At 66.9% G+C, this 52,511-nt stretch carries 62 protein-coding genes, 1 pseudogene and 1 CRISPR repeat array (2 of these 64 only partly in view); of the genes and pseudogenes, 41 read left to right on the top strand and 22 right to left on the bottom strand.

Annotation, left to right across the window (positions count from 1 at the left end):
- From A6W98_RS21120 to A6W98_RS11750, 27 genes are all read left to right on the top strand, one after another.
- On the top strand, window positions 1–336 hold the 3' portion of the coding sequence (locus tag A6W98_RS21120) for a hypothetical protein (protein WP_143540171.1). It extends 123 nt beyond the left edge of the window; the window shows 336 of its 459 coding nt (coding positions 124–459); its start codon lies off the left edge, out of view; the stop codon is at window positions 334–336.
- A 152-nt stretch (window positions 337–488) separates the two neighbouring features.
- Window positions 489–857, top strand: a complete 369-nt coding sequence (locus tag A6W98_RS11875) for an endonuclease (RefSeq protein WP_042461726.1) — start codon at window positions 489–491, stop codon at window positions 855–857.
- A gap of 90 nt (window positions 858–947) precedes the next feature.
- Window positions 948–1,418: a hypothetical protein gene (locus A6W98_RS11870; protein WP_042461724.1), complete on the top strand. Its 471-nt coding sequence runs from the start codon at window positions 948–950 to the stop codon at window positions 1,416–1,418.
- A complete protein-coding gene (locus tag A6W98_RS11865) occupies window positions 1,415–3,148 on the top strand; it encodes a terminase large subunit (protein ID WP_042461723.1) in 1,734 nt (577 codons plus the stop codon). The genes A6W98_RS11870 and A6W98_RS11865 overlap by 4 nt, the downstream gene beginning before the upstream one ends.
- Window positions 3,145–4,380: a phage portal protein gene (locus A6W98_RS11860; protein ID WP_042461721.1), complete on the top strand. Its 1,236-nt coding sequence runs from the start codon at window positions 3,145–3,147 to the stop codon at window positions 4,378–4,380. The genes A6W98_RS11865 and A6W98_RS11860 overlap by 4 nt, the downstream gene beginning before the upstream one ends.
- Window positions 4,377–5,225, top strand: a complete 849-nt coding sequence (locus A6W98_RS11855) for a head maturation protease, ClpP-related (protein WP_042461719.1) — start codon at window positions 4,377–4,379, stop codon at window positions 5,223–5,225. The genes A6W98_RS11860 and A6W98_RS11855 overlap by 4 nt, the downstream gene beginning before the upstream one ends.
- An 11-nt stretch (window positions 5,226–5,236) precedes the next feature.
- On the top strand, window positions 5,237–6,592 hold the full coding sequence (locus A6W98_RS11850) for a phage major capsid protein (RefSeq protein ID WP_231098272.1): 1,356 nt from the start codon (window positions 5,237–5,239) through the stop codon (window positions 6,590–6,592).
- A 69-nt stretch (window positions 6,593–6,661) separates the two neighbouring features.
- The gene (locus tag A6W98_RS11845; RefSeq protein WP_042461717.1) at window positions 6,662–6,874 is read left to right on the top strand and encodes a hypothetical protein; all 213 of its coding nucleotides are present in this window, start codon (window positions 6,662–6,664) and stop codon (window positions 6,872–6,874) included.
- A complete protein-coding gene (locus A6W98_RS11840; protein ID WP_042461716.1) occupies window positions 6,871–7,164 on the top strand; it encodes a head-tail connector protein in 294 nt (97 codons plus the stop codon). Before A6W98_RS11845 ends, A6W98_RS11840 begins: the two co-directional genes overlap by 4 nt.
- A complete protein-coding gene (locus tag A6W98_RS11835) occupies window positions 7,164–7,505 on the top strand; it encodes a head-tail adaptor protein (RefSeq protein WP_042461715.1) in 342 nt (113 codons plus the stop codon). Before A6W98_RS11840 ends, A6W98_RS11835 begins: the two co-directional genes overlap by 1 nt.
- Window positions 7,502–7,963: an HK97-gp10 family putative phage morphogenesis protein gene (locus A6W98_RS11830; RefSeq protein WP_042461714.1), complete on the top strand. Its 462-nt coding sequence runs from the start codon at window positions 7,502–7,504 to the stop codon at window positions 7,961–7,963. The genes A6W98_RS11835 and A6W98_RS11830 overlap by 4 nt, the downstream gene beginning before the upstream one ends.
- 52 nt (window positions 7,964–8,015) lie before the next feature.
- A complete protein-coding gene (gp17, locus tag A6W98_RS11825) occupies window positions 8,016–8,402 on the top strand; it encodes a tail completion protein gp17 (RefSeq protein ID WP_042465011.1) in 387 nt (128 codons plus the stop codon).
- Window positions 8,399–8,821 carry a phage tail tube protein gene (locus A6W98_RS11820; protein WP_042461713.1) on the top strand — a complete coding sequence of 141 codons (423 nt, stop codon included), beginning with the start codon at window positions 8,399–8,401 and terminating at the stop codon, window positions 8,819–8,821. Before gp17 ends, A6W98_RS11820 begins: the two co-directional genes overlap by 4 nt.
- The gene (locus tag A6W98_RS11815) at window positions 8,818–9,171 is read left to right on the top strand and encodes a GTA-gp10 family protein (protein ID WP_042461712.1); all 354 of its coding nucleotides are present in this window, start codon (window positions 8,818–8,820) and stop codon (window positions 9,169–9,171) included. The genes A6W98_RS11820 and A6W98_RS11815 overlap by 4 nt, the downstream gene beginning before the upstream one ends.
- A complete protein-coding gene (locus tag A6W98_RS11810) occupies window positions 9,168–9,479 on the top strand; it encodes a hypothetical protein (protein ID WP_052678021.1) in 312 nt (103 codons plus the stop codon). Before A6W98_RS11815 ends, A6W98_RS11810 begins: the two co-directional genes overlap by 4 nt.
- 15 nt (window positions 9,480–9,494) lie before the next feature.
- Window positions 9,495–11,504, top strand: coding sequence for a hypothetical protein (locus tag A6W98_RS21675; RefSeq protein WP_052678020.1), 2,010 nt, complete (start codon window positions 9,495–9,497; stop codon window positions 11,502–11,504).
- A complete protein-coding gene (locus tag A6W98_RS11800; protein ID WP_042461710.1) occupies window positions 11,504–12,100 on the top strand; it encodes a hypothetical protein in 597 nt (198 codons plus the stop codon). Before A6W98_RS21675 ends, A6W98_RS11800 begins: the two co-directional genes overlap by 1 nt.
- The gene (locus A6W98_RS11795; RefSeq protein ID WP_042461708.1) at window positions 12,100–12,624 is read left to right on the top strand and encodes a hypothetical protein; all 525 of its coding nucleotides are present in this window, start codon (window positions 12,100–12,102) and stop codon (window positions 12,622–12,624) included. The genes A6W98_RS11800 and A6W98_RS11795 overlap by 1 nt, the downstream gene beginning before the upstream one ends.
- Window positions 12,624–13,031 carry a DUF6950 family protein gene (locus tag A6W98_RS11790; RefSeq protein WP_052678019.1) on the top strand — a complete coding sequence of 136 codons (408 nt, stop codon included), beginning with the start codon at window positions 12,624–12,626 and terminating at the stop codon, window positions 13,029–13,031. Before A6W98_RS11795 ends, A6W98_RS11790 begins: the two co-directional genes overlap by 1 nt.
- Window positions 13,016–15,643 carry a phage tail protein gene (locus A6W98_RS11785; RefSeq protein ID WP_063490918.1) on the top strand — a complete coding sequence of 876 codons (2,628 nt, stop codon included), beginning with the start codon at window positions 13,016–13,018 and terminating at the stop codon, window positions 15,641–15,643. Before A6W98_RS11790 ends, A6W98_RS11785 begins: the two co-directional genes overlap by 16 nt.
- A gap of 7 nt (window positions 15,644–15,650) precedes the next feature.
- Window positions 15,651–16,496, top strand: a complete 846-nt coding sequence (locus tag A6W98_RS11780) for a hypothetical protein (protein ID WP_042464304.1) — start codon at window positions 15,651–15,653, stop codon at window positions 16,494–16,496.
- Between the two features lie 70 nt (window positions 16,497–16,566).
- Window positions 16,567–16,854, top strand: a complete 288-nt coding sequence (locus A6W98_RS11775) for a hypothetical protein (RefSeq protein WP_042461673.1) — start codon at window positions 16,567–16,569, stop codon at window positions 16,852–16,854.
- Between the two features lie 25 nt (window positions 16,855–16,879).
- Window positions 16,880–17,092 carry a DUF7940 domain-containing protein gene (locus A6W98_RS11770; protein ID WP_042464306.1) on the top strand — a complete coding sequence of 71 codons (213 nt, stop codon included), beginning with the start codon at window positions 16,880–16,882 and terminating at the stop codon, window positions 17,090–17,092.
- A 4-nt stretch (window positions 17,093–17,096) separates the two neighbouring features.
- On the top strand, window positions 17,097–17,606 hold the full coding sequence (locus tag A6W98_RS11765) for a lysozyme (protein ID WP_042464308.1): 510 nt from the start codon (window positions 17,097–17,099) through the stop codon (window positions 17,604–17,606).
- Entirely contained in the window at window positions 17,603–17,932 is a 330-nt protein-coding gene (locus A6W98_RS11760; RefSeq protein ID WP_042464309.1) for a bacteriophage spanin2 family protein, read from the top strand. The genes A6W98_RS11765 and A6W98_RS11760 overlap by 4 nt, the downstream gene beginning before the upstream one ends.
- A gap of 369 nt (window positions 17,933–18,301) precedes the next feature.
- Window positions 18,302–19,108, top strand: coding sequence for a DNA adenine methylase (locus tag A6W98_RS11755; protein ID WP_063490983.1), 807 nt, complete (start codon window positions 18,302–18,304; stop codon window positions 19,106–19,108).
- Between the two features lie 62 nt (window positions 19,109–19,170).
- Entirely contained in the window at window positions 19,171–19,746 is a 576-nt protein-coding gene (locus tag A6W98_RS11750) for an HNH endonuclease family protein (protein WP_081251911.1), read from the top strand.
- 354 nt (window positions 19,747–20,100) lie between these two features.
- On the opposite strand, the gene A6W98_RS20385 is transcribed toward A6W98_RS11750, so the two are convergent.
- The 9 genes from A6W98_RS20385 to A6W98_RS11715 form a co-directional block, all read right to left on the bottom strand.
- Entirely contained in the window at window positions 20,101–20,916 is an 816-nt protein-coding gene (locus A6W98_RS20385) for a type II toxin-antitoxin system death-on-curing family toxin (protein ID WP_072071685.1), read from the bottom strand.
- A gap of 222 nt (window positions 20,917–21,138) precedes the next feature.
- Entirely contained in the window at window positions 21,139–21,843 is a 705-nt protein-coding gene (locus tag A6W98_RS11745; RefSeq protein WP_042461696.1) for a hypothetical protein, read from the bottom strand.
- A gap of 753 nt (window positions 21,844–22,596) precedes the next feature.
- Window positions 22,597–24,492 carry a DUF4209 domain-containing protein gene (locus A6W98_RS11740; protein WP_042461694.1) on the bottom strand — a complete coding sequence of 632 codons (1,896 nt, stop codon included), beginning with the start codon at window positions 24,490–24,492 and terminating at the stop codon, window positions 22,597–22,599.
- Between the two features lie 506 nt (window positions 24,493–24,998).
- Window positions 24,999–25,952, bottom strand: a complete 954-nt coding sequence (sigJ, locus tag A6W98_RS11735; protein WP_052678018.1) for an RNA polymerase sigma factor SigJ — start codon at window positions 25,950–25,952, stop codon at window positions 24,999–25,001.
- Window positions 25,939–26,391: a carboxymuconolactone decarboxylase family protein gene (locus A6W98_RS11730; protein WP_231098271.1), complete on the bottom strand. Its 453-nt coding sequence runs from the start codon at window positions 26,389–26,391 to the stop codon at window positions 25,939–25,941. The genes sigJ and A6W98_RS11730 overlap by 14 nt, the downstream gene beginning before the upstream one ends.
- A gap of 611 nt (window positions 26,392–27,002) precedes the next feature.
- On the bottom strand, window positions 27,003–27,938 hold the full coding sequence (locus A6W98_RS11725) for a tyrosine-type recombinase/integrase (protein WP_231098444.1): 936 nt from the start codon (window positions 27,936–27,938) through the stop codon (window positions 27,003–27,005).
- An 8-nt stretch (window positions 27,939–27,946) separates the two neighbouring features.
- The gene (locus tag A6W98_RS21980) at window positions 27,947–28,297 is read right to left on the bottom strand and encodes a helix-turn-helix domain-containing protein (protein ID WP_231098270.1); all 351 of its coding nucleotides are present in this window, start codon (window positions 28,295–28,297) and stop codon (window positions 27,947–27,949) included.
- Entirely contained in the window at window positions 28,290–28,580 is a 291-nt protein-coding gene (locus A6W98_RS11720; RefSeq protein ID WP_042461688.1) for a zinc finger-like domain-containing protein, read from the bottom strand. Before A6W98_RS11720 ends, A6W98_RS21980 begins: the two co-directional genes overlap by 8 nt.
- On the bottom strand, window positions 28,580–29,110 hold the full coding sequence (locus A6W98_RS11715; protein ID WP_414478766.1) for a hypothetical protein: 531 nt from the start codon (window positions 29,108–29,110) through the stop codon (window positions 28,580–28,582). Before A6W98_RS11715 ends, A6W98_RS11720 begins: the two co-directional genes overlap by 1 nt.
- Here A6W98_RS11715 and A6W98_RS11710 point away from each other — a divergent pair.
- Together A6W98_RS11710 and A6W98_RS11705 are read left to right on the top strand one after the other, a co-directional pair.
- Window positions 29,109–29,792: a hypothetical protein gene (locus A6W98_RS11710; RefSeq protein ID WP_052678017.1), complete on the top strand. Its 684-nt coding sequence runs from the start codon at window positions 29,109–29,111 to the stop codon at window positions 29,790–29,792. The genes A6W98_RS11715 and A6W98_RS11710 overlap by 2 nt on opposite strands.
- Window positions 29,792–30,382: a hypothetical protein gene (locus A6W98_RS11705; RefSeq protein ID WP_063490917.1), complete on the top strand. Its 591-nt coding sequence runs from the start codon at window positions 29,792–29,794 to the stop codon at window positions 30,380–30,382. Before A6W98_RS11710 ends, A6W98_RS11705 begins: the two co-directional genes overlap by 1 nt.
- 8 nt (window positions 30,383–30,390) lie before the next feature.
- On the opposite strand, the gene A6W98_RS11700 is transcribed toward A6W98_RS11705, so the two are convergent.
- Entirely contained in the window at window positions 30,391–30,783 is a 393-nt protein-coding gene (locus A6W98_RS11700) for a type II toxin-antitoxin system HicB family antitoxin (protein ID WP_042461682.1), read from the bottom strand.
- A 16-nt stretch (window positions 30,784–30,799) separates the two neighbouring features.
- Complete coding sequence (locus A6W98_RS11695) at window positions 30,800–30,985, bottom strand: type II toxin-antitoxin system HicA family toxin (protein ID WP_211138697.1); 186 nt, start codon at window positions 30,983–30,985, stop codon at window positions 30,800–30,802.
- A gap of 93 nt (window positions 30,986–31,078) precedes the next feature.
- Between A6W98_RS11695 and A6W98_RS11690 the strand changes: the two genes are divergently transcribed.
- From A6W98_RS11690 to A6W98_RS11655, 8 genes are read left to right on the top strand one after another with little or no spacing between them, the layout of a single operon-like run.
- A complete protein-coding gene (locus A6W98_RS11690) occupies window positions 31,079–31,603 on the top strand; it encodes a hypothetical protein (protein WP_042461680.1) in 525 nt (174 codons plus the stop codon).
- Window positions 31,600–32,007, top strand: a complete 408-nt coding sequence (locus tag A6W98_RS11685; protein WP_042461678.1) for a DUF6950 family protein — start codon at window positions 31,600–31,602, stop codon at window positions 32,005–32,007. The genes A6W98_RS11690 and A6W98_RS11685 overlap by 4 nt, the downstream gene beginning before the upstream one ends.
- Window positions 31,992–34,631 carry a phage tail protein gene (locus A6W98_RS11680; protein ID WP_063490916.1) on the top strand — a complete coding sequence of 880 codons (2,640 nt, stop codon included), beginning with the start codon at window positions 31,992–31,994 and terminating at the stop codon, window positions 34,629–34,631. Before A6W98_RS11685 ends, A6W98_RS11680 begins: the two co-directional genes overlap by 16 nt.
- 7 nt (window positions 34,632–34,638) lie before the next feature.
- Window positions 34,639–35,448, top strand: coding sequence for a hypothetical protein (locus tag A6W98_RS11675; RefSeq protein ID WP_042462587.1), 810 nt, complete (start codon window positions 34,639–34,641; stop codon window positions 35,446–35,448).
- 34 nt (window positions 35,449–35,482) lie between these two features.
- Entirely contained in the window at window positions 35,483–35,770 is a 288-nt protein-coding gene (locus tag A6W98_RS11670; RefSeq protein ID WP_042461673.1) for a hypothetical protein, read from the top strand.
- Between the two features lie 24 nt (window positions 35,771–35,794).
- The gene (locus A6W98_RS11665; protein ID WP_042461671.1) at window positions 35,795–36,007 is read left to right on the top strand and encodes a DUF7940 domain-containing protein; all 213 of its coding nucleotides are present in this window, start codon (window positions 35,795–35,797) and stop codon (window positions 36,005–36,007) included.
- Window positions 36,008–36,011: 4 nt separating this feature from the next.
- The gene (locus A6W98_RS11660; protein ID WP_042461669.1) at window positions 36,012–36,521 is read left to right on the top strand and encodes a lysozyme; all 510 of its coding nucleotides are present in this window, start codon (window positions 36,012–36,014) and stop codon (window positions 36,519–36,521) included.
- Entirely contained in the window at window positions 36,518–36,841 is a 324-nt protein-coding gene (locus A6W98_RS11655; RefSeq protein WP_042461667.1) for a bacteriophage spanin2 family protein, read from the top strand. Before A6W98_RS11660 ends, A6W98_RS11655 begins: the two co-directional genes overlap by 4 nt.
- A 140-nt stretch (window positions 36,842–36,981) precedes the next feature.
- Window positions 36,982–38,535: a CRISPR direct-repeat array (repeat unit 29 nt; unit sequence CGGTTCATCCCCGCGTGTGCGGGGAACAG).
- 66 nt (window positions 38,536–38,601) lie between these two features.
- Here the strand turns inward: A6W98_RS11655 and cas2e are convergent.
- From cas2e to A6W98_RS11600, 11 genes and pseudogenes are all read right to left on the bottom strand, one after another.
- Window positions 38,602–38,892 carry a type I-E CRISPR-associated endoribonuclease Cas2e gene (gene cas2e / locus A6W98_RS11650; RefSeq protein WP_042461665.1) on the bottom strand — a complete coding sequence of 97 codons (291 nt, stop codon included), beginning with the start codon at window positions 38,890–38,892 and terminating at the stop codon, window positions 38,602–38,604.
- Between the two features lie 3 nt (window positions 38,893–38,895).
- Window positions 38,896–39,840 carry a type I-E CRISPR-associated endonuclease Cas1e gene (gene cas1e / locus A6W98_RS11645; RefSeq protein WP_042461663.1) on the bottom strand — a complete coding sequence of 315 codons (945 nt, stop codon included), beginning with the start codon at window positions 39,838–39,840 and terminating at the stop codon, window positions 38,896–38,898.
- Entirely contained in the window at window positions 39,837–40,508 is a 672-nt protein-coding gene (cas6e, locus tag A6W98_RS11640; protein WP_042461660.1) for a type I-E CRISPR-associated protein Cas6/Cse3/CasE, read from the bottom strand. Before cas6e ends, cas1e begins: the two co-directional genes overlap by 4 nt.
- On the bottom strand, window positions 40,505–41,197 hold the full coding sequence (gene cas5e / locus A6W98_RS11635; RefSeq protein WP_052678016.1) for a type I-E CRISPR-associated protein Cas5/CasD: 693 nt from the start codon (window positions 41,195–41,197) through the stop codon (window positions 40,505–40,507). Before cas5e ends, cas6e begins: the two co-directional genes overlap by 4 nt.
- Complete coding sequence (cas7e, locus tag A6W98_RS11630; RefSeq protein ID WP_042461659.1) at window positions 41,197–42,261, bottom strand: type I-E CRISPR-associated protein Cas7/Cse4/CasC; 1,065 nt, start codon at window positions 42,259–42,261, stop codon at window positions 41,197–41,199. The genes cas5e and cas7e overlap by 1 nt, the downstream gene beginning before the upstream one ends.
- Window positions 42,258–42,752 (bottom strand): type I-E CRISPR-associated protein Cse2/CasB, encoded by a 495-nt coding sequence (gene casB, locus A6W98_RS11625; protein ID WP_042461657.1) that lies wholly within the window; start codon window positions 42,750–42,752, stop codon window positions 42,258–42,260. Before casB ends, cas7e begins: the two co-directional genes overlap by 4 nt.
- Entirely contained in the window at window positions 42,749–44,209 is a 1,461-nt protein-coding gene (casA, locus tag A6W98_RS11620; protein ID WP_081251909.1) for a type I-E CRISPR-associated protein Cse1/CasA, read from the bottom strand. The genes casB and casA overlap by 4 nt, the downstream gene beginning before the upstream one ends.
- Window positions 44,210–44,280: 71 nt before the next feature.
- Window positions 44,281–46,788, bottom strand: coding sequence for a CRISPR-associated helicase/endonuclease Cas3 (locus A6W98_RS11615; RefSeq protein WP_042461652.1), 2,508 nt, complete (start codon window positions 46,786–46,788; stop codon window positions 44,281–44,283).
- 348 nt (window positions 46,789–47,136) lie between these two features.
- Window positions 47,137–48,276 carry a tyrosine-type recombinase/integrase gene (locus tag A6W98_RS11610; protein ID WP_063490915.1) on the bottom strand — a complete coding sequence of 380 codons (1,140 nt, stop codon included), beginning with the start codon at window positions 48,274–48,276 and terminating at the stop codon, window positions 47,137–47,139.
- A gap of 147 nt (window positions 48,277–48,423) precedes the next feature.
- Complete coding sequence (locus tag A6W98_RS11605; RefSeq protein WP_042461650.1) at window positions 48,424–48,714, bottom strand: zinc finger-like domain-containing protein; 291 nt, start codon at window positions 48,712–48,714, stop codon at window positions 48,424–48,426.
- Window positions 48,714–49,103 (bottom strand): annotated as a pseudogene (locus tag A6W98_RS11600) (hypothetical protein); the annotation flags it as partial. The pseudogene A6W98_RS11600 and the gene A6W98_RS11605, both read right to left, overlap by 1 nt.
- A 68-nt stretch (window positions 49,104–49,171) precedes the next feature.
- Between A6W98_RS11600 and A6W98_RS11595 the strand changes: the two are divergent.
- The 4 genes in view from A6W98_RS11595 to A6W98_RS11580 are tightly spaced (each overlapping or abutting the next) and all read left to right on the top strand, a layout consistent with a single transcriptional unit that may run on beyond the window.
- On the top strand, window positions 49,172–49,540 hold the full coding sequence (locus tag A6W98_RS11595) for a hypothetical protein (RefSeq protein WP_042461647.1): 369 nt from the start codon (window positions 49,172–49,174) through the stop codon (window positions 49,538–49,540).
- Window positions 49,540–50,064 (top strand): hypothetical protein, encoded by a 525-nt coding sequence (locus tag A6W98_RS11590; protein WP_042461645.1) that lies wholly within the window; start codon window positions 49,540–49,542, stop codon window positions 50,062–50,064. Before A6W98_RS11595 ends, A6W98_RS11590 begins: the two co-directional genes overlap by 1 nt.
- Entirely contained in the window at window positions 50,061–50,468 is a 408-nt protein-coding gene (locus A6W98_RS11585; protein WP_052678015.1) for a DUF6950 family protein, read from the top strand. The genes A6W98_RS11590 and A6W98_RS11585 overlap by 4 nt, the downstream gene beginning before the upstream one ends.
- On the top strand, window positions 50,453–52,511 hold the 5' portion of the coding sequence (locus tag A6W98_RS11580) for a phage tail protein (RefSeq protein WP_155734789.1). 605 nt of this gene lie beyond the right edge of the window; the window shows 2,059 of its 2,664 coding nt (coding positions 1–2,059); its start codon is at window positions 50,453–50,455; its stop codon lies beyond the right edge, outside the window. Before A6W98_RS11585 ends, A6W98_RS11580 begins: the two co-directional genes overlap by 16 nt.

Genomic DNA, 52,511 nt, shown 5'->3' with positions numbered 1-52,511 from the left:
GTGCTCGGATCGGGGGGCTTCGGTTCTCCCAGGGGTGCAGTCATCTCAGGGTTTCTTTCGGCAACGCCAGGACTTGCGACTGTCGGGATTGGCCTGATCTCGATCATGCTGACACAGCAGACAAAAGCGACCCTCGATACCGCCGAGATGACGAGGGACCTGCTTGCGATCTCACGCAACAGCACTCATGGCCCGTTCGGAACGGCTTCAAAAAGTACCGGGCAAGCATCGGGGGTCCGGCAAGAACCCCAACTTAGAAGACGCGAACCTCTGGCCAAAGGAGATATCGCAAGCGACGGGCAAGACGAAAAGAACCAGAAATCCCCTTGGAAATGACGGCGCTTGCCATCGGAGGTGCATAGCCCCTGCCCCTCCCCAGAAAAAATCTTCTTGACTGAACTTTGATCCCGTTGACATAGTGCCGTCACCCAATTTGCGCCCGGAGCGGAGACCCCGCCCCGGGCGCTTTGCGTTTGCGGGAGGTCCACATGCCCCCAAGACTGACGGCGATGCCACCGCGACTGGCCTCCCCTGCCCCGCGGATCGGGGCGGTGCCGGGCGATGCGCGGGCGCAGGATCGGGAGCGGGAGCGGGTGAAGCCGTGGCGGGCGTGGTATCGCACGGCGCGGTGGCGCAAGCTCCGGCGCAAGATCCTCGCGCGGGCAGGCCATGTCTGCGAGCAGACCGGCGTGCCGCTCCTGGGCCGCGCGCCCGCGCCCGACAGTGCGGTGATCGACCATATCCGTCCGCACCGGGGCGATCCGGCGCTGTTCTGGGACGAGACCAACCTGCAGGCCGTGTCAAAAGCCTGGCATGACGGCGCGAAGCAACGCGCGGAACGGGCAGCGGGCGACTGAGCCCGACAGCCCCCGAGGGGGGTGGGTCAAAACTCCGGAAGTTCCGAAGTTGAAGACCGGCGCCTCTCCCAGTCGGAGATTTTTTTCCCGATGACAGACGATTTTTCCCCCGAGCCCGGGGCCGTGGATCTTTTCGGCAACCCGGTCGAGCCGCTCCGCGACCGGCGGGGGCGGCCCTGCTTCCGGAAAGACAAGGCAAATCAGGACTTTGTGGCCGCGCGCCGGGCGGCGGGCTGGTCCCATGAGATGATCGCGGTCGAGCTCGGCTGCGATGAGAAGACGCTGCGCAAGTATTTTTCCCGTGAGCTGCAGCACGGGCGGCTGATGGTCGAGGGCATGTGTCTCGACGTGCTGATGAAGCGGGCGCGCGAGGGCCATACCCCGAGCGTGCGCCAGCTGCAGGAGCGGATCGACCGGGTCGCGCCGCCCGCGCCGAAGCCGAAGCCCGAACGCGAGGCGCCGAAGCCCGAGCCCAAGGGCAAGAAGCAGGCGCGCCTCGAGGCGGCGGCAAGGCCCGCCGAGGATTACGGCTCGCTCTATGACCGGATCCCGCGGCAATGACGGCGGCAAGCTGGGCGGCCTGCCCCGACTGGTGGGAGAAGCTGCAGGCGGGCGCGACGCCGATCCCGGATCTGGCGCTCGACGCGAACCTCGCCGATGTGGCGGTGCAGCTCTTCGACAAGTTGGTGGTGCCCGACGTGCCGGGCCAGCCGACCATGGCCGAGGCCGCGGGCGAATGGATGCGCGACATCGTCCGCGCGGCCTTCGGTTCGGTCGATCCCGCGACGGGCGCGCGCCAGGTCGGCGAGATCTTCAACCTGGTGCCGAAGAAGAACGGCAAGACCACCAATGCCGCCGCCATCGGGCTGGTGGCGCTGCAGATGAACACGGTCCCGAACATCAAGGGCGTGGTGGTCGGGCCGACGCAATCGGTGGCCGATACCTGTTTCGGGCAGATGCAGGCGATGATCGCGGCCGATGACTGGCTCTCGGACCGCTTCAAGGTGAACGAGCACAAGAAGGAGATCACCGACATCTATCCCGACCCGGCGACGGGCCGCCCGATGAACGCCAAGCTGAAGGTGACGAGCTTCGATCCGGCCGTGACCACGGGCGGGATCCCGGCCTTCGCCATCCTCGACGAGCTCCACGTGATGGCCGAGCGCCACTTCGCCACGCGGGTGATCGGCCAGATCCGGGGCGGCATGATCACCAACCCGGGATCGCTCCTGGTGATCATCACCACGCAAAGCGAGATCCCGCCCCAGGGCGTGTTCAAGGCCGAGCTGGAATATGCCCGCAAGGTCCGCGACGGGGTGATCACGCAGGATGTGCGCATGTTGCCCGTGCTTTACGAGCTGCCCGAGGCGATCCAGGGCGCGAAGGGCGAGCCCTGGAAGGATCCCGCGCTCTGGGCGCCGGTGCTGCCGAACCTCGGCCGCTCGATCACCGTCGAGCGGCTGATCCCCGAGTTCCGCAAGGCGGTCGAGACCTCGCCCGAGGAGATCGCGCGCTGGTCGAGCCAGCATCTGAACATCCAGATCGGGCTCGGCCATCACCTGGGCGGCTGGACCGGGGCGCATCACTGGCTGGCGGCGACCGAGCCCACGCTCGATCTCGAGGCGCTGATCGCAAGTTCCGAGGTCGCGACCATCGGCATCGATGGCGGCGGCATGGACGATCTGCTGGGCCTCGCGGTGCTGGGCCGGCATGCCGCGACCAAGCGCTGGCAGCTCTGGTGCGCGGCCTGGGCGCATGAGGTGGTGCTGTCGCGCCGCAAGAGCATCGCCGAGAAGCTGCGCGATCTCGCGGCCGAGGATGCGCTGACCATCTGCGCCGAGGGCGAGGCCACGCGCGACATCGAGGAGCTGGTGGCGCTGGTCGTGAAGATCCACGAGGCCGGGCTCCTGCCCCGGCAGGGCGGCGTCGGGCTCGACCCCGAGGGGGTCGCGGCCATCGTCGATGCGCTGCAGCTGGCGGGCGTGCCGCATGAGACGCTGGCCAGCGTCACCCAGGGCTACAAGCTCAACGGCGCGATCAAGGGCACCGAGCGCAAGCTCTTCGACGGCTCGCTGATCCATGGCGGCCAGCCGCTGATGTCCTGGTGCGTCGGCAACGCGAAGACCGAACCGAGGGGGAACGCCGTGATCGTGACCAAGGCCGTGTCCGGCGCGGGCAAGATCGACCCGCTGATGGCCGCCTTCAATGCCGTCTATCTGATGAGCCTGAACCCCGAGCCCGCCCGCCGCGACCTCTCGGGCTTTCTCGACAATCCGGTGATGGCGATATGATCGGGCGGGCTATGCGGGGCGCCTGGCAGGGCCTGCGCCAGGCGCTGCGCGAGGGCGAAAGCGGCTGGGAGGTGGTCTCGACCGCCGGGGCCCACCCGTTCGCGGGCCTCGGGCGCAAGAGCAAGGCGGGCCAGCGGGTCTCGGCCAGTTCAGCGCTGACGGTCTCGGCCGCCTGGGCCTGCGTGAAGGGCAATTCCGAGCTGATCGGCGCGCTGCCCGTCGCGCTTTACGAGCGCGGGGCCAATGGCAGCCGGGCCCGGATCGAGGCGGATCTGGCCGAGATCCTGACCCTCTCGCCCTCGGCGGGGCAGACCGCGATGGAGTTCTGGGAGGCGCAGGTCGCGCATCTGCTGCTGCAGGGCAACGCCTATTCCGAGAAGCTGACGGTGGGCGACCGCCTGGTGGGCCTGCGCCCGCTCTTCAACGTGGTGCCGGTCCGGCGTGACGACGGCCGGTTCGATTACCGCGTGACCGAGGACGGGCGGAGCCATGTCCTGCCGCCCGGCAAGGTCTTCCATGTGCGGGGCTTCGGCGGCGGCGACGGGCTCGGGATGAGCGCGATCCGCTTCGGGGTGCAGAGCTTCGGCTCGGCGCTCGCGGCCGACGAGACCGCGGCGCGGGTGTTCTCGAACGCGATGATGCCCTCGGGCGTGATCGAGAGCGACCAGACCCTGACGCCCGAGCAGCGCGCCCAGCTGGGCCGGATGCTCGACGCCTATGTCTCGAGCGACCGGGCGGGCAAGACGCTCGCCCTCGAGGCCGGGCTCAAATACCGCCAGCTGCAGATGAACCCCGAGGATGCGCAACTGCTGGAGACGCGGCGCTTCCAGGTCGAGGATGTCTGCCGCTGGTTCGGCACGCCGCCCGTCGTGATCGGGCATGCCGCCCAGGGCCAGACCATGTGGGGCACCGGCGTCGAGGCGATCATGATGGCCTGGCTCCGCACCGGCATCAATCCGCTGCTGCGCCGTCTGGAAAGCCGGATCCTGAAGGATCTGATCCCGGCCGCGAAGCGCGGGCGGTGGTTTGCGGAATGGAACCGCGAGGCGATGCTGCAGATGGACAGCAAGGCCAAGGGCGAGTTCCTGTCGAAGATGGTCGCGGGCGGGATCATGTCGAGCGACGAGGCCCGCGACAAGCTGAACCTGGCCCGGCGGGGCGGCGCGGCCGACGAGCTCCGCGCCCAGACCGCGCTGGCCCCCCTCACCGATCTTGGAAAGGAACAGCCATGAGCAAGCGCAAGCTGCCGAAGGTGGCGCTTGGCGCCCGGCCGGGCGTGCAGGGCGATCTCTCGCCCCGGGCGCTGCAACGCTGGAGCCCCGATGTCCGGGCAGCGGATCCGGGCGAGGCCTCGATCTCGGTGCTCGACCCCATCGGGGCCGATCCCTGGGGCGAGGGCGTGACCGCGCGCCGGATCTCGGCCGCGCTGCGCGCCATCGGCGAACGCCCGGTCACCGTCAACATCAACAGCCCCGGCGGCGACTTCTTCGAGGGGCTCGCGATCTACAACCTGCTGCGCGAGCATGCCGGGACCGTGACCGTCAACATCCTCGGCATCGCCGCCTCGGCCGCCTCGGTCATTGCCATGGCGGGCGACGAGGTGCGGATCGCCCGGGCGGGCTTCCTGATGATCCACAATACCTGGATCATGGCCGCGGGCGACCGTCACGCGCTGGCCGAGGTCTGCGAGTGGCTCGCGCCTTTTGATGCCACGGCCATCGACATCTACGCCGCCCGGACCGGGATCGAGCGCGACGCGCTCGCCGCCATGCTCGACCGCGAGACCTGGATCGGCGGGCAGGCCGCCCTCGATCAGGGCTTCGCCGACAGCTTCCTGCCCGCCGACCAGCTGGAAACCGCCACGGGCGACGGCGCCCCGGCCGCCTCGATGCGGGCCGAGCGGCGGTTCGACCTGCTCGCGCGCCGCGCGGGTCTCACCAATTCCGCGTCTCGCGCATTGTTGCGCGAGCTCAGGACGGGCAGGCCTGGCGCTGCCCATGACGGTCTGCAGCCGGGCGCTGCGGCCGACCTCGAACAGGGGCTTGCCGCGCTCCTGGAAGACCTCAGAACCCGATAAGGATCAGACAGATGAAGATCATGATGCCGGGCGCCGCGCAGGCGGCCCTCTCTCAAGTCATGCCCAAGGGAACCGCGCCCAAAGGGACCGCCGCGCCCCTGCCCCTCTCGGTGCCCAAGGCCGTGATCGGCACGCCCCGCATGGAAGCCGCGGGCTCTGTCGACCGGCTGCTGGCCGATGTGAAGGCCGAGCTGGGCCGGATCGGCGACGATGTGCGCCGCACCGCCGAGGATGCGCTGAGCCAGGCCCGCGCCAGCGGCGATGTCAGCGCCGAGGTGAAGGCCTCGGCCGACAAGCTGCTCTCGGAGTTCCACACGCTCTCGGGCGCCCAGCAGAAGCTCGAGGGCAAGCTCGAGGCGCTGGAGACCCGCAATCTCGATCTGGAACAGGCCGTCGCCGAGGGCGGGCGCGGCCGGGCCAGCGCCGCGATGACCGTGGGCCAGGAGGTGGCCGCCGATGACAGCCTCAGGGCCTATGTGGCGGGCGGGCTGCAGGGCAGCGTGGTGCTGCGCCCGAAGAATGCGATCACCACCGCGACCGGCTCGGCGGGCGGGCTGATCTGGCCGACCGAGGAGCGCGGCGCCATCGGCCTGCCGCGCCAGCGCCTGCCGGTGCGCGCGCTCCTGATGCAGGCCACGACCGACTCGAACATGGTCCGCTATGCCCGCCAGACCAAGCGCGAGACCGGCGCCGCCATGACCGCCGAGGGCGCCGCGGCGCCGGTGTCGAGCTATGGCTGGAGCCAGGCCGATGCGCCGGTGCGCAAGATCATCCATGTCACCCATATCTCGGACGAGGCGCTGGCCGATGCGGGCCAGCTGCAGGCCGAGATCGATGGCGAGCTGCGCTACGGGCTCGACCTGGAGGAAGAGGCGCAGATCCTCGCGGGCGATGGCGCCGGGCAGAACCTGACCGGGCTGATCACCGTGGCCACCGCCTATGCCGCCCCCGAGGGGCTGCCCGACGAGACCCGGATCGACCGGCTGCGTCTGGGGCTTCTGCAGGTGGCGCTGGCGAACTTCGCCGCCAACGGCATCACGCTCAACCCCATCGACTGGGCCGCCATCGAACTGCTGAAGGACGCCCAGGGCCGCTACATCTTCGGCAATCCGAACGAACAGGCCACGCCCCGGCTCTGGGGGCTCGACGTGATCCCGACGCTCTCGCATTCCGCGGGCGAATGGATGTGCGGCAACTTCCAGATGGCCGCCACGCTCTATGACCGCCAGGAGCACGAGGTGCTGATCTCCTCCGAGCACGGCAACAACTTCATCGAGGGCATGAAGACCATGAAGGGCTCGAAGCGCCTCGCCCTCGCCAACAAGCGCCCCGCAGCCCTGGTGACCGGCGGCTTCACCTTCGCCTGATCCCGTCCCGGCGGGCCCCTGCGCGGCCCGCCGCCTTCCCCGATATTCCCGACAGAGGAGCGCGCCCCCATGCGCCTGACCCTGACCCGCACCCAGAAGACCGCGCTCGGGCTTCTGCAGCGCGGCATCCCCTATGAGTTCGACCTGAGCAAACCCGCCGAGCGCGCCGTCGCCGAGGATCTGCGCAAACGCAATGTCGCCACCGAGACACCGGCCGAGACCCCCGCGCCGAAGCGGAAGGGCAAGCCCAACCCGGCGCCCGCCCCGGACCCGGCGCCATGACCCGGATCCCGCTCGAGGAGCTCAAGCGCCATTGCCAGGCCGAGGGGTTCGAGGACGATGACGCGCTGCTGGCGGGCCTGGGCGAGGTCGCCGAGCGCTTCGTCGCCGATTACACCCGCCGCGATCTCGACGCCGCCTTTCCCGCAGGCTGGCCCGCGCCCTGCGCGATGGCCGCCAGGCTCCTGGTCGCGCATTGGTATCGCAGCCGCGAGGCGGTGGCCGAGGGCGCCTCGGCCGAGGTGCCGCTGGGCGTGCGCGACCTGCTCGCACCCTACCGGGATCTCGGCTGATGGCCGCCCCGCTTGCGGGCGAGCTGACCCGCGTCGTCCGGTTCGAACGCGCGACGCTGGTCGATGACGGGCTCGGCATGGTCGAACGCTGGGCCCCGCACGGGCGCCCCCAGCGCGCAAAGCGCACCGATCTCAGCGACGGCGAACGCTGGCGCGCGGCCGAGATCGGCGCCAGCGTCACCACCCGCTTCGTGCTGAAGCGTACCGCCTTCACCGCCGACCTGACGCCGAAGGACCGGCTGACCTGCGACGGGCTGAGCTTCGGGATCTCGGGGATCCGCGAACTGGCCGCCGATCCGCGCTTCCTGGAACTGACCTGCACCGCGAGGACCGACCGATGAGCGTGACCATGAAGCTCGAGGGCTTCGCCGAGCTCGATGCCGAGCTCGACCGCCTGAGCCAGGCGGCCGGAAAGGGCGCGCTGCGCCGGGCGCTGCGCACCGCCGCCGAGCCCCTGGCCGAGCGCATGCGCGCCGATGCCCCGACCGACGAGCACGAGCTGCAAGAGAGCATCGCGGTCTCGACCAAGCTCTCGCCCCGCCAGCGCAAGGCCCATCGCAAGCTGGTGCGCGACGACAAGGCCTCGGTCGAGATGTTCGTGGGCGCGGGCCCCCTGCCCCAGGCCCATCTGCAGGAGTTCGGCACCGTGTCGAACCCGCCCCAGCCCTGGGCGCGCCCCGCCTGGGAAGCCGAGAAAGGCCCCATCCTCGACCGGCTCCGCGAGGAGATGAAGGCCGAGATCGACAAATCCCTGCGCCGCGCCGAGGCCCGCGCGGCCCGGGCGGCGGCGAAGGGCTGAGACGATGACCGACACGGGGACCGACACAGGGACCGCGACAGAGATCGGCCCCATGGAAAGGCTCCTGCGGGCCCGGCTCCGCGCCGATCCGGGCGTGGCGGCGCTGGCGGGCGAGAGGGTCAACTGGGACGCCCATCCCCAGGGCGCGCCGCGCCCGGCACTGGTGCTGCATCTGATCGCGGGCGCCCCGGGCCGGACCCTGACCGGGCCCGACGGGCTCTGGACCGGCCGGATCCAGATCGACGCCTGGGCCCGCGAGCGCGCCAGGGCCGGGGCGCTGGCGCGGGCCACCATCGCCTGCCTCAACGGCCTGTCCGAATCCGTGATCCGTGGCCTCTGGCTGGACAGCCAGCGCCGCGACCGGGCGGCCGATCCCGACGACAGGACCTGGCTTTACCGGGTCTCGATGGACTTCAGCGCAACATGGAGAGAGAGATGAGCGACGACATCACCGAGGCCGATATCGGCCATGGCGCCCGGCTCGGGCTTCAGGCCGAGGATGGCAGCTTCGAGGACCTGGCCATGGTCACCCGGATCAAGCCCGTCGGCTGGACCCGGGACGAGGAAGAGGGCACGCATCTGCAAAGCCCCGGCCGCTACAAGCAGTTCATCCCCGGCCTCAAGGAACAGACCCCCTGCGAGGCCGATCTGAACTGGATCCCCAGCGTCCCCGACCGGCTGATCGCGGCCTTCGAGGCCGGGCGCCAGACCTGGCAGATCACCGCGCCGAACGGGGTGCGGATGCAGTTCCCGGGCTTCATCACGACCTATGAGCCGGGCGAGTTCTCGAATGGCAAGATGACCGCCTCGGTCACCATCCGCCCGGCCGGACAGGCCACGATCCTGGAGGCGGAATGATGGCGAACCGGTTCAAGGGCGAGGTCGCCATCGACTGCGAGGGCAGCCGCTACACGCTTCGGATGGACATGCTGGCGCTCGCCGCCTTCGAGGACGCCACCGGCGAGAACGCGCTCTCCTGGGCCGAGGCGGCCGAGGGCGGCCAGGCCGCGGTCGGCGACATGATCGAGATGATCCGCTGCACCCTTGCCCGCCACCATCCCGAGGCCGATTACCGGCTGGCGGGCGATATCCTGAGCGAGGATCCGGGGGTGCTGCTCCGGCTCTTCCGCGCCGCCTCGCCCGAGCTCGCGCAGGACGAGCCGGAAGACGGGCCGGGAAAGCCGCTTCCGGCCCCCGCCGCCGGATGACGCTGGAGAGCCTGTTCGAAGCCCATGTCGCGGCCGGGTTCGACCCGGCCGCCTTCCAGGATCTGAGCCTGAAGGAATACGGGCTCGCGATGCGGGGCGCGCGGGCGCGGATCCGGGCCGAACACGAGGCCCGCGCCTGGCTGGCCTGGCATGTCGAGGCGCTCAGGCGCTGCCCGTCCCTGCCCTCCTTCCGCTCCTTCCTGGGCGGGCGGAGCGGGCCCGAAGCGGCCCAGCCCGCGACCGAGATGCAGGCCATGTTCGACACCGTCGCGACCGCCTGGGCCCGGCGCCCCGCGGCGCGCGGCTGATGGAGTATATATATAGTGTCCCAATCGGTGATCGGCGCGCTCCGGGTCAATCTCGGGCTCGACAGCGCCAAGTTCGAACGCGGCGCGAAGCGGGTGAAGGATCCGCTCCGCGTCATGCGCAGCCAGTTCCGCGCGGTGGCCGCGGCCGCCTCGGCGATGGGCGCGGCGCTGTCGGCGGCGGCCCTGAAGGGCGCGGGCGAGATCGACCGGGCGGCCAAGGCCGCGCGCCGCCTCGATGCCTCCATCGGCGCCTTCCGCGCGCTCGAGCTCGCCGCCGGTGAGGCGGGCGTGCCGCTTTCGGCGGTGACGAACGACATCCAGAACATCGGCCGCGAGATCGCCAATATCGGGGTTGGCGGCAATGCCGACCGGGCGCTCAAGCGGCTGGGGCTGGCGGCCGCCGATCTCGACGGGCTCGATGCCGATGCCAAGGTCGCGACCATCGCCGATGCGGTGAAGGGGCTCGGGCTTTCGGCGGGCGAGGCGACGGCGGTGCTGCGCGATCTGGGCGTCCGGAACCGCGAGATGGCGCTCGTGATGATCCAGGGCGGCGCGGCGATACGCGCCGCGCGCGAGGATGTCGAAGACTACGGGCTGTCGCTCGATGCGGTCGAGGCCGGGAAGATCGAGGCCGCCAATGACCGGATCGCCCGGCTGGGGCTGATCTCGCGCTATGCGGGCCAGCAGCTGGCGCTGCGGCTGGTGCCAGCCCTCGGCCGCGCGGCGCAGGCGATGACCGAGGCGCTGCGCGAGGGCGGGCTGTTGCGCAGGGTGATCGACGGGCTGACCGAGAACCTCGCGCGGATCTCGACCTGGATCGGCACGGCCGTCACCGCCTTCGGGGTCCGCTATGTCGGCGCGCTGGCGGCAGCACGGCTCGCCACGCTCTCGCTGGCGGGATCGCTCGCCATGCTCCGGGGCGCGCTGATCCGCTCGGGCATCGGCATCGCGGTGATCGCGGCGGGCGAGCTGGTCTATCAGCTCGGACGGCTGGTCACGGCCACGGGCGGCTTCGGGGAAGCGCTGGATCTGATGAAGGATGTCGCGGCCGAGGTCTGGGAGCGGATCGCCGAGGGGCCGCATCTGGTCACGCTCGCGGTCCGGCAGATGGGCTGGTCGATCCGCGCGGACTTCCTCGAGGCCATGGCCGACATACAGCAGCGCTGGTCGGGCTTCATCGGCAACATTGCGACCGTCGGCAAGCTGATCCCGGGCTTCGGGGCCTCCTTCCGCACGCTGGCCGCCTCGGTCACGGGCAGCGCCGAGAGCATGCGCGCGCTGCGCGAGGAGTCCCGGCTCGCGGCGCAATACGCTACCAATTACGGCACCCAGGTCGAGGGGCTGTTCACCAACATGACCCGGCCGCTCGAGACGCTGAAGGCACTGCGCGAGACCCTGGCCGAAACGCCCCCGGGCGGGCCCGGCCGCCCCAGGCTCCCGGAGGACGAGGACGACCAGACCGGGCTTGGCGGGATCGGCACCGCGACCGAACGGCTCAGCGAGACCGCGCGGAAGACCGGCGACAGCTTCAAGAGCTTCTTCAAGGACGTGATCTCGGGCTCGGGCGATGCGGGGGACGCGATCTCGGCGCTGGCCGACCGGATGCTCGACGATCTGCTCGACCGCGCGCTCTCGCCGCTGACCGACGCGATGGGCTCGCTCTTCGACGGGCTGTTCTCGGGGCTCTTCGGCGGCGGCGGCGCAAGCGGCGGCGGCGGGACCGTGACCCAGCTTTTCCCCTCGGGCGGCCTTCCCGGCTTTGCCCGCGGCACCGACCGCGCCCCGGGCGGGCTTGCCTGGGTCGGCGAGGCGGGCCCCGAGCTCGTGAACCTGCCCCGCGGCGCCCAGGTGATCCCGAACCACCGCCTGGGCAGCCTCGGCGGCGGCTCGGTCCGGATGGGCGATGTGCATGTCAGCGTGGCCCAGACCAATGCCGATCCGCGCCAGATCGCCGAGGCGGTGCGCCGGGTCTCCCGCGAGGAGGCGCAGCGGGTCTATGCCCGCCAGCGCCGGGAGGGCCGCTGATGGCCTTCCCGCCCGATGCCGTCCGCGTGGCCTCGCTCACGCTGAAGCAGATCACCTCCTCGATCCGCGTGCAGAGCCCCTACAGCTTTGCGCAGACCGCCTATGACTTCATGGGCGGCATGTGGGCGGCCGAGCTGGTGCTGGCGGCATTCGATGCCCGCGAGAGTGCCGCGATCTCGGCCTGGATCGCCAGCCTCAACGGTCCGGCGGGCCGCTTCGAGCTCGACATGGCCGCGATGGATTACGAGGGGCCCCATGGCAAGATCACCACGGATCCGGTGGTGGCGGTCGCGGCCAATGCCCGGGCGCAGGCGCTGGTGCTGCAGTTGGCAGTCGCGGGCGACCGGGTGTTGCCGGGCGATTACCTGACCCTCGGCCGCCATCTGCATATCGTGACCGCGGCCGAGGCCCCCACACCGGCCTTCCGGCAGAGCGTCACGCTCTGGCCCCGGCTGCGCCGCCCCGTCGCCCCGGGCGATCCGGTGGCGATGCGCGCGCCCTGGGGCAGCTGGGCGCTGGCCGGTCCCGAGGCCGTGCTTTCCGTCAGCCAGGCGCGGGTCCGGACAAGATCCCTGCAAATCAGAGAGGCGCTGTGATGGATGCAAGCGGAGACCGGATGCTGGGTCTGCTGGTGCGCTGCCGGTTCGATACCGGCGATCTGGCGATGTTCACCGGGCACGGGACCGTCGACTGGGAGGGCGTGACCTATCTCGGCGCGGGGCAGATGCTCTCGGTCGGCGAGGCGCAGGCGACCTCGGGCGAGGGCATTCCGGGGCTGTCGATCACGCTTTCCGGGCTCGATCCCGAGGTGGTGGCGCTGGCCGAGCTCGAGGAGTTCCAGCGCCGCCGGGTGACGGTGTTCCTGGCGCTGTTCGACGAGACCGGCCAGATCGAGACGGCCGATGTGCTCTTCGACGGGGTCGCCGACACCATGGAGAGCGATGACGGCCCCGACACCGCCACCACCACGCTGGCGCTCGAGCCGCGCAGCATGGCGCTGGGGCGCAAGTTCCCGTTCTATTACCTGCCCGAGGACCAGGAAAAGCGCTTCCCGGGCGATCAGGGCTTCGGCCTGGTCCAGGCGATCCAGAACCGCGAAGATACCTGGGGGCGGACCTGATGCGGCGCGCGGGCTGGGAGCGGCGCCTGTCGGCGGCGGTGCGGGACTGGGAGGACCGGCCCTTTGCCTGGGGCACGGCCGATTGCCTGGGCTTCTGCCGCGCCGTCGCCCGGAGCATGACATGGGAAGATCCGATCCCGGGGCTGCCGGATTACGGTTCGGAATACGGGGCGGCCAAGGTGCTGGTCTTGCTGGGCTTCGGCTCCATCGAGGCGCTGGTCGACGCGCATCTGGAGCGGCTGCCGGTCGCGGGCGCGCGGCGCGGCGACTGGGTGATGACCGCCTGCGAGGGCGCGATGCCGGGCGCCATGGGCGTGGTGACGGGGCGCTATGCGCAGCATATGGGCCGGAACGGCCTGGTGCGCCGCCCGGTCCTGACCGCGGAGGCGGCATGGCGTATCGACTGATCCTTCCCGCGCTGCTGATCCTGCTGGCCGGACCCGCCCATGCCATGCCGCCGGTGGTGGCGGCCCTTGGCGTTGCGGCGGGCGGCTGGATGGCCGGGCTGACCGCGACCGCCATCATGGGCCAGGCTGCGCTCGCGGCCGTGCTGACCGGCATCCAGATGGCGATGGCGAAGAAGCCCCAGGCCAAGACCCGCGACGAGATCACCCTCAACCGGATCCAGCCGGTGACGACGGGCCGGATCCTCTATGGCGAGCGCATGCTCGGGGGCTCCATCGTTGCCCGCGCCACCACCGAGGCCGGGGGCAAGCCGCATCGCCGCTATCACTCGATCATGCCGCTGGCCTGCCACGAGATCGACGGCGCGGTCGAGATCTGGCTGGGCGAGACCCTGGTCTGGACCGAGGCGCAATACCGCCGCGATGAAGCCGCGGGCAGCGGCGATCCGTATCATTGGGGCCAGGTCGGAAGCGATTACAAAGGCCGCGTGCGCCTCTGCGTCCACAATGGCGGCGAGGATCAGGCGGCCGAGGCCCGCTATGTCGCGGCCGCCCGCGAATGGACCGAGGCGCATCGGCTGCGCGGCGTGGCCTATGTCTATTTCGAGGCCGATTACGACCGCGACCTCTTCCCCAGCGGCGCGCCCCAGATCCGGGTCAGGTGCCGTGGCAAGCGCGTTTACGATCCGCGCGACGGCCAGGTAAAATACAGCACCAATCCGGCGCTCTGCCTGCGCGATTACATGCTGACGCCGCAGCTCCGGGGCGGGCCGGGCTGGCGCCCCGGGGATCTCGACGAGGACACGATCCTCGCGCTGGCCAACCTGGCCGAGGAACAGGTGCCGCTGGCCTCGGGCAGGACCGAGGACCGCTATGCCTTCAACGGCGTGCTCGAGACCGAGGCCACCGCGGCCGAGAACCTGAACGACCTGTCTTCCTCCTGGGGCGGCTGGTGGACCTGCGAGCGCGGCCGCCTGACCGTCGGGGGCGCGGCCTGGGAAGAGCCCGCCTTCACCGTCACCGAGGACATGCTGGTCGGCGGCATCCAGGTCACCGCGCGCAAGCCCTTCGAGGAACAGTTCAACACCGTGAAGGCGCAATATGCCGATCCGGAAAACGAGCATGTCGTGACCGACCTGCCGGTGCTGGACAGCGCCACCTATATCGCCGCCGACAATGGCGAGCCGCTGGTGCTCGACATGGGCGAGTTGCCGGGCGAGACCGGCTTTGCCCGCGGCCAGCGGCTGATGAAGCTGGCACTGCTGAAGGGCCGCCGCCAGAAGCAGGTCACGCTGCCCTGTTCGCTTGCCGCCTGGCCGGTGCGGCTGGGCGACAATATCCGGGTGAGCCTGCCGCGCCGGGGCTGGACGGCGAAGACCTTCGAGGTCACCGGCCGCACCGTCCATATCGGCGAGGACGGGGTCCGCGTCACGCTGAGCTGCATCGAGACCGGCCCCGCGATCTTCGACTGGCGGACCTCGGAGGAGATGCCCAAGCCCGCGGGCGGTGTGCCCACCCTGCCCTCGCCGACCGCAAAACCGGTGGTCTCGGCGCCGACCATGACCGAGGAATTGTACGAGACCCGCGGCGGCGGCGGGGTCAAGACCCGGGTGCGGCTGGCGGCCACGACCGACAATCCCTTCGTCGACACCTGGCAGTTCGCCTGGCGCCCGGTCTCTGCCCCCGAGCCCACGCTGCGCGGGCTGACGGATACGCCCGAGGACATGATCGACGATGTGGCGCCGGGCCCCTATGCCTTCGGCGTGCGCGGGCGCAATGCGCGCGGCATCTGGTCGGACTGGGCCTGGGCAGGCGCCGCCGCCGTGCAGGGCGAGAACGCCCCGCCGGGCGCCATCACCGGGCTTTCGGTCCAGGCCTCGGGTGGCGCGGTGGCGATGCTGCGCTGGGACCGGCATCCCTCGCTCGACGTGCGCCAGGGCGGCCGGATCGAGTTCCGCCACGCGACCGCGCAGGCGGGTGCCAGCTGGCAGAGCTCGACCGGCATCGGCAAATCGGTCTCGGGCGGGGTCACCGAGGCGACCCTGCCGCTCAAATCCGGCACCTATCTCGCGCGCCCCTATGACGCGATGGGCACGCCCGGCCCGGTCTCGGGGATCGCGGTCCGCGCCGCCTCGATCATCCCGACCACGACCGTCGCCACCCTGGCCGAGGCGCCGGACTTCGCGGGGGCGGCAGAGGGCTGCCACGCGGCGGGCGGCGTGCTGGCGATGGCTCCGGGCGAGACCCGCGCGCGCTATGCCTTCGCGGGCCGGATCGATCTGGGCGCGGTCCAGCCGGTGCGGCTGATCTCGGATATCGAACTCCTGATCTCGGAGGCCCGGGACCTGTTCTGGCAGCCCTCCGGCACGGCGATGTGGACGCCGCCCGATGCGCGGCTCTGGCTCGGCTCGACGGATGCCTATGGCGATGTCGATCTGCAGGTCTCGGTTACCGATGACGCCCCCGACGCCGCCCGCTGGGGGCCCTGGCAGAGCTTCGATGCCGCCGACTACTCGGGCCGGGCCTTCCGCTTCCGCGCGGTCCTGGGCGTCGAGAGCCCCGATTACACCATCGGCATCACGGGCCTGACCGTGACCGCCCTCCAGGCCGCATGAGGATGACATGACCCAAGCCACCTATCTGCTCGACACCGGCCATACCAAGGCCCAGGCCTTCGCCATGCTGCAGGGCGTGCTTTCCGCGATCCAGAGCGGCAATGCCGGGGCCACCCCGCCCGCCGAGACGGCGGCCGGCATGCTCTGGGTCGATACCGACGCCCGCGCCCTGAAGATGCGCAATGTCCCGAACAATGGCTGGATCACGCTGGGCTCCTTCGCCTCCGGCAGCTTCGTTCCGGCCGGGGTGAACCAGCTGACCGAGGCCCAGGCGAAGGATGCGTTTTCCGACATCTACGGCGCGGTGACCGGGGCGATCCTGCGCGCCGCGATCCTGGCCCACGCCCCCGACGCTGTGATCCCGGGCTGGCACCCTTTCGACATGGTCCGGCCCGGCGACGGCGCCACCGGCCTGATCTGGAGCTACGACAAGGCAGGCAGCATCCAGAACGTGGAGACGCCCGAGTTCGAGGACGGATACGAATATGCGCTGGTCTTCGAGGCCGTCGCCACCAACAAGACCACCTCCACACTGCAGATCTCGGTGCGGCCCGAGGTCACCGGCACCTGGTCGCCCTTCACGTCCTTCCCCGGGGCGGGCTTCCGCAGGGATGACGTCTGTTCCGGCATGCTGCGGCTGCCCATGCCGCGCCAGCCCCGGCTGGTCCATGGCTGCATCTGGGACGCGCCGCTGAAGGCCGGGATGGAGGATCTTGCCGTCCCGACCGGCGCCCCCGAGGCCTCGGCGCTGAGTGCCGTCCGGGTCCGCTGGGCCGAGGGCGGACGCATCAACGAGGTCTTCCGCACCGGCCGCGTCCGCCTGTTCAGGCGCCGCGAACACCTCACCGGCTGATCTGCCCTCCCATGACGAGGCCCGCCATGACCGTCACCAACACCGCGCGCGCCCATCCGCCGGAGGCCCCATGCAGGAACTGACCACGCAGATCCGGGACTGGTGGGCGGTGATGCTCTCGCTGCTCGGGCTGGCCGTCTGGTCGGTACGGCTCGAGGCCCGGGCGCGGACCAATACCGCCGCGCTCGACCGCGAGACCGCCCGGCTCGCCGAGGAGATCCGCGCCCTCGAGGCCCGCTGGCAGCGGCAGCGCGCCGAAGATCTCGCCGCCCGCCAGCGCGACCGCGAGGAGACCAACGCGCTGCTGCGCGAGCTTCGCGCCGACATCAAGACCGTCCTGCAGCGCGTCCCGCGCTGAGCTATTCCCCCGAAAGGAGCCCCAAATGCACCTCGTGCCCCACTGGCGCGCGCTGATCCGGCGCGCCTGGTCGATCCGTCTCATCCTGATCGCGGGCCTGCTCTCGGGCTGTGAGGCCGGGCTCTCGCTCGCCTCGCCCGATCTGCTGGGCATCCCGCGCGGCCTCTTTGCCGGGCTGTCGGCGCTGGTGACCGCGGCCGCCTTCGCCGCCCGGCTGATCGCCCAGAGGATGGAGTGAACCGATGCGCAGGATCCTGAAACGCGGCGCCGCCGCCACCGCCCTCGCGCTCAGCTTCGTCGGTGGCAATGAGGGCCTGAAGACAGAGGCCTATCTCGACATCGTCGGCATGCCGACCGTCTGCTTCGGCGAGACCCGGGGCGTCGCGCTCGGCGACAGCTACACGCCCGCCGAGTGCCGGGCGATGTTCGCCGGGAGGCTCGCGGAGTTCGAGGCCGGGCTCGACCGGCTGATCGCGGATCCCGTCGAGGACCTGATCCCGGCCCGGAGCTATGTGGGCATTTTGGACTGGGCCTATAATGTCGGGCTCGGCGCGGCTGCGCGCTCGACCCTGATCCGCAAGCTCAATGCGGGCGATCTGCGCGGCGCCTGCGACGAGCTTCCGCGCTGGCGCTTCGCGGGCGGCAAGGGCATTCGCGGCCTCCTGATCCGCCGCAACAAGGCCCGGCAGCTCTGTCATGAGGGGCTCGACGGCGTTCCGGCCGACGTGCCGTTTCGCTGGGACGGCGCATGAGGGCGCTCCTCGCGGCGCTGCTGCTGGCCGGATGCGGCGGGCTGCCCGTGCCGCTCGGGCCAAACGTCGCCGCCAACGTCCAGGCCGGGGCCGAAAACGTCCAGGGCCAGAAGGTCGAAAACGCGCCTTCCATCCTTCGGCCCCGCGCCCGCGAGATCCGCCAGGAGCAATCCGAGAACCGCCTCCGCGCCGACCGCGTCGAGACCGTCATCGTCAATGTCATTCCGCCCTGGATCGTGCTGGTCGCCCTGATCGGATGGATCGCCCCCTCGCCCGGCGAGATCGGGCGGCGGATCGGCGAAGCGGTCAGGGGAAGGCGATCATGAGAAATACAACCATAAGGCGAGTTATCTATAATACAGACAACCTTTGGTTAGGGTATCCGCTATAACAACGGAACTGGCCAGGCAAGGGCCCACTAAACTTATCAAAGAACTGAAACTAAATTAGACCCTCGCAGGCCCAACGCCCGCGGGGGTCGCCCCGTTCTCGCGTGCCCGCTTGGGGGTGCCACCCTTTCCTTCTCTCACGCAACTGAATTCCCCCCGCTTACGGGCGGGGGCAAGGCGGTGTTGTAGCACCGCCTCACCACGCAGCCTGCGTCAACAGATGCTGCGCCGACACCCGAGAGGGAATCTGTCGCCCGGCTCTCGCGAGAGCGGGCGGACCTAGAACAGGTTCCTGACATGAACGAAATGCGAAAAACCGTCCCCGCAACCCCCGTCGCCCCGTGGATGGGCGGCAAGAAGGCCCTCAACCGGCGGATCATCGAGCGGATCGAGGCGATCCCGCACCGCACCTATGTCGAGCCCTTCCTCGGCATGGGCGGGGTCTTCCTGCGCCGAAGCTGGCGCCCGCGTCTGGAGGTGGCGAACGACCTGAACGGCGAGATCACCAATCTCTTCCGCGTGTTGCAGCGCCATTATCCCCAGCTGATGGAGGTGATGCGCTTCCAGATCACCTCGCGCCGCGAGTTCGAGCGGCTCCGCGCCTGCGATCCGGCCACGCTGACCGATCTGGAACGTGCCGCGCGCTTCCTCTATCTGCAGCGGCTGGCCTTCGGCGGGCAGCTCCGCGGGGTTTTCGGCATATCGCCGAACAGTGGGCCTCTGTTCAGCCTGGCCAAGATCGGCCCGCTGCTCGACGCCGCTCATACCCGGCTCGACGGCGTGGTCTTCGAGAACCTGCCCTGGCAGGACGTGCTGGCCCGCTATGATGGCCCGCAGGCGCTGTTCTATCTCGATCCGCCCTATTGGGGCGGCGAGGACGATTACGGCAAGGGGCTCTTCGACCGCGACCAGTTCGCCGAGCTGGCCGAGCGCCTGGGCCGGATCAAGGGCGCCTTCCTGCTGTCGATCAACGACCGGCCCGAGATCCGCGATCTGTTCGGCGCCTTCGTGATCGAGGAGGTGCGGCTGACTTACTCGGTCTCGAAGAGCGGCGCGACCGCCGCGCGGGAGTTGATCATCGCCAATCGCGAGGTCAGGGTGGGGCTCGTATGAGTTCCCCCGGCCCGGTCGGCGTTTAACCGGATCTTGGGGGCGCCCGGTAAAAGGTCTATCCCATGCGCCGTCTCCTGTCCCTGCTCCTGCTGAGCCTGACGCTCCTGACCTGCGCGCCGGTCGCGCAGGCGCCGCAGAGCGTCGCACCGGCCCTGCCCTATGAGCGCGCAGCCTTCGGCTCGGGCTGGACCGATCCGGACGGCAACTGCCTCGATACCCGCGCCGAGCTGCTGGCGGACCTCTCCACCGTGCCGGTGCGGCTCGCGCCCTCGGGCTGCTCGGTGCGCCACGGCCGCTGGTTCGCGCCCTATACCGGGCAGGTGATCACCGAGGCGGGCGATCTCGACATCGATCACATCGTGCCGCTGCGCTATGCATGGGGCCACGGTGCCGCCAGCTGGCCCGCCGCGAAGCGCGCCCGCTTCGCCCGCGATCCGGTCAACCTGCTGCCCGTCAGCGCCTCGGCGAACCGCTCGAAAGGCGCGCGCGGGCCGCTCGACTGGTTGCCGCCGGATCCGGGCTTCCGCTGTCAGTATGTGCTGCGGTTCCGGCGGATCGCCGCGAGCTACGGCCTGGTGCAGTCCGCCGCCGAGGAGCGGGAGCTGGTCGCGCTGACCGGGCGGCTGTGTGGGGCATAGGGCGGAGACCGGACGTTCGGCCCCATTCCGAGGTATCGGCCGAGCTTCCCAGAACCGGACCTTCACCGCGCTTCGACGCCGAGTCGGCCGGATCTCGGAGGTTTGGGCGGAGAGCCAACCTTGGCTGCGCTCTCGACGAACGGCAGCTGTGCGCAGGAAGCGGACATGGCTCTCCTGGCGTCCACCCGTGCATCGCCCGGCACTTCCGGCCCATCGAGCGAGGCTCGACAGATGGCTAGTGCGAGCCCCCTTGAGGGATTCAAACGCGATGAGTTCTTAGACTTCATTGTACTGGGCACGCATAAAAAATCGTTCTCGTCTTAGGCAGCGTCTAAGGAGACCGGCATGAAGGGATCAGCGATACGCAAGCCGCTTTAGCGGCTCTTCGTAAGCGCCGATCAAAACACTCAGTGGATCTGCCCCCTTAAAGAAGACCTGTGCATCAATGCCATTCTCAGGCAGAAGTCCTGTGGACTTCCGCACTGTCGAAATAGCGTTTCGAGATACTTCCCTAGACCACCCTGGAAAGCCGATTTGAGATACTCGTTGGTCGCCAACGTATACGTTGATGAAGTTTCCGCTTGGACAACCAATGGAACAACCATGTGCTCCCAGCAATTTTTGAAGTTCATTGAATGTCACAATGTAGGACATTCTATTGTCCTGCTTGCGAAACATTGTCTTGAACCTTGGGGAGATTTCACTGACCTCCATATGTCTGCCATTTGCGCGCTTGAAGTCCGCGATCTCGACCGTGAAGTCTTCGACTTGGGTGATGTCCACAGATGGTGTGTAACCATGTTCCATCATGAAGAAAACCGAGCTGAGAAACGCAGTCCGTTTGTTCCCATCGTGGAAAGGGTGGTCGTTGATCAGCCCGAAGATCAGTGAAGAGGCGATGTCCCAAAAATCATTGTAAACAAATGAGCCGAAGGCAGAAGCCAGTTGCCGACCAACTGCAGAAGAAAGAAGGTAAAAGTCCTTTGGGCCAAAACCCGCAATTCCATCTCCTAACTTTAGGAAATGATTGCAAATCAAGAAATGCGCATCTAGCACGTCTTCGCAAGTGAGGTAAGGACGATCACCGGAATAATCTATTTCATCAATTTTTTTGTAGTGGTGCAGATAGTTTTGAAAAAGTTTTGGGTCTATGCCGCTGCCATCAAGCATTTTTTCTCCTCAAGGTTAACAAGCTATGAACACCACTGAATTTTCGCCTTTGGCTAGCCGAATGCCGCGACGAAGCTCGCCCGGCAGCTTCGGGCTGAGAGCGGACTTGCGGCGGCGCAGCACCAGAAGTGTATGCTCATAGTCGGGAGGACGTCATTTCCAGCCCGCAGCCGCCCACAAATCGCTCGTGCCGCAATTAGAGTGTAAGCGAAATTGCTTCGATTAGAAGGGAATTTCGTCGTCTAGGTCTCGCCCGCCGCCATATCCCGCATCAGGCTTGGGCAGCTCTTTGCGGGGCGGCTCGATCTTCTTGATTTCTGGCGGCTTTGGCAAACTGGGCTCAGCCTCTTTGGCATCATCCAAAACGCCCATAATCTTTTCAAACCAAGGCCACCAAGGGCGCGCGCCCTCGCGCTCAACGTCCGCACTCAATCCAGCCAGTGACCGCGCCAAGTCGGCAAAACGCTCATACCTAGTGCGCGCCTTGCTTACCTCTTGGGCGAGTTTCGCCAATATGTCATAGAGCTTGTCTTTCTTGGAATCTGGTGCAGAAGACGAATCAACTTCGCGACGGATTTTCTCAATGAAGTGGTGAATCTTGGTCTTCTGCGCTTCTGTCAGCCCCACGCTCATGGCGTTTCGGCTTCGGGAATTTGCAATGCGCATCTGGATAATCACGTTGTCCACAGCGCGCAGGAAGTCGTTGAAATGCTCGTTGTTGTCGCGTGTATTGACAGAAAACCCGGAGAGAGCATCAACGTCCAAAGCATAAGCGGCGGCAAGTGTCTTGTTCATGTAGTCGGCGGCGATATAGGACCAGCTTGAATTTTGATCTTCTTGCGCCGCTTCCAGTTCATTCCGAAATTCTTTTTCGAGCTGAAGAAACGCAACGTGGTTGTCTTCAGAAAGGTTTTCGTATGGATCCATTTAAAGTCCCTCAATCCATTTATTATTCGCCACGGTAGCGTTGCGCTTGGGCATTGTCACCACCTGAACTTCTTCGGCGTGGCGCACTCCGCCCCACCGAGCTGCGGGTTGGGACCGTTTCGCTGAACTTTGCAAACCTCATACTCTGCGCTGAGCCGACCTTAGGGCCCTGGGCTATGCTGCGCGGTGCCATGAAGGTCCGGTATGGGGAAGCCGCGCTGCGGCAATGATGACCCGACGAACGGCAGCAAAGGGCCGAGGCTGTGTGAAAACTCCAATTTCGAGAATCTGGTGGGAACACTTTCCTCAGTGGCCCGTGTGCGGCGACCCGTGCCAGAACGAAATACTGCCGCAGCTCCTTTGGAAGAACATCGTTTCGGGGTCGACCATGCCTGACCGAGTTTTCACACAGCCTCGGCCGATCTGCGTCGCTCGTCGAGAGCTGCTCCATAGGCTAACCAGAAAAGATCAGACATGTTCACCGCTCGCTTTCGAACGGTGAATCACGCTCGCTCGACTAAATCAATGGGTCCTGACCCTAGTCAAACCAATGTCCGCCAAGTATTTCCATCCCAGCTGCAAGAACCGTTTCTGGGCGCGCGCACAACGTTCAATGGCGCGCAGCCTGAACCATAAGTTCGTAGCTTCGGGGTTAAAGCGACTTGGGTGTTTCTCCAATATTTTCAACTGCAGCACGTAAATTTTGTCTTATCTACCAGCTTCATAGGTGGAACATGAGCTGCCTCGAAAACTTCAGAGCGCAGCCTGTTCGATCTCGGAGGCAACGAGCTCTTTCCAGTGCTTGATCAAGGGGAGACAAGTAAGGTGGTAAATCATCCATGAAGCATAGACACCTGTCGCGTGGTAGCATTGGCCTGCGGATACCTTGCCGTGCGCCATCTCGTGCCGAAGCTGAGGGCCGGGGCTGTGATGGAATAGCAGGTCGATTTCATTGACGATATCGGCCCCGAAAACATCCTCCAATTCTGGGCGAAGAAACCCTAGCATCCCTGACAGCGATCGCTCTTCTTGGAGAAGATTAGGCTTTATCTTGGATGTTTCTCGGCTGGCGTTAAGCATCACATGGCGGAGAGAGTTCTCAAGCTGAGGGATCAGCAGGTAAGCAGCCGAAGCGGCGTCTCCCTGGATGAGCCGCGCAAACCCTAGAGCAAACACGTGTTCTTGCCCAGGAGGGACGAAAGGGCTCATCTGAGCGATGGCCGCAAAGTGCCTGACCTCCAACGGAAATCGGGCCATGATGGTGCGACGCGCAGGCTCGATGTAGCCGCCAACTATCTGGTGCCACCAAATATCGAGTGTCCGAAGGTACTGCTCCTTCAGCCAAGCACCGTCAGGCTCTCCATCAAGCTTCAGGGCGGGCGTCTCGGCTACCGTCTTTCCCTCATGGTCGGAATAGCTGCCGCCGAAGACCGACGAGACGAAACCGTCCTTTCGACTCTCGAGCGCTTGCTGCTTGAGATGTTCCAGCTTAGGCGCCGAGGCCAGAAGTGCAAACTGGAGCAGCACGTCCGGTAGGGTTAGCCCTTCGAATAATTCTATCGTCCCTTTGCGCTCCTGCGTGATATCGAGCGGGATGCTGAATTGCCCGAATTCGTCCAGCGACGCCTCCTGCAGTTCGCGCAATTCCTTCCGAAGCTCAGTGATGCGATCCTTGAAGACGCGAGCGGCCCGAAGCTCGCCAATGGCCTTGCGTGTCCAGTAGGCCTGAGCCGCCGCGGAGCTGACCTGCGCGCGCATTCTCAGTGTTTCTTCGACAGACTGTGCCTGGCATTCGCGCTTGCTATCTTCGGCGCCGATCTTTGCGTAAGCTCGGGCGGCAAGGTTCCACACCGCCTGAACAGCCATCGGGTAGTCACCTCCGGTGCGCTTCTTGGCGAGCTTCGACGCATCAGTCGCCACTCTGGACCAGTCGGCCAACTCGTAGCCCACCGCGAGGTTTGCGACCCGCTCGAAGGCGACGTACTGGCCAGAATTCAAAGCGCGCTCGTACATCGCCTCGAACGCTGACCGCACGGTTTCAGGAATTTCGCGACGCTTGCAGGACATTGACGAAATCTGGAGCGACCTTTCAAGCCAGTCGACCAGATCAAGAATATGCTCTGCATCCCTAAATTCGGGAGCATATGTCCCGTCTAAGCGCCGCTCGATGGCCTCGCTGTACGCTGCGATGGCTACCGCGGCAGCGGCGCCCTGAGCGCGGTCGTTGTACCACACGACATCTGCGACCCTCGCCCTGAGGGCAGGGTGCCTGATCCCGTCGACGATGCCCGCGAGCACGGTATTCTGATGCCCGCGGAAGTCACTTGCCGTGTAGGATCTCCCCTCCCGACCGACGAACCTTGGCCCCCAGGGCGGGCCCGGATCCTCGACGCGCAACTGGAGTGTGCAGAGAAACATCAATAGCTGGTAGCCGCGCGCTTCAGCTCTATCGCCGGAGTCTTCAGCCGCCTTCGCAGCCATGCCTAGCGCCTGTTCCAGCGCACGCTCGTCGGCGCGATCAACCCCTTCCAACGCCTTCTCAAGATCGATTGTTGCGAAATCATCTGCGGACGCAAGCAGGATCGTAGAAGCGGGTTTCTCGTCGGCAGCTTCCTTATCGTCCGTTGTTTCGTTGACTTCTCTGGCCATAGTCTGCCCCACTAGTGAAAAGAATGCGGTCTTCTGTATTAACCGCTCAATTTACAGCTCTCGCTAAGATACACGAACCAGGGCGCGACGTGCTCATGCTTGTCTTGGCAGCCGCGCGTTGCGCCGCATGATAGCGAAATTCTTGCGCGCGCAAATAAACTCATTCTTCGGAAAATCGAATGACGGCGAATCCTGCATTTCCGCGGTCAGCTGGCTTTATTCGCAAGGACGAACGTTCGTCGTCGCAGCGAACTTCCTTTTTCTGGCCTTCGGCAAGGCCTCTAGGAGTCGCGGAAAAGATCGCTCCAGGGCATGCCGCAGCGGGGATGAACGGCCGCTTCCGTGATCCGCAGGCGGCGCGGGCTTGAGGTGTCGAACGGCGGCTATCGGCAGCGAGCGCCCGAGCGGGCGGCCCGAGGCGCTCGTGCGTCGCGTCGGGTTGCCGCAGGTCGGCTTCGAGCTTCACGACCACATTCCACACCAATAGGATTCTGTCGCAAGTCGGCTCATATAACGTCTGTGGTTGGGAATGCATCGGCCAACGCGTCAACGCCGGTTCGTCGGAACCTCCGCGCCGACATCTGCAAGCGCAGATGTTTGAGCTTGTCGGGATTCCTCATGATCCAGATCGCTTCTATCCGGCCGCGCCGGATCGAGAGGGCGGTGGTCTGCAGGACGCCCCCTTCAATGGACACAAAACCGGGCGAGCCGTTGATCCACCGAAGCGGAGGACAGGGCCCGACCGGAAGTGTCCGCTTTCTGGCAAGGCCGGCGAACAGGCGGGCAGCGTTGCGAGACCCGTTCAGCACGTTGATGGCCGCTTTCACTCTGCCGCCACCATCGGTGTGAACCTCGATATCCTCGGCAAACAGGGCAAGCAGACGATCCATATCGCCCTGCCGGCTTGCCTCCCAGAAGGCGGTGACGAGCGGATGATCCGTTTCGCTCGACGGTGGATCGGCAGGTTCGGCCCCAGCCAGCCTGCGCCGCGCCCGGGAGACGAGTTGCCGACACGCCGTGGGGGTCTTGTCAACGAGCAGGCCTATTTCCTCGAAACTGTAGTCGAATGCATCGCGGAGAATGAACGCCGCCCGCATCTCGGGTGTCAGGCTGTCGAGGGTCAGGATCAGCGCGATGCCGACATCCTCGGTCAGGATCCACTCCTCTTCCGCGCCGGGGGCATGATCGGCGATCAACGGATCGGGCAGCCATGCCCCGACATAGGTTTCCCTGCGCACCCGTGCCGAGCGCAGATGGTCGAGGCACAGTCGCATCACGACCGTCGAAAGCCACCGGGCCGGACGGTCGATGCCGGACAAATCGGCGTCACGGAATTTCAACGCGGCGTCCTGGAGGATATCATCCGTCTCGGCCACCGATCCGGTCATGCGGTAGGCGAGCCCCGCCAGACGCCGGCGCTCGCCCTCGAAGATCTGACTATGCGGGTCAGCCTGCCGCATCTCGAGCCTCGCGCAGCGTGTGGACTTGGCGAAAGCCGACGGCAAAGCAGTTCCATGCGTTGATCATGGTGATCACGAAGGTCAGTTCGACCCGTTCACGCTCATCGAAGGATGCGGCCAGAAGCCTGTAGTCGGTATCCGGTGCGCCGGTCTGTTCGATGCGCGTCAAGGCCTCGGCCCATGCCAGCGCGGCACGCTCGCGATCGTCGAAGACCGGGCTTTCTCGCCAAGCCGCAAGGACATCCAGCTTCTGCTGCGACAGACCGGCCTGCCGCGCGGCGGGGGCATGCAGGTCAAGGCAGAAAGCGCAGCCGTTGATCTGCGACACGCGCATCTTGACCAGCTCACGCAGGGCTTCAGGCAGGGATAGGTCCTTTATCGTCTCCTCGGCCGCCATCATCGCCTTCATCGCATCCGGCGCGGCCTTGTAGTAATTCATACGAGGGGTCATCGCTGTCTCCGTTCTCTGTCTATACTCACAAGACGAGACAGGATCGAGATTTGTGACACCAGGAGCAGCGTGTTGAGCGCCCGCATGCCCGCTTCGTCCGCCCTCCTGACCTTGGCGGCCAGAGTGCATGCTGCAACGGGGATGAACGGCCGCTATCGTGATCCGCGGGCGGCCCGAGGCGCTCCGGCGCCATGCTGCGCCACCGCAGGTCCGCTCCGAGCCCAGCCTCCCGAATGCAGCGCCATAGGCGAAGGCTGGCTTCGCCCCTCAAACGAGGGTGTTTGCGCAAGAAGCGGGTCGATTGAGCGGCAAGGCTTTGGGGAAGGGATTGAGCTTTGCCGTCACCGGACGCCCACGTGCCCCAGAGACGTATGAGCAGTCCTGATGAAGTCCCGTTTGCACCGGTCGAGACTGCGGAAAACGGCATCATTTCAAGAACGCATAGGGAATATTACGTGTACATACACCCCCGGCAGGCCCTCCGAAGGCAGAGGCCAAAGGTTCGAATCCTTTCGGGTGCGCCAAATAAATCAGATACTTACGCCCCACTTCTCCCCTCATGGATTCGCCTTCGGTGCGGTTTCGGTGCGGATTGAAGCTCAGATGCGGCGATCCATGGCCTCGACCGCGGTCTGCATATGGTCCGGTGCATGGTGCCCATAGACCCGCTGGATCGTCTCGGGGCTGGTCGAGAAATACCCGGCCGCGTCCCAGATCGACGCACCACGTTGAAGCGCCCAGGTGATCGCCGTGTGCTTCAGGACATGCGGCGTGATGTATTTCCGGCCACCCTTGCCGTCGGGCATGGTGAGATCGATCTCGATCCCCTGCCCGGCCGCCAGCTCCTCGGCCAGCCGCACCGCCCGCGCCCAGCCCTTCCGGATGTCGCCGACCCTGTATCCGTCGCAGTCCTGGACCACGAATCGTCGCCCGTTCGCGGCCTGGCGCCGGAGATGCGCGAGATAGCGCGGCGGCAGCCGGGCGGGACGCTGCCGCTTCTTCGTCTCGGCCTTGCCCATCGGCTTGCGGTAGAGGATGCCGTTCACGGTATCGACATGGCCGCCGGAAACGCTGGGCGTGTCGATATGCATGCCGAGGATCGTGTCCTTCCGGCTGCCCGTATAAAGCCCGTGCAGGATGAAGTCGGTGAGGTGCCGACCGTCCCGACGCAGGTTTCTGGCCGCGCGCAGAAGCCAGGCGGCCTCCTGGCGGGTCAGGAACCTCTCGACCGGATCAGGCCGGACAGGAAGAACCACCTTCGGCGCGGTAATGAGATAGCCCTCGCCGTGGCAATAGTTGATGGCGGCCTGCAGGACGTTCAGCTCGCGGCGGATCGTGCCCGGGCTTATCGGGCAAGTGCTGCCGTCCTTGAAGCGTCGCACCCGGCTTTTGGCATAGCGCCGACATGTCCCGCCAGAGACGGCCGACACGGCCAGATCGCGCCAGAATTCATCAAGTGCTTCAATCGCGTAGCCGATGCGCTCTGGCGCGGAAATATGGGCCGCGTGCTCTTCTGCGTAGATCGCAAGGCACATGGACACGCTCAACTCATCTGCGGCAACCGGGCCAGTCGGCCGGTTTTTTCGCTCGATATATGCCGCGAGCTGCGCTTCAGCATCTGCGCGGCAGCGCGCGCCGGTCGAGATTCGGATGCCGCCCGTGTCTCGGATTTCCCAGACGGATTGACCGTCGCTCCTTTCCCGCCAGTAAAGGCGAGCACCTGCGGCTCGACGCGGCATAGTTCGATCAATTCCTCCAGATCGTCGGGATGCAGTCTGACCGCCCGCCCCATGCGGATGGTCTTTCCATGGGTGTCGGCCGCCCGCCGCAGGCTCTCTTTCGGAACCCCGAGTGCGCGCGCCGCTTCCGGGATCGACAGCAGGCGCTCAACCATCGGTCGCGCCTCCGGCCGTCAGCTTCCCCGTTCCCCCGCAGGCCGTACAGTCGGTCTCCGTGTAGCCGTTGTCCCAGTACGGGTGCCAATAGTCGCGAATGAACCCGCTGCCCCGGCAGGTGGGGCAGTTCTGCGGGGCTGCCGGGGCGGCGTCGACGCCTTCCAGTCTGGCGACACGGGTGCGGAGCTCCTCGAGCGCGGCAGTCAGCCCCGCCAGTTCGTCGCAATTGTGCCGGGCAAGGCTCTCGATCTCCTCGATCCGGTCGGGTGCGGTCTCGGCCATCAGGCGGCCTCCTTTCTTGCGTTTTCGCCCCATTGGTCCGCCGCGGCGGCGGCGAGGCCCTCGAAGGTGCGGGATCTGATCTTCCAGCGGTCGGGTCCGGGCGGGGCCCGGTGGACTGCGCTCCAGCGCTTGTGCGCCTCGGTGCCGGGCGCGGGCGGGGTCAGCCGGCTGGTGGGGCTCAGCGGCGCGAGGCCGCGCAGATAGAGCCCCGTCGCCTTGAAAACCGGCTCGCCGAACCACCAGGGCTGCACGATCTGCGGCTTCGGCAGATCGGCCGGCAGCCGCGCGCGCCCGTGGCGGTGCATCACCGGGTTCTCGACCGCGACGCGCGGGATCGGGGCGCGCCAGCAGGCCGAAAACAGCGCGGCCCCCTCGTCGAGCAGCCGCCACATGATCGCGCGGCGGGTGTCCTCGGGCAGATCCGGCCAGGCGGCGCGTTCGTCGGGGCGCGCCTCGGCCGGGGCGTTGGTCGGCGGCACATGCAGCCAGCGGACGCCCGAATTGCAGAGCCGGGTGCAGGGTGGATGCATGACGGCGAGCAGATCCCAGCCCAAGGCCGCGCTCAGGGATCTGAACGATGCCCTCTCCGGTGACGGCAAGGGCGGCAAGGGCTCTGGCGTCGACGAGGTCGAGAGCGGGCTCACCCGGCTGGGCACCAGCGTCAACGCCACAAGCAGCAGCTTCCAGAGCTTCTTCAAGGATATCGTGAAGGGCTCGGGCGATGCGGGCGACGCGGTCTCGGCGCTGGCCGACCGGATGCTGGACGACCTGCTCGACCGCGCGATGAGCCCGCTCTCGGACGCCCTGGGCTCCATGTTCGACGGGCTGTTCTCGGGGCTCTTCGGTGGCCGCGCAAGCGGCGGCGGCGGGACGGTCAAGCCCATCGGGGATCTGATCGGCAAGGTGATGGAGGGCGGGTCGTTTGACGGCGGCGGGCGCACGCCCCTCGGGCCGCGCGCGGGCGGGCTCGACGGCAAGGGCGGGTTCCTGGCCATGCTGCACCCCAATGAAAGCGTGATCGACCATACCCGCGACAGCGGCGGCTTCGGCGGCTTCGGCGCGGTCCGGGGCGGCGACGTCTATGTCAGCGTGCAGGGCTCGAATGCCAGCCCCGAGCAGATCGCGGCCGCCGTGCGGGCGGAAAGCCGACGCCAGGCCTCGGAGATCTACGACCGCCGCAAGCGGATGGCCCGGGCGGGAGGGGCGAGCTGATGGCCTTTCCACCGAAGAGCGTGCGGGTCGCCGCCTTCACCCTGACCCGGATCACCAGCAGCCTGCGGGTGCAGAGCCCCTACAGCTTTGCCCAGACCGCCTATGACTTCATGGGCGGGATGTGGGCGGCCGAACTGACCCTGACCCATGTCTCGGCGGCCGAGAATGCCGCGACCGAAGCCTGGCTGGCGGGCCTGAACGGGATGGCCGGGACCTTCGAGATGGGGCCAGTCGACTACGAAGGCCCCTATGGCAAGATCTCGGCCGATCCTGTCGTCGCGGTCGCGGCCAATGCCCGGGCGCAGGCGCTGGTGCTACAGCTCGCCAGGGCGGGCGACCGGGCGCTGCCGGGCGATTACCTGACCCTCGGCCGCCATCTGCATATCGTGACCGCGGCCGAGGCCCCCACACCGGCCTTCCGGCAGAGCGTCACGCTCTGGCCGCGGCTGCGCCGCCCCGTCGCCCCGGGCGATCCGGTAACGATGCGCGCGCCCTTCGGCACCTGGGCGCTGGCCGGGCCCGAGACCAGCTACAGCGGCAGCCAGTCCCGGATCCGGACACGCATATTGCAAGTCAGAGAGGCGCTGTGATCCCGGGCTCAGCCGGTGATCTCGCGCCGCGCCAGATCGGCCAGGAAGGCCGAGCGGGTCAGCCCGCGCTCTTTCGCCGTCTGGTCGATGGCCGCCAGCAGCCCCGCATCCATGGTGATATTCGCCTTGGCGGTTCGCCCGCTCAGCCGGAAGAACGGCACCGCCAGAAGGAACGCCCCGGCCTCGAGGTCACGGGCCACGTCGCTGTCGGCCCGAACGGCATCGAGGCTGCGCGCCTCGGGCAGGATCTCGTCCTCGAGATGAAGCGCGAGCGCCTCGCTGGCATTGGCCAGAAGATCGTCGAGCGCATCGGCGGCCGAGAAGCAGCCGGGCACGTCGGGGAAATGGATGCCGAAGGCGCTGTCGTCTTCCTGGTGCACGACGCCGATGTAGTGACGCATGGGGCTCTCCCTTCGGTTACAGCCAACCGGCCTGTTTGTAGATGTTGCGGACCGTGCCGATGGGCAGGTCCTTCTTCGGGTGGGGGATCGTCACGATCCTGTCGCCCTTGCGAAACTTGTGGTGCGACCCGGTGACCTTCACCAGCTCGAAGCCGTCTTGCTCGAGACGCTTGACGATCTTGCGGCTGTTGGTCTCCAGCATGTCCACCCCTCACTCAGCATGCGCACATAAATACGCCCAACCGCCGGTTCGCGCAAGGGCGTGGCGCATATAAATACGCATGGAGGCGCTGTGATGGATGCAAGCGGCGACAGGATGCTGGGCCTGCTGGTGCGCTGCCGGTTCGATACCGGCGATCTGGCGATGTTCACCGGGCACGGGACCGTCGACTGGGAGGGCGTGACCTATCTCGGCGCGGGGCAGATGCTCTCGGTCGGCGAGGCGCAGGCGACCTCGGGCGAGGGCATTCCGGGGCTGTCGATCACGCTTTCCGGGCTCGACCCGGAGGTGGTGGCGCTGGCCGAGCTCGAGGAGTTCCAGCGCCGCCGGGTGACGGTGTTCCTGGCGCTGTTCGACGAGACCGGCCAGATCGAGACGGCCGATGTGCTCTTCGACGGGGTCGCCGACACCATGGAGAGCGATGACGGCCCCGACACCGCCACGACGACGCTGGCGCTCGAGCCGCGCAGCATGGCGCTGGGGCGCAAGTTCCCCTTCTATTACCTGCCCGAGGACCAGAAGAAGCGCTTTCCGGGCGATCAGGGCTTCGACCTGGTCCAGGCGATCCAGAACCGCGAAGATACCTGGGGGCGGTCGTGAGGCGCGCGGGCTGGGAGCGGCGCCTGTCGGCGGCGGTGCGGGACTGGGAGGACCGGCCCTTTGCCTGGGGCACGGCCGATTGCCTGGGCTTCTGCCGGGCCGTCGCCCGGAGCATGACCTGGGAAGATCCGATCCCGGGCCTGCCCGCCTATGCCAGCGAGTTTCAGGCGGCCAAGGTGCTGGTGTCCTTGGGCTTCGGCTCCATCGAGGCGCTGGTCGACGCGCATCTGGCGCGGCTGCCGGTCGCGGGCGCGCGGCGCGGCGACTGGGTGATGACCGCCTGCGAGGGCGCGATGCCGGGCGCCATGGGCGTGGTGACGGGGCGCTATGCGCAGCATATGGGCCGGAACGGCCTGGTGCGCCGCCCGGTCCTGACCGCGGAGGCGGCATGGCGTATCGACTGATCCTTCCCGCGCTGCTGATCCTGCTGGCCGGACCCGCCCATGCCATGCCGCCGGTGGTGGCGGCCCTTGGCGTTGCGGCGGGCGGCTGGATGGCCGGGCTGACCGCGACCGCCATCATGGGCCAGGCTGCGCTCGCGGCCGTGCTGACCGGCATCCAGATGGCGATGGCGAAGAAGCCCCAGGCCAAGACCCGCGACGAGATCACCCTCAACCGGATCCAGCCGGTGACGACGGGCCGGATCCTCTATGGCGAGCGCATGCTCGGGGGCTCCATCGTTGCCCGCGCCACCACCGAGGCCGGGGGCAAGCCGCATCGCCGCTATCACTCGATCATGCCGCTGGCCTGCCACGAGATCGACGGCGCGGTCGAGATCTGGCTGGGCGAGACCCTGGTCTGGACCGAGGCGCAATACCGCCGCGATGAAGCCGCGGGCAGCGGCGATCCGTATCATTGGGGCCAGGTCGGAAGCGATTACAAAGGCCGCGTGCGCCTCTGCGTCCACAATGGCGGCGAGGATCAGGCGGCCGAGGCCCGCTATGTCGCGGCCGCCCGCGAATGGACCGAGGCGCATCGGCTGCGCGGCGTGGCCTATGTCTATTTCGAGGCCGATTACGACCGCGACCTCTTCCCCAGCGGCGCGCCCCAGATCCGGGTCAGGTGCCGTGGCAAGCGCGTTTACGATCCGCGCGACGGCCAGGTAAAATACAGCACCAATCCGGCGCTCTGCCTGCGCGATTACATGCTGACGCCGCAGCTCCGGGGCGGGCCGGGCTGGCGCCCCGGGGATCTCGACGAGGACACGATCCTCGCGCTGGCCAACCTGGCCGAGGAACAGGTGCCGCTGGCCTCGGGCAGGACCGAGGACCGCTATGCCTTCAACGGCGTGCTCGAGACCGAGGCCACCGCGGCCGAGAACCTGAACGACCTGTCCTCCTCCTGGGGCGGCTGGTGGACCTGCGAGCGCGGCCGCCTGACCGTCGGGGGCGCGGCCTGGGAAGAGCCCGCCTTCACCGTTACCGAGGACATGCTGGTCGGCGGCATCCAGGTCACCGCGCGCAAGCCCTTCGAGGAGCAGTTCAACACCGTGAAGGCGCAATATGCCGATCCGGAAAACGAGCATGTCGTGACCGACCTGCCGGTGCTGGACAGCGCCACCTATATCGCCGCCGATAATGGCGAGCCGCTGGTGCTCGACATGGGCGAGCTGCCCGGCGAGACCGGCTTTGCCCGCGGCCAGCGGCTGATGAAGCTGGCGCTGCTGAAGGGCCGCCGCCAGAAACAGGTCACGCTGCCCTGTTCGCTTGCCGCCTGGCCGGTCCGGCTCGGCGACAACATCCGGGTGAGCCTGCCGCGCCGGGGCTGGACGGCCAAGACCTTCGAGGTCACCGGCCGCACCGTCCATATCGGCAAGGACGGGGTCCGCGTTACCCTCAGCTGCATCGAGACCGGTCCCGCGATCTTCGACTGGCGGACCTCGGAGGAGATGCCCAAGCCCGCGGGCGGTGTGCCCACCCTGCCCTCGCCGACCGCCAAACCGGTGGTCTCGGCGCCGACCATGACCGAGGAATTGTACGAGACGCGCGGCGGCGGCGGGGTCAAGACCCGGGTGCGGCTGGCGGCCATGACCGACAATCCCTTCGTCGACACCTGGCAATTCGCCTGGCGCCCGGTCTCGGCCGCCGAGCCCACGCTGCGCGGGCTGACCGACACGCCCGAGGACATGATCGACGATGTCGCGCCCGGCCCCTATGCCTTCGGCGTGCGCGGCCGGAACGCGCGCGGCATCTGGTCGGACTGGGCCTGGGCAGGCGCCGCCGCCGTGCAGGGCGAAAACGCCCCGCCTCGCGCCATCACCGGGCTCTCGGTCCAGGCCTCGGGGGGTGCGGTGGCGATGCTGCGCTGGGACCGGCACCCGTCGCTCGACGTGCGCCAGGGCGGCCGGATCGAGTTCCGCCACGCGACCGCGCAGACGGGCGCCAGCTGGCAGAGCTCGACCGGCATCGGCAAATCGGTCTCGGGCGGCGTCACCGAGGCGACCCTGCCGCTCAAATCCGGCACCTATCTCGCGCGCCCCTATGACGCGATGGGCACGCCCGGCCCGGTCTCGGGGATCGCGGTCCGCGCCGCCTCGATCATCCCGACCACGACCGTCGCCACCCTGGCCGAGGCCCCGGGCTTCGCGGGGACCGCCACCGGCTGCAGTGCTGCGGGCGGCGTGCTGGCGATGGCACCGGGCCAGACCCGCGCGCGCTATGCCTTCGCGGGCCGGATCGATCTGGGCGCGGTCCAGCCGGTGCGGCTGATCTCGGATATCGAACTCCTGATCTCGGAGGCCCGGGACCTGTTCTGGCGCCCCTCCGGCACGGCGATGTGGACACCGCCCGATGCCCGGCTCTGGCTCGGATCGACGGATGCCTATGGCGATGTCGACCTGCAGGTCTCGGTCACCGATGACGCCCTAGAAACCGATCCCGACACCGCCCGCTGGGGGCCCTGGCAGAGCTTCGATGCCGCCGATTTCTCGGGCCGGGCCTTCCGCTTCCGCGCGGTCCTGAGCGTCGAGAGCCCCGATTACACCATCGGCATCACGGGCCTGACCGTGACCGCCCTCCAGGCCGCATGAGGATGACATGACCCAAGCCACCTATCTGCTCGACACCGGCCATACCAAGGCCCAGGCCTTCGCCATGCTGCAGGGCGTGCTTTCCGCGATCCAGAGCGGCAATGCGGGCGCGACCCCGCCCGCCGAGACCGCGGCCGGCATGATCTGGGTCGATACCGCCGCCCACGCCCTGAAGATGCGCAACATCGCCAATAATGGCTGGATCACGCTGGGCTCCTTCGCCTCCGGCAGCTTCGTTCCGGCCGGGGTGAACCAGCTGACAGAGGCGCAGGCGAAGGATGCGTTTTCCGACATCTACGGCGCTGTCACGGGACAGATCCTGGCCGCCGCCATCGATGCGCGGGTGAGAGCCACGGGGGCCCCCGTCAACGAGGCCGTCTGGCATCCCCATGATGCGGCGCGGGTGGGCGATGGGGCGACAGGCGTGATCTGGGATCACGCCATGAACGGAAACAGCGGCCAATATATCGAGACCCCCGAGCTTTCCCCCGGTGAGTACGAATACAGGCTTTACCTGATCGATGTGCAAACGAACAGTTCACGCAGCGATATCACTTTGGAAGTCTACATCCCGGACAGATCGGAATGGCGAGATTATGGCACCATTCTTTCAAACACTTATCAGGACAGAGATCGCAGATATACGGTGATTTACGGCTTGAGCGGGCCGTTTTTGACCGAGCGTGGGAAAAGCACGATCGATCAAAGCTACTACAAATACAACAGGGCCCGTATCAATGCGGAATTTTATCTCCGGCATGGCACAGTCGTTCTGGTCAGACGGAAAACCTACTTTCCGCTGGATCTGATGCCGTGATCCCGGCGGCAATCGCGTCGCGCCGGAGCCCGCCATGCAGGAACTGACCACGCAGATCCGGGACTGGTGGGCGGTGATGCTCTCGCTGCTCGGGCTGGCCGTCTGGTCGGTGCGCCTCGAGGCGCGCGCCCGCACCAATACCGCCGCGCTCGACCGCGAGACCGCCCGGCTGGCCGAGGAGATTCGCGCCCTCGAGGCCCGCTGGCAACGGCAGCGCGCCGAGGATCTCGCCGCCCGTCAGCGCGACCGCGAGGAGACCAACGCGCTGCTGCGCGAGCTTCGCGCCGACATCAAGACCGTCCTGCAGCGCGTCCCGCGCTGATCCCCCAGCCACAGGAGATTCCCCATGCACCTCGTGCCCCAGTGGCGCGCGCTGATCCGGCGCGCCTGGTCGATCCGTCTCATCCTGCTCGCGGGCCTGCTCTCGGGCTGTGAGGCCGGGCTCTCGCTCGCCTCTCCCGATCTGCTGGGCATCCCGCGCGGCCTCTTCGCCGGGCTCTCGGCGCTGGTGACCGCGGCTGCCTTCGCCGCCCGGCTGATCGCCCAGAGGATGGAGTGAGCCGATGCGCAGGATCCTGAAACGCGGCGCGGCCGCCACCGCCCTCGCGCTGAGCTTCATCGGCGGCAATGAGGGCCTGAAGACAGAGGCCTATCTCGACATCGTGGGCGTGCCGACCGTCTGCTTCGGCGAAACGCGCGGCGTGGAGATAGGCGACAGCTATACGCCCGCGGAGTGCCGGGCGATGTTCGCCGACCGCCTGGCCGAGGTCGAGACCGGGCTCGACCGGCTGATCGCGGATCCCCTCGAGGACCGGATCCCCGCCCGGAGCTATGTCGCGATCCTCGACTGGGCCTATAATGTGGGCCTCGGCGCGGCGGCACGCTCGACGCTGATCCGCAAGCTCAATGCGGGCGATCTGCGCGGCGCCTGCGACGAGCTCCCGCGCTGGCGTTTTGCCGGGGGCAAGGGTGTGCGGGGGCTCCTTATCCGCCGCAACAAGGCCCGGCAGCTCTGCCATGAGGGGCTCGACGGCGTTCCGGCCAATGTCCCGTTCCGCTGGGACGGCGCATGAGGGCGCTCCTCGCGGCGCTGCTGCTGGCCGGATGCGGCGGGCTGCCCGCGCCGCTTGGCCCCAACCTCGCCGCGAATGTCCAGGCCGGGGCCGAAAACGTGCAGGGCCAGAAGGTCGAGAACGCGCCCAGCATCGTTCGGCCGCGCGCCCGCGAGATCCGCCAGGAGCAGTCCGAGAACCGCCTCCGCGCCGACCGCGTCGAGACCGTCATCGTCAATGTCATCCCGCCCTGGATCGTGCTGGTCGCCCTGATCGGATGGATCGCCCCCTCGCCCGGCGAGATCGCGCGGCGGATCGGCGAAGCGGTCAGAGGGAGTTAATCTGTTGAGCGCTGACGCACGGCCACGCGACGCTTTTGTACACCACAACCGGAAGTCATTCGGAATGATTAGCAAGCTCTCGCTTCACTCCCAGGCGCGCAGAGAACGGGAACTTTCTATCAGAGTGCGGCCGACTCCTCCGATTCATCCCCGCGTGTGCGGGGAACAGCCTCACTCCTTTCCCTGCGCCCGGCGCATCCGCGGTTCATCCCCGCGTGTGCGGGGAACAGGTGGTGAGCCAGACACTGATGTGGTCTTCCGGCGGCTCATCCCCGCGTGTGCGGGGAACAGCCGACCATGGTCCCCAGCCTACGGGCAAGGGGCGGTTCATCCCCGCGTGTGCGGGGAACAGTCGGAGATCCACGCCTCCGGATCGCGGCTGCCCGGTTCATCCCCGCGTGTGCGGGGAACAGTTGACCTCGGCCGCGCTCAGGTCGCCATGGTGCGGTTCATCCCCGCGTGTGCGGGGAACAGTATTCCCACCCGTCCTGCGCGTGCCAGGGTGTCGGTTCATCCCCGCGTGTGCGGGGAACAGGCGCGCATCCGGGCCTCGACCGCCTGCCGCCCCGGTTCATCCCCGCGTGTGCGGGGAACAGAGCTATTTGCCATTTTTTCGCGTCCTTTTCATCGGTTCATCCCCGCGTGTGCGGGGAACAGTCGCCCACCTTCGGCATGTTGGTGACCGGGTACGGTTCATCCCCGCGTGTGCGGGGAACAGGCGCACGCACTAGCCGCTCTCGGGTGGCAGATCGGTTCATCCCCGCGTGTGCGGGGAACAGATGAGCCGGGCTTGGATGGAGGGCGGCAGCGCCGGTTCATCCCCGCGTGTGCGGGGAACAGGGGGCATATCTATTCCCCCGCCTTTCCAATGCCGGTTCATCCCCGCGTGTGCGGGGAACAGCCGGATTGCAGACTGCGGGCGTGGATGGGGCTCGGTTCATCCCCGCGTGTGCGGGGAACAGGAAAGAACGCCCCCGGCCGCAGAGCAATCGGTCGGTTCATCCCCGCGTGTGCGGGGAACAGCAATTGCAGCGGCCATAAGATCAAGCTTTCATCGGTTCATCCCCGCGTGTGCGGGGAACAGCCGTCCAGAGTAACCCCGCCTGTGTAACCCCCCGGTTCATCCCCGCGTGTGCGGGGAACAGGCAATTTCTTGGATCAGAGAAGACCACATAGGCGGTTCATCCCCGCGTGTGCGGGGAACAGGGCATCGACAGCCTGCGCATGTTTGCTGAGCGCGGTTCATCCCCGCGTGTGCGGGGAACAGGCGCCATTGTGAACGCGGAGCCTGACTTTCCCCGGTTCATCCCCGCGTGTGCGGGGAACAGAGTGGCGGCAGACCCCGCGCCACCAGATCGCACGGTTCATCCCCGCGTGTGCGGGGAACAGGCAGATTACGGGACGGCGCTCTGGCGTAACAACGGTTCATCCCCGCGTGTGCGGGGAACAGGAATACCTGGCAGACGCGACCGGGGGTCGGCGCGGTTCATCCCCGCGTGTGCGGGGAACAGTATGTCAGGCTGTCCAGGTTGACGCTCACCAGCGGTTCATCCCCGCGTGTGCGGGGAACAGTCTATGCCCGGCGGCGCCCTCTCGCCACCCCCCGGTTCATCCCCGCGTGTGCGGGGAACAGTCTTTTGTGACGACCCCCATTTTTTGCATCGCCGGTTCATCCCCGCGTGTGCGGGGAACAGTCTTACTGCAAACCGTTGATCTAAAAAATTTTTCACGATGTCAAAGAACCTACCGTCCTCTTCCGCCTATCGGCTTGGTGGCTCGGGGAAGAAACTGACCAATTTCAATCCGTCGAAATCCACCGGCATCCTGCGGTTCTGACCTGCCGTCACAAAGTCGTAGCCCTGATCGGTCGGTGCCTTCCAAACCATGACGGCATCCCCCTTATCAAGCCCGGCCAGAACCTGTTCCCAGATCATCTCGCGCGTCCGGGCCGAATAGTCGCCGACATAAACCCCTGCGCGCACCTCGACCAACCAGGCAGACAGCCTGCCCCGGAGGCGCGGTGGGGCGTTGGAGACGACAACAACCAACATAGACTATCGGTGACCGGCATCGCCCGTCGGCGGCGCATCGGGAAAAGCGGGAGAAACGGCCTCGGGCGGCGGCTCGGGACGAGGAAGGTTTCCGGCCGAGAGAACCTCCTCGATGGCAGGAATGATCCTCTTTAGCAGGCCAGTACGACGAAAGGCGTCACGACAGGCGAGGCGGACGGCCCGGTCCGGCGCCATGTCGAGCCTGCCCTTCCCCGCCTGCCCCGCGATCCGGAAAGCTTCCGGCACAACGGTTTCCAGTTTGTAGAGATCGGCGATGTCATAGACGAAAGAGAGAGGCTTGCCGGTATGCAGGAACCCGATGGCAGGAGCGTAACCTGCGGCCAGCACCGCCGCCTCGGTCAGCCCGTGCAGGCAGGCCGTCGCCGCAGACAGACAACGGTTCGGCACATCGCCTGCTTCCCAATCCTTCGGGTCATAGGATCGGCGCCTCCAGTCGACACCGTATTGTCTGGCCAGGAGAGTATAGGATTCACGGACCCGCACGCCCTCTATACCCCGCAACTGATCGATCGATCGCCGCGACGGTGCCTCTTCTCCGAAACGTAGTGCGAACATCTTTCGGACCACCCGCAGCCTTGCGGCATCGTCGAGCGCGATGGATGCCTGCCACAGCAGCCGGTCCGAGCGCGCCCCTCCCGGTTGCCCGGCGGAATAGAGCCGCACGCCCCCTTCCCCGATCCAGGTGATCAGGGTGCCGACGCGGGCCGCTAGCGCCACCGCGGCGTGAGAGATCCGCGCCCCCGGCTCGAGCATGATCCCCGCCAGCCCGCCAACAGGAATCTGTGTCCGCGTGCCGTCGGCGTTGACGGCAACAAAAGCGCCGTCTGCCACGTCGAGCTGGGCGCGTTCAACGAACACTAGCGAGGATCTGTCCTTGAGAGAAATGGGCCGCGGCGGTGCGAGGCCCGGGAGATTTCCCTCGCTCACGACGCGCGCCGGATCAGCATCAGGCCGCAGCCGAAGGCCTTGGCGCGCCCGAACCCACGGGCAAGCTGCCCGAGGAAAGCTGCTGGATCGCCGATTTCAATCCGGCCCGAAAGATCGACGATCCCGAATTGCGGCTGCCCCTTCCGTGGACCGCGATAGCCCGGCAGCACCTCGGTCGCGTAGTCGTCGGCTTCCGCTCTGATCACCTCAAACCCGGCGGTCTCGCCCTGCCGTTCAAGCCAAGCTTTGCCCTCACGCCCGGCCACGATCATGCGCTCAGCTGCGCGGGCACCTTTCGGCAGTCCGTACAGCGCATCCATCACCACGTCGACACGCTTTCCGCCCCGTTTCATCCGCGTGGCATTGGCGCGCAAGGTAAAGTCGAGCAACGCTCCGGAAGCCAAGGCGGGCGCAAAGTCCTTCACTTGATGCGGCTCAAACAGATCCATCGGCTGAGGCGGTCGTTCCGAGAGCGTGAGAAAGTCGCCGTCGTGATCTTCCCGCCAGAGAAAATCCCGGCGGCGGTCGGGGCCGTCGGCGAAGGCGGCCCAAAGAAGCTTGTGATGGGCCGATCTGCGCGGGCCGCTAGCGGGTGGCGACAACAACCCCGAAAGGGCTTGGGCCGAGGGGCTGCGCGACAGGCGGATGCGGCTGAGATAGAGGGTCATCCAGCGCCTCCGGGAACGATTTCGACGTTACGAACCGTGACGCGGCGGGGCGTGAAATGCCGGTGTCGCCGGTCGCCGGGAACGTCGTGGACGATCTCGCCCTCTTCCGAGCCGCAAACAAGAAGCCTGGCGGCGACGGGTGCGCCACGACGATCCAGCCTGCGCCATGGCGGCAGATCCAGATGGGTCAGCGCCTCCTCTGCCGACACGGTGTCGACCACCTTTGCCCCCGGGGGGGCCGCGAGGGGGCAGGACTTTCGGCCGAGATAGAGGGTGTAACGGGGGCGCCTCAGAGCGGCAGCAATCGCATCGAGTTCCTCTCCCCAGACAGCGATCCCATAAAGTGGCCCGGCACGATAGTCCCGTAGGGTAATGGTCGTGTTGGTACGCCCCCGCGCCGCAGCAAGCGCCTCGGGGCGGGAATTGGGATGCTTCGCCGCAGCCGAGGGCACGGTTTCCACGGTGTGGTAGTCACGCAGGGGCGCGCCCGTATCGAACACGGCAACGGCCAGACCGAGCTCGTCCAACTTCGAGAAGTCGCCGCCGCGCTCGATCCCCATCGCGGCGCCCAGAAGCCCTAGGATCGCGGACCGGCCAGGCCAGATCAGGGAACCGCGCCGCTCATGCCCGGCCAACTCGCCCATAGCGCCCAGCGACGCTGTGATACTGAAGACCAGATAGGGCTGCATCAGGCGTCTCGCACGGCATCACCCGCAAACAGGACGATCTCGTCCAGCGTTCCGCCCACCCCAACATGCATTATGCAATCGGCGTCCCATGCCTGCCCATAAGCCGCATCGATGTCGTCCCGGGTCCGGACCAGCGACGCCACCGAGCTGTCAAGGATCGGTTGCTCCCTGATCGGCGAGAAGAAGGCCCCGGAGAGATCACGTGGCGCCTGCGTCCCCTTTTCGGCCAAAACGTAATGAGCCCGGGGATGATGGGCGAAACTGTTCTGCTTGCCGCGCGGCGAGGTCTGAGCGATCGCACGCGCCAAGGCTTCGGCGCCCTTCGCAGCAAGGTCACGATCACCGTCCAAATTCTCGACCAGAAGATCTGCATTCACGCAAACATACTGGTAATAGACGCCCGACCCGAACGCCGTTTCTCCAAGATGCCCGGCCCCGGTATCCTCGGCTTTGTTCAGGTCATCCACGGCCGAGAACCAGTCTTCCTCGGCCTGGGCCGTATGGGTCGTGATGGCATGGGCGACCTGGACTGCGGCGTCGCGGTTGAAATCGGCATCGGCAGCCAGCATCCGCCCGAACATCGCGATATCGACGGCTCCATCGGCGTGGCGCAGGACCAGTTTTTTCAGATCCTTCTCCTTGGGCATATCTTCACCGGCAACGATCTTGCCCGCGAGGTTCTCGGCCAGCCGCCATTCTTCCGGCGAGACGAACGCAAGGGTCGACGCCACGCGGTTTCCATCAGCCTTGTTCGGCGCTTCCAGCTTACCGAATATCTCTGCCACCTGGGCGGCTGCTTCGGATGCCACATCACCCGGAACACCTTGCGTGTCCAAGTGCTCGACAAGCTTTTCAAAGAGCCGTTTGGTTCGGATGCCCATGTTCCCCTGCAGATCGAGCTCGAAGAACGCGCTCTCGCGCAAGGCACGCTTGACGGATTGTGAAGACATCCGCAGTCGCGGACTGCCCCCCACCATGGCCTGCTTGGGACGTCCCTGATCGTCACGGTTCGGGTTCGAAGGGCCATAGGTCGTCAGCAGATGAAACTGCAGAAACGTGCTCATTTAACGCTCTCCTTGAGGTCGTCCCTGGGGGCGTCGGCCCCAAAGTAATGGAAACACCAGCGCGGCCGGGCCTCCTCCCAATAGAGAAGATCCTGCGCCAGAGCAGCGACGTTGCAGCGACGGTCCGCCATGCCGACAGCACGCCGCAAGAGCGCGATCAACTCATCGCCTTCCGCCCTCATGAGGCGCTGAAACCTGAGCGGTGACATTGTCGGATCGCTCCCGCCCAGCCGTCGGGCAAGTGTCGCGGCATCCTCTTCGCGCACCTCTGCCAGCAGGCATACCAGCCGCACAAGACTGTCCGCCTTTCCAGGCCCCATATGCAATGCCCTAGCCAGTTCCATGACGGCGGGCTCGCACAGCGCAGCCATCGGCGCGGCCCGGCGGAGCCGCGCAGCCAGCGCCCGTGCGGCGGCGCTCTCTCGGGCGCCAAGATTCGCGCGCCACCACCCACGGGCGATTGCCCCTGGGGATTTCGGATCGTCGCTCATGCCGATTTCCTCGTATTACCCCTCACCGGAGGCTCCATGCCGAGATGCTGGAAGAGAGCCTTCCCCTGCTTTCCGTAGCCTGCAAAGCAGCCCGACAAGGTTTTCCGCGCCTCGACAATCTCCCGGATCCGATCGCTTTCCCTTCGATCAAGTCCGGGCATGGCGAGCGCATCGAACTGGCTCAGGGCTTGCCTGCGCAGGTCGTTCAGCCAGTCGGCGCAAGGGCTTCCCCCGGCTTTCACTGTCTGAAGGTGATCGAGGAACATGCCCTCGGTTGCCGCAAAGAATGCCTCTCGTGCAGCCTCCCGGGCGTCGCCTTCTGACAACACGGCTGCAAGCGCGCCGCGCAGCGCCACAGCTGCCGCATCGGCGGCAAGGATCAATCCAACCAGCATGTCTTCGGCCGCAATGGGAAGGTCGAGAAACGGCTGAACCGACAGGACAAAGTCACGCGGCTTCATGTTGTCCATCGCCCAGCCCGCAACGATCACCGAGGCCTCTCCCCCGCGCTGCCCCCAATCGCGAAGCGACAGCGACAACTCACTGTTCTCGCTCCCGGCCTCGCGCGCGATCACCCCAAGCCAGTTGCGATAGCCGAACCGACCGGGACGCGGGTGCTTGGGCAACCATTCCGCACCGGCCTTAAGCCGGTAATATGGGCTCAAGGGATGCTTCCACGACGCGTAGTGCGCCCCCCACGGCTTTTGGATGACGCCCTCGATCCCCGCGCCAGAGCCGACAAGCCGCAGCCGCCGCGGCATGCCAAAAAAGGCCTCAGCCGAAAAGACCTGCCCCTCTGGCGGATGGCTTTTCTGGCCCTTCTCAGACAGGCGGGTGGGTTTCATCCAGGGCAGGATATCGGGATCGGAAGACCTGCCGCAGGGCACATTCGCCCAGACCAGCGACCAGAGCCCATCTCCCGGGTCGACCATAGTCACCAACGGGCCGCCGCCCCGCATCGACGTCCGGTTGCCGGCGCCCCCCGAAGGCGCATGCGCCTGAAAAGTGTAGAGCGCCATGGCGGCCAGCGGCAGATCAAGCATGCCATAACGGTCGCGATGCACCATAAGATCGGCATTGTTCTTCGCCGTATTCGCCCCGGCGCTGTCGATGAAAAGCATATCGACCGGGTTCGGCGTCCCGTCCAAAGGGGCCAGATCCTGCAAGAACCTCGGCCCGTCGCCCAACAGATCGAAGGCCACCGCAAAGCGTGCCAGCTTTTCCTTCAAACGATCCGGATCTGGCGCAAAGCGCCGCTGCCAGTCACCGTTGTTTGCGGGCGGATCGGCCAGAAAAACCAGGCCAATCAGAAGCTCATAGCACGCCAAATTCAAATCGGGACGCGGCCAGTCCGGGCGCAGGATGCCGGGCTCGGCTATTTGCCAGGGAGCAACAACATGTCTTGAGCCATCCTCGCAGAGAACCGGAATCCAAGGGGCTTCGATCAGATTGAGCACTCTTTATAATAGCTCCGTTTCCAGAGAGGTCTGAAACAGACAAGCATCCGGTTCGTCAGCTGTAAATGGGGCTAAATGCCCACCTTGGTGGCTATTTCTCCTAAGATCAGCCCAAGTCTTTCATCGTATCGCAGGCCCGCGCAGATGTGTCCGTCTTCCGCAACGGGGCATAAGCGCTGCTCGGCACGCTTCCAGTCCGGCCAATCCCGTGTAATCGCCATGATCTCCGGAGCGGACTGATCCGGAAGAGGCAGTGCGTCGAGGCGAGAGCGGCGCGCCGAAACCTCGGACAGCGCCCAACCTTCGAACATGTCGACCGCCCATGGAAAAAGCCTGCCATCTTCCCAGCGGGCCAAGACCAGAACGCGTTGCTCCTCTCCGAGCCGCGTCGGATAAATGGCATCGTCATTGGCCTGCCCGCCCATGCGATAGCCCGCCGCCAGTTCGACGATATTCTGCGCCGCATGTCCACGAGCCGCAGCCCCCTTCCCCTCCGCCACGGATTCTGCGTCGCTCAACACATCGGGGGCAGGAATGGTCTCCTCCCCATGCACCGCCTCGATGAGCGTTCGCAGACCGGAAGGCGCCTCTATCCGCCCCGCGTCAAACAAGACCTTCGCCGTGCGCCACTGATCGGCGACAGGATAAACATAGGCCCCCCGGTCGAGAACGGATTGCAACCAGCGGTCGCTGGTGACTTCCCCGGGATCGGGGGACAAGACATGCAGAATCGGGGCTGGAACCGGGCGCGCAGCCCCAGGCCGGACATCCATATGTCGCCACAGCCGTCCAGCCCGCTGAACCAACGCAGCCATCGGGGCCAGATCGGATACCATTACGTCGAAATCGAGATCGAGCGAGGCCTCGAGAACCTGCGTTCCGACAAGAACGAACCCAGAGCGGTCGACGCCCGCCTTGCCAACCCGTGCCAGGATCTCAGCCTCTATCCGCTTGCGGTCAGAAAGCGCAAAGCGCGCATGTAACAAGCGGGCTTCGATGCCCCTCGATCGCAGCAACTCTACGGCCGAAATGGCATCGTCCACCGCATTGCGCACCCAGACACAGGCGCTTCCCCGACCGGCATGTTCGGCCAAAATCGCGACAGCATCATCTTGATTGGCCAGCCGCACGACTTGCACCGCTCCCTTAGGGCCCGTCGCCTGTGGCAGGTCGGTCCTAGCGACACCTCCCGCGACCGTCAGCGCCGGATAGGCAGGACTGTCCGAGAGCCCTCCATAGATCGACAGAAGCCGCGCCCTTTGCTTCATTGGAAGGGTGGCCGTCAGCAAGATCGCAGATCCGCCGACCGCGCGATGCATACGCAAAAGAGCCTCCAGCTCGGCACCGATATACGGCTCGCCCAACTCATGCACCTCATCCACAATGAGGATCTTCGAAGACAGCCCGAAATGGCGCAGGGCCTGAAACTTTACGGGCAAAACCGAAAGGAGCGCCTGGTCGATGGTCCCAACCCCCACATCGGCAAGCAATGCCCGTCGTCGGCTTTCGGCAAGCCAGTCCGAGCAGGTGGCGTCATCTTCGCTGCGGGCAGTCGAATTCACGATGTCACGGAAGGCAACGGACAACCCTGCCCGACCATGGGCCAGCGTGAGCGACGCGTCCTCGCCAAACAATTTCCCCACGACATCTGCCGCACGCCGAAACATCGCATCCGCCGTTGCCATGGTCGGCAGGGCGACAAACATTCCCCGCCCCTTGCCCGCCAGGAGCATTCTCTGCGCCAGCAGGAGTGCCGCTTCGGTCTTCCCGGCGCCGGTCTCATCCTCGATCACAGCCAGCATCGGGCCCTCGATCATCGGAACATCGGCACAGGCGGTCTGCATCGGACGCAACGCGAAGTCGAACAACCGCTCGTTCTTCGTCAGCGCGCCGGACAGACCTGCCCCGCACACCGCGTCGACCGCAACTCTGCGCGTTCCGTCTAGGTATTCCTCGAGACTGGTAACCTCCGCCTTGGGCTGGAACCAACTTGTATTCGATCCGACCCAGTCGGCAGCGGTGCAAATTCCTGACAACCACCAAGACAACGTGACGGCGTGATCTTCCGTCACTTCATCAAGTGAAGCGTCCGGCCAGAGCTCGCAAAACCGCGAAAGGGTCGTGGCGGCATCGGCCTGTGCGCTACCGATTGCTGCAAGAGCAAGCCGGTAGTCGCGGGGACGCCGACCTGGATAGCCAAGGCCGCCCAGATCGAGCTTGGAAGGGCGACCATGATGCCCCGAAACAGATGCATATAGCAACTGACGAACCCACGGGGTGCCGCCCAGATGCTCGGCCAGAAAAGGATCGAATTCGTAAAGCAGCACCTCGGTCAATTGCCAGTGGCGGAACCTTTGAGGCGCCCGTTCTTCGAGCATGCACCGAAAACTGTCGCTGATCTTGCCAAGATCGTGCAGAGCCGAGAGCAGGACCAGAGCATCGCGAAGTCTATTGTTCACCCCGAAAGGTTCGATCAGACGTTCAAAAACTGCAGCCACGTCAAGCATATGATAAGCTGCGGGATGTGGCTTCGAACCGCTTATCGAAGCGCTCTTTCCCGGCCAATCAAGGATGCCCATGATCATCCTTACAAAACATACTGAGCATTATTCGTGACGCGTATTAGTGCATATTTGCCCATCGTTCCACCCAAGCACCGCGCCGAACCTCTTCCTGCGTCTACTTTGGAAAGCTCCGGTGCGGTTTCGGTGCGGTTTGCGTCAAATGACACGGCGCGAAATGGATACAAATAAAGAACATTTGAGGAATTTAACACGAATATTCGCGCTCCCCCTGCCCTCCGAAGGCAGAGGCCAAAGGTTCGAATCCTTTCGGGTGCGCCAAATAAATCAGATACTTACAGAAGTTTCGCGGCGCTGTCCGTTTCGAGAAGTCCCGCTCCAGTCCCAGACAGGGGGTTTCGGGCCTCATTTCCTGCGGTCCATCGCCTCGACGGCACTCCTCTGGTGGTCGGGGCTGTGATGCCAGTAGACGCGCTCGATGGTTTCCAGAGATGTCGAAAAGTATGAGGCAACGTCAGGAAGAAACGCGCCGCGCTGCACCGCCCAGGTGATCGCCGTGTGCTTCAGGACATGCGGCGTGATGTATTTCCGGCCGCCCTTGCCGTCGGGCATGGTGAGATCGATCTCGATCCCCTGCCCGGCCGCCAGCTCCTCGGCCAGCCGTACCGCCCGCGCCCAGCCCTTCCGGATGTCGCCAACCCTGTGTCCATCGCAGTCCTGGACCACGAATCGTCGCCCGTTCGCGGCCTGGCGCCGGAGATGCGCGAGATAGCGCGGCGGCAGCCGGGCGGGACGCTGCCGCTTCTTCGTCTCGGCCTTGCCCATCGGCTTGCGGTAGAGGATGCCGCGGACGGTGTCGACATGGCCGCCGGAAACGCTGGGCGTGTCGATATGCATGCCGAGGATCGTGTCCTTCCGGCTGCCCGTATAGAGGCCGTGCAGGATGAAATCGGCAAGATGGCGTCCATCTCTGCGGAGATTGCGTGCGGCGCGGATCAGCCAGGCGGCCTCCTGGCGGGTCAGGAACCTCTCGACCGGATCAGGCCGGGGCGGCAACGTGACCTTGGGTGCGGTGATCAGATAGCCTTCGCCATGGCAGTGATTGATGGCCGCCTGCAGGACGTTCAGCTCGCGGCGGATCGTGCCGGGACTGACGGGAGCGGTGCGTCCATCGCGGAACCTGCGCTGGCGGGTTGCCGCATAGCGGCGGCACATCGCGCCGGTGACCGAAGACACGGGCAGATCGCGCCAGAATTCATCCAGCGCCTCGATGGCGTAGCCGATACGTTCGGGCGCGGCGACGAAGGCCGCGTGCTCTTCGGCGTAGATGGAGAGACAGAGGGAAATGCTCAGTTCGTCCGGGTTTACGGGACCGGTCGGACGGCTCTTGCGCTCGATATAGGCCGCGAGCTGAGCTTCAGCCTCTTCGCGACATCTCGTACCGGTCGAGAGACGGATCCCTCCGGCATCGCGGATCTCCCAATAAGGTTTCTGTCCTGACTTCTCTCTCCAATACAGGCGGGCACCTTCGGGACGACGCGGCATAGTTCGATCAATTCCTCCAGATCGTCGGGATGCAGTCTGACCGCCCGCCCCATGCGGATGGTCTTTCCATGGGTGTCGGCCGCCCGCCGCAGGCTCTCTTTCGGAACCCCGAGTGCGCGCGCCGCTTCCGGGATCGACAGCAGGCGCTCAACCATCGGTCGCGCCTCTGGCCGTCAGCTTCCCCGTTCCCCCGCAGGCCGTACAGTCGGTCTCCGTGTAGCCGTTGTCCCAATACGGGTGCCAATAGTCGCGAATGAACCCGCTGCCCCGGCAGGTGGGGCAGTTCTGCGGGGCTGCCGGAACGGCGTCGGCGCCTTCCAGTTTGGCAACACGGGTGCGGAGCTCCTCGAGCGCGGCGGTCAGCCCCGCCAGCTCGTCGCAATTGTGCCGGGCAAGGCTCTCGATCTCCTCGATCCGGTCGGGTGCAGTCTCGGCCATCAGGCGGCCTCCTTTCTTGCGTTTTCGCCCCATTGGTCCGCCGCAGCGGCAGCGAGGCCCTCGAAGGTGCGGGATCTGATCTTCCAGCGGTCGGGTCCGGGCGGGGCCCGGTGGACCGCGCTCCAGCGCTTGTGCGCCTCGGTGCCGGGCGCGGGCGGGGTCAGCCGGTTGGTGGCGCTCAGCGGCGCGAGGCCGCGCAGATAGAGCCCCGTGGCCTTGAAGAAGGGCTCGCCGAACCACCATGGCTGGACGATCTGCGGTTTGGGCAGGTCGCCGGGCAGGCGGGCGCGGCCATGCGGGTGCATCACCGGGTTCTCGACCGCGACGCGCGGGATCGGAGCGCGCCAGCAGGCCGAGAACAGCGCGGCGCCCTCGTCAAGCAGGCGCCACATGATGGCGCGGCGGGTGTCCTCGGGCAGATCCGGCCAACGGACCCGCGGGCAGCTTCGAGCTCGACATGGCCGCGATGGAGTATGACGGCCCGCACGGGATGATCTCGGCCGATCCTGTCGTGGCGGTCGCCGCCACTGCCCGGGCGCAGGCGCTGGTGCTGCAGCTCGCCAGGGCGGGCGACCGGGTGCTGCCGGGCGATTACCTGACCCTCGGCCGCCATCTGCATATCGTCACCGCGGCCGAGGCCCCCACACCGGCCTTCCGGCAGAGCGTCACGCTCTGGCCCCGGCTGCGCCGCCCCGTCGCCCCGGGCGATCCGGTGGCGATGCGCGCGCCCTTCGGCACATGGGCGCTGGCCGGTCCCGAGACCGTGCTCTCCGTCAGCCAGGCGCGGGTCCGGACAAGGACATTGCAAATCATGGAGGCGCTGTGATGGATGCAAGCGGAGATCGGATCCTCGGCCTGCTGGTGCGTTGCCGGTTCGATACCGGCGACCTGGCGATGTTCACCGGGTATGGCGAGGTCGACTGGGAGGGCGTGACCTATCTCGGCGCGGGGCAGATGCTCTCGGTCGGCGAGGCGCAGGCGACCTCGGGCGAAGGCATTCCGGGGCTGTCGATCACGCTTTCCGGGCTCGATCCGGAGGTGGTGGCGCTGGCCGAGCTCGAGGAGTTCCAGCGCCGCCGGGTGACGGTGTTCCTGGCGCTGTTCGACGAGACCGGCCAGATCGAGACGGCCGATGTGCTCTTCGACGGGGTCGCCGACACGATGGAGAGCGATGACGGCCCCGACACCGCCACGACCACGCTGGCGCTCGAGCCCCGCAGCATGGCGCTGGGGCGCGAGTTCCCGTGCTACTACCTGCCCGAGGACCAGAAGAAGCGCTTTCCGGGCGATCAGGGCTTCGACCTGGTCCAGGCGATCCAGAACCGCGAAGATACCTGGGGGCGGTCGTGAGGCGCGCGGGCTGGGAACGGCGCCTGTCGGCCGCGGTGCGGGACTGGGAGGACCGGCCCTTTGCCTGGGGCACGGCCGATTGCCTGGGCTTCTGCCGGGCCGTCGCCCGGAGCATGACCTGGGAAGATCCGATCCCGGGCCTGCCGGATTACGGTTCGGAATACGGGGCCGCCAAGGTGCTGGTGTCCTTGGGCTTCGGCTCCATCGAGGCGCTGGTCGACGCGCATCTGGCGCGGCTGCCGGTCGCGGGCGCGCGGCGCGGCGACTGGGTGATGACCGCCTGCGAGGGCGCGATGCCGGGCGCCATGGGCGTGGTGACGGGGCGCTATGCGCAGCATATGGGCCGGAACGGCCTCGTGCGCCGCCCGGTCCTGACCGCGGAGGCGGCATGGCGTATCGACTGATGCGGGGCATGACCGCAGCGCTGGCGCTGATCCTGCTGGCCAGTCTGGCGCTGGTCCTGCTGGCAACCCCTGCGGCGGCGATGCCGCCGGTGGTGGCGGCCCTTGGCGTTGCGGCGGGCGGCTGGATGGCCGGGCTGACCGCGACCGCCATCATGGGCCAGGCCGCGCTGGCGGCCGTCCTGACCGGCATCCAGATGGCGATGGCGAAGAAGCCCAAGGCCAAGACCCGCGACGAGATCACGCTCAACCGGATCCAGCCGGTCACCACGGGCCGGATCCTCTATGGCGAACGCATGCTCGGGGGCTCGATTGTCGCCCGCGCCACCACCGAGGCCGGGGGCAAGCCGCATCGCCGCTATCACTCGATCATGCCGCTGGCCTGCCACGAGATCGACGGCGCGGTCGAGATCTGGCTGGGCGAGACGCTGGTCTGGACCGAGGCGCAATACCGCCGCGATGAAGCCGCGGGCACGGGCGATCCGTATCACTGGGGCCAGGTCGGAAGCGATTACCAGGGCCGCGTGCGCCTCCGCGTCCACAATGGCACCGAGGATCAGGCGGCCGAGGCCCGCTATGTCGCGGCCGCCCGCGAATGGACCGAGGCGCATCGGCTGCGCGGCGTGGCCTATGTCTATTTCGAGGCCGATTACGACCGCGATCTCTTCCCCAGCGGCGCGCCCCAGATCCGGGTCCGCGCCCGCGGCAAGCGGGTGCTCGATCCGCGCGACGGCCAGGTCAAATACAGCACCAACCCGGCGCTCTGCCTGCGCGATTACATGCTGACGCCGCAGCTCCGCGGCGGGCCGGGCTGGCGCCCCGGGGATCTCGACGAGGACACGATCCTGGCGCTGGCCAACCTGGCCGAGGAACAGGTGCCGCTGGCCTCGGGCAGGGCCGAGGACCGCTATGCCTTCAACGGCGTGCTCGAGACCGAGGCCACCGCGGCCGAGAACCTCAACGACCTGTCTTCCTCCTGGGGCGGCTGGTGGACCTGCGAGCGCGGCCGCCTGACCGTCGGGGGCGCGGCCTGGGAGGAACCCGCCTTCACCGTCACCGAGGACATGCTGGTCGGCGGCATCCAGGTCACCGCCCGCAAGCCCTTCGAGGAGCAGTTCAACACCGTGAAGGCGCAATATGCCGATCCGGAAAACGAGCATGTCGTGACCGACCTGCCGGTGCTGGACAGCGCCACCTATATCGCCGCCGACAATGGCGAGCCGCTGGTGCTCGACATGGGCGAGCTGCCCGGCGAGACCGGCTTTGCCCGCGGCCAGCGGCTGATGAAGCTGGCGCTGCTGAAGGGCCGCCGCCAGAAGCAGGTCACGCTGCCCTGTTCGCTTGCCGCCTGGCCGGTGCGGCTGGGCGACAACATCCGGGTCTCGCTGCCGCGCCGGGGCTGGACGGCCAAGACCTTCGAGGTCACCGGCCGCACCGTCCATATCGGCAAGGACGGGGTCCGCGTTACCCTCAGCTGCATCGAGACCGGTCCCGCGATCTTCGACTGGCGGACCTCGGAGGAGATGCCCAAGCCCGCGGGCGGTGTGCCCACCCTGCCCTCGCCGACCGCCAAACCGGTGGTCTCGGCGCCGACCATGACCGAGGAATTGTACGAGACGCGCGGCGGCGGCGGGGTCAAGACCCGGGTGCGGCTGGCGGCCATGACCGACAATCCCTTCGTCGACACCTGGCAATTCGCCTGGCGCCCGGTCTCGGCCGCCGAGCCCACGCTGCGCGGGCTGACCGACACGCCCGAGGACATGATCGACGATGTCGCGCCCGGCCCCTATGCCTTCGGCGTGCGCGGCCGGAACGCGCGCGGCATCTGGTCGGACTGGGCCTGGGCAGGCGCCGCCGCCGTGCAGGGCGAAAACGCCCCGCCTCGCGCCATCACCGGGCTCTCGGTCCAGGCCTCGGGGGGTGCGGTGGCGATGCTGCGCTGGGACCGGCATCCCTCGCTCGACGTGCGCCAGGGCGGCCGGATCGAGTTCCGCCACGCGACCGCGCAGGCGGGCGCCAGCTGGCAGAGCTCGACCGGCATCGGCA

It is taken from the genome of Rhodovulum sulfidophilum DSM 1374, from assembly GCF_001633165.1.
GTDB classification, from domain to species: domain Bacteria; phylum Pseudomonadota; class Alphaproteobacteria; order Rhodobacterales; family Rhodobacteraceae; genus Rhodovulum; species Rhodovulum sulfidophilum.
The sequence above is the reverse complement of the archived record's forward strand: the minus strand, read 5'-3'. Positions and strand labels throughout refer to the sequence as shown.

What these genes read in the sequence shown, in the direction of transcription:
- A6W98_RS20385 (WP_072071685.1), bottom strand. Translation starts at nt 20,916, where the DNA reads ATGCTTGATGGCAGCGGCATAGACCCAAAACTTTTTCAAAACTATCTG.
- A6W98_RS11795 (WP_042461708.1), top strand. Translation starts at nt 12,100, where the DNA reads ATGGATGCAAGCGGAGACCGGATGCTGGGTCTGCTGGTGCGCTGCCGG.
- A6W98_RS11740 (WP_042461694.1), bottom strand. Translation starts at nt 24,492, where the DNA reads ATGGCCAGAGAAGTCAACGAAACAACGGACGATAAGGAAGCTGCCGAC.
- A6W98_RS11665 (WP_042461671.1), top strand. Translation starts at nt 35,795, where the DNA reads ATGCACCTCGTGCCCCAGTGGCGCGCGCTGATCCGGCGCGCCTGGTCG.
- A6W98_RS11750 (WP_081251911.1), top strand. Translation starts at nt 19,171, where the DNA reads ATGCGCCGTCTCCTGTCCCTGCTCCTGCTGAGCCTGACGCTCCTGACC.
- A6W98_RS11780 (WP_042464304.1), top strand. Translation starts at nt 15,651, where the DNA reads ATGACCCAAGCCACCTATCTGCTCGACACCGGCCATACCAAGGCCCAG.
- A6W98_RS11615 (WP_042461652.1), bottom strand. Translation starts at nt 46,788, where the DNA reads ATGGGCATCCTTGATTGGCCGGGAAAGAGCGCTTCGATAAGCGGTTCG.
- A6W98_RS11775 (WP_042461673.1), top strand. Translation starts at nt 16,567, where the DNA reads ATGCAGGAACTGACCACGCAGATCCGGGACTGGTGGGCGGTGATGCTC.
- A6W98_RS11730 (WP_231098271.1), bottom strand. Translation starts at nt 26,391, where the DNA reads ATGAATTACTACAAGGCCGCGCCGGATGCGATGAAGGCGATGATGGCG.
- A6W98_RS11710 (WP_052678017.1), top strand. Translation starts at nt 29,109, where the DNA reads ATGACGGCGAGCAGATCCCAGCCCAAGGCCGCGCTCAGGGATCTGAAC.
- A6W98_RS11860 (WP_042461721.1), top strand. Translation starts at nt 3,145, where the DNA reads ATGATCGGGCGGGCTATGCGGGGCGCCTGGCAGGGCCTGCGCCAGGCG.
- A6W98_RS11705 (WP_063490917.1), top strand. Translation starts at nt 29,792, where the DNA reads ATGGCCTTTCCACCGAAGAGCGTGCGGGTCGCCGCCTTCACCCTGACC.
- cas7e (WP_042461659.1), bottom strand. Translation starts at nt 42,261, where the DNA reads ATGAGCACGTTTCTGCAGTTTCATCTGCTGACGACCTATGGCCCTTCG.
- A6W98_RS11720 (WP_042461688.1), bottom strand. Translation starts at nt 28,580, where the DNA reads ATGGCCGAGACCGCACCCGACCGGATCGAGGAGATCGAGAGCCTTGCC.
- cas5e (WP_052678016.1), bottom strand. Translation starts at nt 41,197, where the DNA reads ATGCAGCCCTATCTGGTCTTCAGTATCACAGCGTCGCTGGGCGCTATG.
- A6W98_RS11840 (WP_042461716.1), top strand. Translation starts at nt 6,871, where the DNA reads ATGACCCGGATCCCGCTCGAGGAGCTCAAGCGCCATTGCCAGGCCGAG.
- casB (WP_042461657.1), bottom strand. Translation starts at nt 42,752, where the DNA reads ATGAGCGACGATCCGAAATCCCCAGGGGCAATCGCCCGTGGGTGGTGG.
- A6W98_RS11850 (WP_231098272.1), top strand. Translation starts at nt 5,237, where the DNA reads ATGAAGATCATGATGCCGGGCGCCGCGCAGGCGGCCCTCTCTCAAGTC.
- cas2e (WP_042461665.1), bottom strand. Translation starts at nt 38,892, where the DNA reads ATGTTGGTTGTTGTCGTCTCCAACGCCCCACCGCGCCTCCGGGGCAGG.
- A6W98_RS11800 (WP_042461710.1), top strand. Translation starts at nt 11,504, where the DNA reads ATGGCCTTCCCGCCCGATGCCGTCCGCGTGGCCTCGCTCACGCTGAAG.
- A6W98_RS11785 (WP_063490918.1), top strand. Translation starts at nt 13,016, where the DNA reads ATGGCGTATCGACTGATCCTTCCCGCGCTGCTGATCCTGCTGGCCGGA.
- A6W98_RS11590 (WP_042461645.1), top strand. Translation starts at nt 49,540, where the DNA reads ATGGATGCAAGCGGAGATCGGATCCTCGGCCTGCTGGTGCGTTGCCGG.
- A6W98_RS11815 (WP_042461712.1), top strand. Translation starts at nt 8,818, where the DNA reads ATGATGGCGAACCGGTTCAAGGGCGAGGTCGCCATCGACTGCGAGGGC.
- A6W98_RS11745 (WP_042461696.1), bottom strand. Translation starts at nt 21,843, where the DNA reads ATGGATCCATACGAAAACCTTTCTGAAGACAACCACGTTGCGTTTCTT.
- A6W98_RS11770 (WP_042464306.1), top strand. Translation starts at nt 16,880, where the DNA reads ATGCACCTCGTGCCCCACTGGCGCGCGCTGATCCGGCGCGCCTGGTCG.
- A6W98_RS11835 (WP_042461715.1), top strand. Translation starts at nt 7,164, where the DNA reads ATGGCCGCCCCGCTTGCGGGCGAGCTGACCCGCGTCGTCCGGTTCGAA.
- A6W98_RS11765 (WP_042464308.1), top strand. Translation starts at nt 17,097, where the DNA reads ATGCGCAGGATCCTGAAACGCGGCGCCGCCGCCACCGCCCTCGCGCTC.
- A6W98_RS11700 (WP_042461682.1), bottom strand. Translation starts at nt 30,783, where the DNA reads ATGCGTCACTACATCGGCGTCGTGCACCAGGAAGACGACAGCGCCTTC.
- cas6e (WP_042461660.1), bottom strand. Translation starts at nt 40,508, where the DNA reads ATGACCCTCTATCTCAGCCGCATCCGCCTGTCGCGCAGCCCCTCGGCC.
- A6W98_RS11695 (WP_211138697.1), bottom strand. Translation starts at nt 30,985, where the DNA reads ATGCTGGAGACCAACAGCCGCAAGATCGTCAAGCGTCTCGAGCAAGAC.
- A6W98_RS11810 (WP_052678021.1), top strand. Translation starts at nt 9,168, where the DNA reads ATGACGCTGGAGAGCCTGTTCGAAGCCCATGTCGCGGCCGGGTTCGAC.
- A6W98_RS21980 (WP_231098270.1), bottom strand. Translation starts at nt 28,297, where the DNA reads ATGGTTGAGCGCCTGCTGTCGATCCCGGAAGCGGCGCGCGCACTCGGG.
- A6W98_RS11820 (WP_042461713.1), top strand. Translation starts at nt 8,399, where the DNA reads ATGAGCGACGACATCACCGAGGCCGATATCGGCCATGGCGCCCGGCTC.
- gp17 (WP_042465011.1), top strand. Translation starts at nt 8,016, where the DNA reads ATGGAAAGGCTCCTGCGGGCCCGGCTCCGCGCCGATCCGGGCGTGGCG.
- A6W98_RS11875 (WP_042461726.1), top strand. Translation starts at nt 489, where the DNA reads ATGCCCCCAAGACTGACGGCGATGCCACCGCGACTGGCCTCCCCTGCC.
- A6W98_RS11680 (WP_063490916.1), top strand. Translation starts at nt 31,992, where the DNA reads ATGGCGTATCGACTGATCCTTCCCGCGCTGCTGATCCTGCTGGCCGGA.
- A6W98_RS11595 (WP_042461647.1), top strand. Translation starts at nt 49,172, where the DNA reads ATGGCCGCGATGGAGTATGACGGCCCGCACGGGATGATCTCGGCCGAT.
- A6W98_RS11605 (WP_042461650.1), bottom strand. Translation starts at nt 48,714, where the DNA reads ATGGCCGAGACTGCACCCGACCGGATCGAGGAGATCGAGAGCCTTGCC.
- A6W98_RS11725 (WP_231098444.1), bottom strand. Translation starts at nt 27,938, where the DNA reads ATGTGCCTTGCGATCTACGCAGAAGAGCACGCGGCCCATATTTCCGCG.
- A6W98_RS11870 (WP_042461724.1), top strand. Translation starts at nt 948, where the DNA reads ATGACAGACGATTTTTCCCCCGAGCCCGGGGCCGTGGATCTTTTCGGC.
- A6W98_RS11845 (WP_042461717.1), top strand. Translation starts at nt 6,662, where the DNA reads ATGCGCCTGACCCTGACCCGCACCCAGAAGACCGCGCTCGGGCTTCTG.
- A6W98_RS11790 (WP_052678019.1), top strand. Translation starts at nt 12,624, where the DNA reads ATGCGGCGCGCGGGCTGGGAGCGGCGCCTGTCGGCGGCGGTGCGGGAC.
- A6W98_RS11670 (WP_042461673.1), top strand. Translation starts at nt 35,483, where the DNA reads ATGCAGGAACTGACCACGCAGATCCGGGACTGGTGGGCGGTGATGCTC.
- A6W98_RS11715 (WP_414478766.1), bottom strand. Translation starts at nt 29,110, where the DNA reads ATGCATCCACCCTGCACCCGGCTCTGCAATTCGGGCGTCCGCTGGCTG.
- A6W98_RS11690 (WP_042461680.1), top strand. Translation starts at nt 31,079, where the DNA reads ATGGATGCAAGCGGCGACAGGATGCTGGGCCTGCTGGTGCGCTGCCGG.
- A6W98_RS11655 (WP_042461667.1), top strand. Translation starts at nt 36,518, where the DNA reads ATGAGGGCGCTCCTCGCGGCGCTGCTGCTGGCCGGATGCGGCGGGCTG.
- A6W98_RS11855 (WP_042461719.1), top strand. Translation starts at nt 4,377, where the DNA reads ATGAGCAAGCGCAAGCTGCCGAAGGTGGCGCTTGGCGCCCGGCCGGGC.
- A6W98_RS11660 (WP_042461669.1), top strand. Translation starts at nt 36,012, where the DNA reads ATGCGCAGGATCCTGAAACGCGGCGCGGCCGCCACCGCCCTCGCGCTG.
- A6W98_RS11610 (WP_063490915.1), bottom strand. Translation starts at nt 48,276, where the DNA reads ATGCCGCGTCGTCCCGAAGGTGCCCGCCTGTATTGGAGAGAGAAGTCA.
- A6W98_RS11865 (WP_042461723.1), top strand. Translation starts at nt 1,415, where the DNA reads ATGACGGCGGCAAGCTGGGCGGCCTGCCCCGACTGGTGGGAGAAGCTG.
- sigJ (WP_052678018.1), bottom strand. Translation starts at nt 25,952, where the DNA reads ATGCGGCAGGCTGACCCGCATAGTCAGATCTTCGAGGGCGAGCGCCGG.
- A6W98_RS11760 (WP_042464309.1), top strand. Translation starts at nt 17,603, where the DNA reads ATGAGGGCGCTCCTCGCGGCGCTGCTGCTGGCCGGATGCGGCGGGCTG.
- A6W98_RS11830 (WP_042461714.1), top strand. Translation starts at nt 7,502, where the DNA reads ATGAGCGTGACCATGAAGCTCGAGGGCTTCGCCGAGCTCGATGCCGAG.
- A6W98_RS11675 (WP_042462587.1), top strand. Translation starts at nt 34,639, where the DNA reads ATGACCCAAGCCACCTATCTGCTCGACACCGGCCATACCAAGGCCCAG.
- A6W98_RS11755 (WP_063490983.1), top strand. Translation starts at nt 18,302, where the DNA reads ATGCGAAAAACCGTCCCCGCAACCCCCGTCGCCCCGTGGATGGGCGGC.